Origin of the sequence: Bartonella sp. CL63NXGY (assembly GCF_042194905.1) — a bacterium.
Lineage (GTDB): Bacteria > Pseudomonadota > Alphaproteobacteria > Rhizobiales > Rhizobiaceae > Bartonella.
In genome coordinates this window covers 1-52,786 of sequence record NZ_JBHINK010000013.1, presented here as the reverse complement: position 1 = coordinate 52,786, position 52,786 = coordinate 1, and the positions used below count along the sequence as shown (strand labels likewise).

At 35.9% G+C, this 52,786-nt stretch carries 31 protein-coding genes, 1 tRNA gene and 8 pseudogenes; 10 read left to right on the top strand and 30 right to left on the bottom strand.

Going from position 1 to position 52,786, the window contains the following annotated elements; all coding sequences use genetic code 11:
- The coding region (locus ACFIK0_RS07250) for a ShlB/FhaC/HecB family hemolysin secretion/activation protein (protein WP_375663721.1) at positions 1 to 956 on the bottom strand (956 nt) is incomplete at its 3' end.
- Positions 957 to 1,910: 954 nt separating this feature from the next.
- Here ACFIK0_RS07250 and ACFIK0_RS07245 point away from each other — a divergent pair.
- On the top strand, positions 1,911 to 6,872 hold the full coding sequence (locus tag ACFIK0_RS07245; protein ID WP_375663720.1) for a DEAD/DEAH box helicase: 4,962 nt from the start codon (positions 1,911 to 1,913) through the stop codon (positions 6,870 to 6,872).
- A gap of 1,052 nt (positions 6,873 to 7,924) precedes the next feature.
- Here ACFIK0_RS07245 and ACFIK0_RS07240 read toward each other — a convergent pair.
- The 4 genes and pseudogenes from ACFIK0_RS07240 to ACFIK0_RS07225 all read right to left on the bottom strand — a co-directional run.
- On the bottom strand, positions 7,925 to 8,395 hold the full coding sequence (locus ACFIK0_RS07240) for an SMI1/KNR4 family protein (RefSeq protein ID WP_375621053.1): 471 nt from the start codon (positions 8,393 to 8,395) through the stop codon (positions 7,925 to 7,927).
- A 270-nt stretch (positions 8,396 to 8,665) separates the two neighbouring features.
- A complete protein-coding gene (locus tag ACFIK0_RS07235) occupies positions 8,666 to 9,016 on the bottom strand; it encodes an HNH/ENDO VII family nuclease (RefSeq protein ID WP_375658084.1) in 351 nt (116 codons plus the stop codon).
- A gap of 89 nt (positions 9,017 to 9,105) precedes the next feature.
- Positions 9,106 to 11,680: pseudogene (locus ACFIK0_RS07230) on the bottom strand (DUF6990 domain-containing protein).
- 12 nt (positions 11,681 to 11,692) lie between these two features.
- Positions 11,693 to 13,376, bottom strand: a pseudogene (locus ACFIK0_RS07225) (DUF637 domain-containing protein); the annotation flags it as partial.
- A gap of 1,012 nt (positions 13,377 to 14,388) precedes the next feature.
- Between ACFIK0_RS07225 and ACFIK0_RS07220 the strand changes: the two are divergent.
- Positions 14,389 to 14,926, top strand: a pseudogene (locus ACFIK0_RS07220) (hypothetical protein).
- Here the strand turns inward: ACFIK0_RS07220 and ACFIK0_RS07215 are convergent.
- From ACFIK0_RS07215 to ACFIK0_RS07200, 4 genes are all read right to left on the bottom strand, one after another.
- Complete coding sequence (locus tag ACFIK0_RS07215; protein WP_375663719.1) at positions 14,910 to 15,614, bottom strand: hypothetical protein; 705 nt, start codon at positions 15,612 to 15,614, stop codon at positions 14,910 to 14,912. The pseudogene ACFIK0_RS07220 and the gene ACFIK0_RS07215 overlap by 17 nt on opposite strands.
- A 399-nt stretch (positions 15,615 to 16,013) precedes the next feature.
- Positions 16,014 to 16,064: a hypothetical protein gene (locus ACFIK0_RS07210; protein WP_375663723.1), complete on the bottom strand. Its 51-nt coding sequence runs from the start codon at positions 16,062 to 16,064 to the stop codon at positions 16,014 to 16,016.
- Between the two features lie 28 nt (positions 16,065 to 16,092).
- A complete protein-coding gene (locus ACFIK0_RS07205; RefSeq protein WP_375663718.1) occupies positions 16,093 to 16,272 on the bottom strand; it encodes a hypothetical protein in 180 nt (59 codons plus the stop codon).
- Between the two features lie 25 nt (positions 16,273 to 16,297).
- A complete protein-coding gene (locus ACFIK0_RS07200) occupies positions 16,298 to 16,435 on the bottom strand; it encodes a hypothetical protein (RefSeq protein WP_375637499.1) in 138 nt (45 codons plus the stop codon).
- A gap of 363 nt (positions 16,436 to 16,798) precedes the next feature.
- Between ACFIK0_RS07200 and ACFIK0_RS07195 the strand changes: the two are divergent.
- A pseudogene (locus ACFIK0_RS07195) lies at positions 16,799 to 16,974 on the top strand (single-stranded DNA-binding protein); the annotation flags it as partial.
- 21 nt (positions 16,975 to 16,995) lie between these two features.
- Here the strand turns inward: ACFIK0_RS07195 and ACFIK0_RS07190 are convergent.
- The 6 genes from ACFIK0_RS07190 to ACFIK0_RS07165 all read right to left on the bottom strand — a co-directional run bounded on the left by ACFIK0_RS07190 (position 16,996) and on the right by ACFIK0_RS07165 (position 22,380).
- Complete coding sequence (locus ACFIK0_RS07190) at positions 16,996 to 17,562, bottom strand: biotin transporter BioY (RefSeq protein ID WP_375637500.1); 567 nt, start codon at positions 17,560 to 17,562, stop codon at positions 16,996 to 16,998.
- A gap of 257 nt (positions 17,563 to 17,819) precedes the next feature.
- Positions 17,820 to 18,377 (bottom strand): biotin transporter BioY, encoded by a 558-nt coding sequence (locus ACFIK0_RS07185; RefSeq protein ID WP_273790434.1) that lies wholly within the window; start codon positions 18,375 to 18,377, stop codon positions 17,820 to 17,822.
- Complete coding sequence (locus tag ACFIK0_RS07180) at positions 18,374 to 19,030, bottom strand: energy-coupling factor transporter transmembrane protein EcfT (protein WP_273790433.1); 657 nt, start codon at positions 19,028 to 19,030, stop codon at positions 18,374 to 18,376. Before ACFIK0_RS07180 ends, ACFIK0_RS07185 begins: the two co-directional genes overlap by 4 nt.
- Positions 19,027 to 19,707, bottom strand: a complete 681-nt coding sequence (locus ACFIK0_RS07175) for an energy-coupling factor ABC transporter ATP-binding protein (protein ID WP_273790432.1) — start codon at positions 19,705 to 19,707, stop codon at positions 19,027 to 19,029. The genes ACFIK0_RS07180 and ACFIK0_RS07175 overlap by 4 nt, the downstream gene beginning before the upstream one ends.
- Before the next feature lie 40 nt (positions 19,708 to 19,747).
- Positions 19,748 to 21,175, bottom strand: a complete 1,428-nt coding sequence (locus ACFIK0_RS07170) for an amino acid permease (protein ID WP_375631049.1) — start codon at positions 21,173 to 21,175, stop codon at positions 19,748 to 19,750.
- A 1,070-nt stretch (positions 21,176 to 22,245) separates the two neighbouring features.
- On the bottom strand, positions 22,246 to 22,380 hold the full coding sequence (locus tag ACFIK0_RS07165) for a SlyX family protein (RefSeq protein WP_273790429.1): 135 nt from the start codon (positions 22,378 to 22,380) through the stop codon (positions 22,246 to 22,248).
- A 454-nt stretch (positions 22,381 to 22,834) separates the two neighbouring features.
- Here ACFIK0_RS07165 and ACFIK0_RS07160 point away from each other — a divergent pair.
- Positions 22,835 to 22,910 (top strand) — tRNA-Thr (locus ACFIK0_RS07160).
- A gap of 99 nt (positions 22,911 to 23,009) precedes the next feature.
- On the opposite strand, the pseudogene ACFIK0_RS07155 reads toward ACFIK0_RS07160, so the two are convergent.
- Positions 23,010 to 23,212 (bottom strand): annotated as a pseudogene (locus ACFIK0_RS07155) (helix-turn-helix transcriptional regulator).
- A gap of 275 nt (positions 23,213 to 23,487) precedes the next feature.
- On the opposite strand from ACFIK0_RS07155, the pseudogene ACFIK0_RS07150 reads away from it, so the two are divergent.
- Positions 23,488 to 23,675: pseudogene (locus ACFIK0_RS07150) on the top strand (hypothetical protein).
- 652 nt (positions 23,676 to 24,327) lie between these two features.
- Here ACFIK0_RS07150 and ACFIK0_RS07145 read toward each other — a convergent pair.
- The 3 genes and pseudogenes from ACFIK0_RS07145 to ACFIK0_RS07135 all read right to left on the bottom strand — a co-directional run.
- Positions 24,328 to 24,769, bottom strand: a pseudogene (locus ACFIK0_RS07145) (integrase); the annotation flags it as partial.
- A 2,652-nt stretch (positions 24,770 to 27,421) separates the two neighbouring features.
- On the bottom strand, positions 27,422 to 28,570 hold the full coding sequence (gene lldD, locus ACFIK0_RS07140) for an FMN-dependent L-lactate dehydrogenase LldD (RefSeq protein ID WP_375663717.1): 1,149 nt from the start codon (positions 28,568 to 28,570) through the stop codon (positions 27,422 to 27,424).
- Positions 28,571 to 29,721: 1,151 nt separating this feature from the next.
- Positions 29,722 to 30,810 (bottom strand): 2'-deoxycytidine 5'-triphosphate deaminase, encoded by a 1,089-nt coding sequence (locus ACFIK0_RS07135; protein ID WP_375663716.1) that lies wholly within the window; start codon positions 30,808 to 30,810, stop codon positions 29,722 to 29,724.
- 237 nt (positions 30,811 to 31,047) lie between these two features.
- Here ACFIK0_RS07135 and mutL point away from each other — a divergent pair, with 237 nt between their 5' ends.
- Positions 31,048 to 32,901: a DNA mismatch repair endonuclease MutL gene (gene mutL / locus ACFIK0_RS07130; protein WP_375660142.1), complete on the top strand. Its 1,854-nt coding sequence runs from the start codon at positions 31,048 to 31,050 to the stop codon at positions 32,899 to 32,901.
- Positions 32,902 to 33,010: 109 nt separating this feature from the next.
- On the top strand, positions 33,011 to 33,247 hold the full coding sequence (locus ACFIK0_RS07125; protein ID WP_273787833.1) for a DUF2093 domain-containing protein: 237 nt from the start codon (positions 33,011 to 33,013) through the stop codon (positions 33,245 to 33,247).
- 19 nt (positions 33,248 to 33,266) lie between these two features.
- Here the strand turns inward: ACFIK0_RS07125 and lpxK are convergent, their stop codons facing one another.
- The 5 genes from lpxK to ACFIK0_RS07100 all read right to left on the bottom strand — a co-directional run bounded on the left by lpxK (position 33,267) and on the right by ACFIK0_RS07100 (position 39,444).
- Entirely contained in the window at positions 33,267 to 34,307 is a 1,041-nt protein-coding gene (gene lpxK, locus ACFIK0_RS07120) for a tetraacyldisaccharide 4'-kinase (RefSeq protein WP_273790425.1), read from the bottom strand.
- Entirely contained in the window at positions 34,297 to 35,619 is a 1,323-nt protein-coding gene (gene waaA, locus ACFIK0_RS07115; protein WP_375637504.1) for a lipid IV(A) 3-deoxy-D-manno-octulosonic acid transferase, read from the bottom strand. The genes lpxK and waaA overlap by 11 nt, the downstream gene beginning before the upstream one ends.
- Positions 35,620 to 37,027: 1,408 nt before the next feature.
- A complete protein-coding gene (locus ACFIK0_RS07110; protein ID WP_273790423.1) occupies positions 37,028 to 37,273 on the bottom strand; it encodes a DUF4170 domain-containing protein in 246 nt (81 codons plus the stop codon).
- Between the two features lie 46 nt (positions 37,274 to 37,319).
- Positions 37,320 to 38,126 carry a 3'(2'),5'-bisphosphate nucleotidase CysQ gene (locus ACFIK0_RS07105; RefSeq protein WP_273790422.1) on the bottom strand — a complete coding sequence of 269 codons (807 nt, stop codon included), beginning with the start codon at positions 38,124 to 38,126 and terminating at the stop codon, positions 37,320 to 37,322.
- Entirely contained in the window at positions 38,113 to 39,444 is a 1,332-nt protein-coding gene (locus ACFIK0_RS07100; RefSeq protein WP_375663722.1) for a TldD/PmbA family protein, read from the bottom strand. Before ACFIK0_RS07100 ends, ACFIK0_RS07105 begins: the two co-directional genes overlap by 14 nt.
- Before the next feature lie 1,374 nt (positions 39,445 to 40,818).
- Here ACFIK0_RS07100 and ACFIK0_RS07095 point away from each other — a divergent pair.
- Complete coding sequence (locus ACFIK0_RS07095; protein ID WP_273790420.1) at positions 40,819 to 40,965, top strand: hypothetical protein; 147 nt, start codon at positions 40,819 to 40,821, stop codon at positions 40,963 to 40,965.
- A 210-nt stretch (positions 40,966 to 41,175) separates the two neighbouring features.
- Here the strand turns inward: ACFIK0_RS07095 and ACFIK0_RS07090 are convergent.
- The 3 genes and pseudogenes from ACFIK0_RS07090 to ACFIK0_RS07080 form a co-directional block, all read right to left on the bottom strand.
- A pseudogene (locus ACFIK0_RS07090) lies at positions 41,176 to 41,625 on the bottom strand (hypothetical protein).
- Between the two features lie 543 nt (positions 41,626 to 42,168).
- On the bottom strand, positions 42,169 to 42,735 hold the full coding sequence (gene rsmD, locus ACFIK0_RS07085; protein ID WP_375631031.1) for a 16S rRNA (guanine(966)-N(2))-methyltransferase RsmD: 567 nt from the start codon (positions 42,733 to 42,735) through the stop codon (positions 42,169 to 42,171).
- Positions 42,716 to 44,110 (bottom strand): pseudouridine synthase, encoded by a 1,395-nt coding sequence (locus ACFIK0_RS07080; RefSeq protein WP_375663715.1) that lies wholly within the window; start codon positions 44,108 to 44,110, stop codon positions 42,716 to 42,718. Before ACFIK0_RS07080 ends, rsmD begins: the two co-directional genes overlap by 20 nt.
- 270 nt (positions 44,111 to 44,380) lie before the next feature.
- Between ACFIK0_RS07080 and ACFIK0_RS07075 the strand changes: the two genes are divergently transcribed.
- On the top strand, positions 44,381 to 44,827 hold the full coding sequence (locus tag ACFIK0_RS07075; protein WP_273790416.1) for a nucleoside deaminase: 447 nt from the start codon (positions 44,381 to 44,383) through the stop codon (positions 44,825 to 44,827).
- 644 nt (positions 44,828 to 45,471) lie between these two features.
- Here ACFIK0_RS07075 and ACFIK0_RS07070 read toward each other — a convergent pair.
- The 3 genes from ACFIK0_RS07070 to ACFIK0_RS07060 form a co-directional block, all read right to left on the bottom strand.
- Positions 45,472 to 45,963 carry a hypothetical protein gene (locus ACFIK0_RS07070; RefSeq protein ID WP_375631029.1) on the bottom strand — a complete coding sequence of 164 codons (492 nt, stop codon included), beginning with the start codon at positions 45,961 to 45,963 and terminating at the stop codon, positions 45,472 to 45,474.
- Positions 45,964 to 46,140: 177 nt separating this feature from the next.
- Positions 46,141 to 49,056 (bottom strand): isoleucine--tRNA ligase, encoded by a 2,916-nt coding sequence (ileS, locus tag ACFIK0_RS07065; RefSeq protein WP_375663714.1) that lies wholly within the window; start codon positions 49,054 to 49,056, stop codon positions 46,141 to 46,143.
- A 248-nt stretch (positions 49,057 to 49,304) separates the two neighbouring features.
- A complete protein-coding gene (locus tag ACFIK0_RS07060) occupies positions 49,305 to 51,173 on the bottom strand; it encodes an outer membrane beta-barrel protein (protein ID WP_375663713.1) in 1,869 nt (622 codons plus the stop codon).
- Between the two features lie 683 nt (positions 51,174 to 51,856).
- On the opposite strand from ACFIK0_RS07060, the gene ACFIK0_RS07055 reads away from it, so the two are divergent.
- On the top strand, positions 51,857 to 52,786 hold a 930-nt coding region (locus ACFIK0_RS07055; protein ID WP_375663712.1), incomplete at its 3' end, for a tyrosine-type recombinase/integrase.

Here is a 52,786-nt window from a genome sequence, read left to right as displayed (position 1 = left end):
CAATAACCGTACGGAATACTCACACTCGCTGAAATGTTATTGCTATGTCCTTCTTGCTTGCTCCCACCCCAATAATCTGTCTGACTGCGCTGATAGTTAAAATCCCACGCATCATTCATCCCTAAAATATTTTCTACCCTCAAGCCCGCACTATAACGCGCACAACCCGTGGAAGATTGTCCCATATTGTCATGAGAAACAGTAACCTTGAAAGTTTTATCGAGATGATTGTTAATATTGACAATGGTGCTCCCTTCTTCACGCCCTGGAAGAAGTTCGCTTTGAGCGTGCGCTGAACTCAAACGGTTGATCTGATCAAGCCCCTGTTCAATATCGCGCATGTTCAGAACATGACCTTGAAGCCCAGGAAAAGCACTCCACACAACATTGTTATAACGAGATGCCGGTGAACCATTATAGTAAATCTCTGAAAGCTTGCCCTCAACGACAACAAATTTGAGCGTCTTGCTGTTTTTGATATCTTGATCGGGAATATAAAAACGCGCCGTTACATAGCCTTGATCCAAATAAACTTTGGTTAACTTCTTGATTAAGAGCTGAATATCAAAAAGACCAATACATCTTCCAACATAAGGCTCTGTTACGGCTGATATAGAGCGCTTTTTGACATGATGCACTCCCTCAACAACAACAGCATGAATGGGAAAACATTGCTTCCCACCCAAAAGCGTTTCTGGATTTTGCTCTGAAGGCGTCTTGATCCTTTTAGGCGTTAAAGACCGTAAATTCTCAATTCTTTCTAATTGCTGCTTCTCAGATTGTTGGCGAGAAAAATTATCTGTTGGGGAATGAAAAATAGCTGAGGAGCGCGCATAAACATTTACACCTGTAAACAAGCCAAAGAAAACAAAAATGGCACGAAAAATTCTCAAAAGAGAACTTTGGCGTAAAAATACAGAAAACAATACAGATTGCCCCCGCTTTGCATTATTCATGAAGCATTCTTTAAAAGAACTTCATGGAACCTCTAACAAGTCCACTCAAAACAGCCACTGCCCTATGACGCTTTTAACAAAAGCACATGCCTCTGTTACCAAAAAAGTGACACCCAAAACTGCTTTATTTTAACTGCTGAAGATCTCTCCCCCACATTTATATAAAGAAACCTCTAAACAAAACTGTTTAGTCCGTCAATGGTTAATACATCAATATCCCCAGTTTAATGCTACAATATATTTATCAATAATTAGAGATAAATTCACTCTCCAGCTCCTCTAAGCCACTCAACACGCATATAAACGAGACATCATGCTATCAAGCACATCCTATCGTCAAAAACAACAGCATAAAACAATAAGAAATCTCTTTTGAAGTCTTTAAGACAACCACGCAAAACTCTTTTTATGGCATTCTCATCAAGGAACTTTTTTCCAAAAGCAAATGATCTGAGTGACCTTATCAGAAGAGTTTTGTCAGTCTTGTCAGTTCATTCTAGCTCCTATATTATTTTTTTTAAATGAGAGAAAATTAAAAACATTATATTTCAATAGGTTAGTATTTTAACGATACAACCTATATCGACAATATAACCTTAAATACAATCAATAATATATATTTGTCAGTTTGTGTCTGTAAATTGAACTAACAAACTAGATTATTTTAGTGACTCATAAAATCTATCAAAATAATCATTATGATATTTTAAAAGCACATGCTTCATTTGTCTTTTTCCATAAAATAAACAGCAAATTTCACTATTTTGCTGATCTGACCCCATGTCATGGGCTGTGGATAAACAAGCTTAAAAAAAACTTTTTGAAAAAATTATCCGCTTTTTTAGCATTTTTTCCAGCTTTTTCTCAATTCGTTCAAAATGGATTTAATAAGCTTCGTTTTGATTCTTTTGAAGAGAATTAAACCCTTATGTGAAAACGGAGCCCTGTTGTAATATGCATCACTTTAATAAGTATGATAATGAACATGTCACTTTACGCTCTCTCTTAGAATATTATCGTCAACAAGCTAAATCACCCCGTGAATTAGGAACACTGTTCGAAAATCTTGTCATGGCTTATCTTATGCATGACCCTCTCCATTATGGACGATATGAAAAGGTAGAAACCTATTATGAATGGGCTGAAGAGCGTGAAGGTTGGAATAAAAATGATATCGGCATTGATCTGGTTGCTAAGCTTCGTCATCAAGAAGGCTATGTGGCTATTCAGTGTAAGTTTTATAAAGCAGATCATCAGATTAGTAAAAAGGATATTGATAGCTTTATCGCAGCCTCTGGGAAAGACATCTTTAAATATCGTCTTCTTGTTGATAGCACGGAAGTGGAATTAAGTGACAATGTGAAGGCCATGATCAAAGGACAAGCGATCCCCGTTTATCGCATTGACCTTCGTCATATGGAAAACAGTCGGATAGATTGGCAAATCTATGCAACCAAAAAAGAAGTTCTTCTTAAGTCAACAAAAGAGCCTCGTCCCCATCAAGAAGAAGCCATCAAAAAAGTCTGTGAAGGTTTAAAAGAAGCAGACCGTGGCAAGCTTATTATGGCATGTGGAACGGGTAAAACTTTTACCAGTTTGAAGATAGCAGAACACATAGCAGGTCAAGGCAAGCGTGTTTTGTTTCTGGTGCCTTCTCTTGCTTTAGTCTCGCAAACGATCCGTGAATGGACAGCCGATGCACAAGTGCCGTTGCGTTCTTTTGCTGTGTGTTCTGATACGAAGGTGGGCAAGCGTCGTAAAAATCAAGATGATATTGTTGGCATGGAAACATCAGATCTTGTTCTCCCTGCTACAACAGATGCAAAAGCCCTTGCCAAAGAAGCTCGTGAAAACCTAGTAGACGCAATGACGGTCATCTTTTCAACCTATCATTCAATCCAAGTGATTTCGGATGCACAAAAAGAGCATGGTTTACTCGAATTTGATCTGATCATTTGTGATGAAGCGCATAGAACAACTGGGGCTTCATTGGGAAGTGAAGACAATGAATCTGAATTTATCAAGGTTCATGATAACAGCATTATTCGTGGTAAAAAACGTCTGTATATGACAGCAACGCCGCGTATCTTTAGTGATACTGCCAAAAGGCGGGCTGATGAGATCAATGCCGTTCTCGCCTCTATGGATGATGAAGCACTTTTTGGAAAACAACTCCATCATTATACATTCGCGGAAGCTGTCGATAATGAACTTTTAACTCCTTACAAGATTGTGGTCTTGGGTATTAATGAAACCTATATCACACCAGCCATACAGGAGATTATTGCCAATGAAAACCGTGAAATTGATTTAGATGATGCGGCAAAAATTATTGGCTGTTATAGAGCCCTGACCAAAATAGATAAGCAAGCCGCTGTTGATGATGATGATACAGAGCCCATGCAATGTGCTTTAGCTTTTTGCAAAGATATCAATACCTCTCAATATATAACAAAGCTCTTTAATAAAATTATCAAATCTCATATTGATGATTTCCTTCAAACCGTTCCCTTTCTAAACTGTGAAGTAAGACATATTGACGGAACGCAAAGCGTCAAAAAACGCAATGAGGAACTGGATTGGCTTAAAGGAGATGCTGGGAACAATGTTTGTCGGATCTTAAGCAATGTTCGGTGTCTTTCAGAAGGGATTGATGTCCCTGCTCTTGATGCGATCATGTTCTTACACCCACGCAATAGCCAAGTGGATGTGATACAGGCGGTGGGGCGTGTGATGCGCCGTGCTCCAAATAAGAAAACGGGCTATATCATTTTACCCATTATCATTCCTTCACACTTAGAAGCCAAAAAAGCTTTAAAAAACAATAAGAGATACCGTGTTGTTTGGCAAGTTTTGCATGCTTTACATTCTCATGATGAAAGGCTTGCTCGGACAATTAATCAAATGTCTTTAGGACAAGATAGCAGCCATACGATTGAGATTATAGAGATTAAGCGTGAGGATGAATTAAAAGAGCTTACCACAACGGTTGATGAGATCTCGATACCATCAAAAGCAGAAAGTTCTGGACGTGTCATTGGAACAGCAGAAAGCAAATCTCAATCGGTATCTGGAGGACAAGGAGACCTATTCCCCCGTTCTGAATTTTTTGATTTTGTCAAAGCCATTTTTCTGGATAGTTTTAAAATCACGGATTATTGGGGCATTTGGGCGAACAATGTTGCTGAGATTGCTCAAAACCATATCAATCATCTTAAAGATATGATTTCCGATGAAAAGAGTGAAGCCTTTCACGCCTTTGATGCCTTCCATAAGGAATTAAAGAACAACGTCAACAGTGAAATAAAGCAAGAGGAAGCGATTGAGATGTTAGCGCAACATCTTGTCACGCGTCCCGTGTTTGAAGCTTTATTTGACGGTAATGAATTTGTACAGAACAATGCCATTTCACAAGCAATGGATAAGATCTTAACGGAACTGGATAAAACCAATATCGAAGAGAAAACGAAAGATCTTGATCAATTTTACAAAAGTGTCATGTTCTGTACAGCAAGCATTACGGAAACTCATGCAAAACAGAATCTTATTATCAAACTTTATGAAAGTTTTTTTGCCAAGGCATTTAAGAAAACCACGGATAGGCTTGGGATTGTTTATACGCCCGTTGAGGTTGTTGATTTTATCATTCATTCTGTTGATGATGTGTTGCGTAATGAATTTGGCAAAAGCTTAGGGTCACGTGGTGTCTCTATTCTTGACCCTTTCACTGGAACGGGTACTTTTATCACACGACTTTTACAATCTAATCTCATCAAACCAGAGGATATGGAATATAAATTCCGTCATGATATCCATGCCAATGAGATTGTTATCTTAGCTTATTACATAGCAGCGATTAACATTGAATCGACTTATCATAGTATCATGAAAGGTGAGTATATTCCTTTTAAGCATATTGGTTTGACTGATACGTTTCAGATGCTTGAAGAGAAAAATCTTCTACAGGAATTATTCAAAGAAAACAGTGAATATTTAGAACATCAGAAAAATCTAAACATCAAAGTTATCTTTGGTAACCCTCCTTATTCTTCTGGTCAAAGAAGTGAGAATGATAATAATGCAAATGTAGAATATGAAATACTTGATAGAAGTATCCAAAATACGTATGCACTTAAATCTCAAGCAACATTAAAAAGAAATCTCTATGATAGCTATATTCGAGCGATTAGGTGGGCAAGTAATCGCTTAAGTTCTCAAGGTGGTATTGTAGCTTATATTTCTGGAAATGGATGGATAGATAAAGCATTTGCTGATGGCATGCGAAAATGCTTACGAAATGAATATTCTTCTATTTATATCATTAATCTTCGTGGTGATATTCGAAAAAATATAAAATCAAAAGAGCTATCAAAGGAAGGAGGCAATGTTTTTGGTTCTGGAAGTCAAAACGGAATAGCTGTAACGATTTTTGTGCGCAATCCAAATAAAAAACAACCGTGTAAGATTTACTATCATGATATTGGAGATAATCTTTCCACCGCAAAAAAACTTGAGATGCTTCAATACTTTGGTAGTGTTGATGGCATCACAAATAAATCGAGTTGGAAAATAATTACACCGGATGAACATGGTGACTGGATTCATCAACGTGATAACAATTTCAAAACATTTTTAGCTATAGGCGATAAGAAGGGATGTAATTTCAGACTATTTGAAACATTTTCTCTTGGGGTTGTAACTAATCGTGATGCTTGGACGTATAACTCAAGCCATGAAACTTTAAAGAAAAACATGAGTAATATGATTGCCTTCTATAACAGTGAAGTGGAACGTTTTAATGATATCTATCCGCATGCTAGTCGCAAGATACGTACAAAGGCTGTAAATAATTTCGTTGATACAGATGAGAGGAAGATAAGTTGGAGCTATAATGTTAAACAAGAGTTAGTAAGAGGAAAAATCTTTGAATTTGAAAATAGATGCATCACGCAAAGTCTTTATCGTCCTTTTACGAAACAATGGCTATACTGCAACCGTACTTTTAATGAGAGAGTCTATCAAATGCCGCGGATATTCCCTATGGGGAAGGTAGTTGAAAATATGGTAATACAAATTACAGGTACGGGAACTCAATCGGGTTTTTCTGTACTTATGTCTAAAAATTTACCTAATCTTGATGTAGTGGATAAAGGTCAATGCTTTCCACGCTATATTTATGAAGATGCTGAATCCTTGAAAAACAATAAAGAGAAACAATCCCATTTATTTACAGAAAAAAGCACAACAGCTGGTTTACAGAAGCATGATGCCATTACGGATGAAGGATTAGCACATTTTAAAGAGGCTTATCCAAATGAAAAAATTACTAAGGATGATCTATTCTATTACGTTTACGGTTTACTCCATTCGGAAGATTACCGTGCTCGTTATGCTGATAACCTCTCTAAAGAATTGCCTCGCATTCCTTGCGTAAAGAGTGCTGAAGATTTTTGGAAGTTTGTAACAGCAGGACGTGAACTGGGTCATTTGCACGTAAACTATGAAACTGTAGAACCTTATCCCGTGACCTTTAAAAAAGGCAATCCAAAACAGACTGATATCTCTAATCCAGAAAAGTTTTATTATGTGACTGAAATGAAATTCGCAAAAGCAGGTAAAGAGAAAGATAAATCAACTGTTATTTATAACAGCAATATCACAATGACAGATATCCCTCTTGAAGCTTATGAGTATATCGTTAATGGTAGACCCGCTCTTGAATGGGTTATGGGGCGTCAATGTGTAAAGACAGATAAAAAGAGCGGCATTGTTAATGATGCCAATCGCTATGCTGTTGAAACCGTTGGCAACCCTGCCTACCCTCTAGAGTTGTTTCAAAGGGTTATTACTGTAAGTTTAGAGACAATGAAAATCGTTAAAAGCTTACCAAAATTAGAAATTAGAGAAACTGAATAACTTAAAAGCATGCTCACATAATGGGTATGATAAACTCACAAGGGGTATAAGGTCTTATACCTATAGGTTCTATATCCCTTTTATAAATTGTTTACATATAATCTTTAAAAGGAGTGTTTATATGCGTTATTCTAAAAAGAAATCATTTGCACTTTTAAATACTCTTATTTGAATTGCCTTTAAAAGATTATACCGTAATCTAAAATGATAGCTTTATTGTTTTCAAAAGCTTTGTTTAAAGAGAGTTATATATATATATATATATATATTCATTTTCTTATATTACTTATAGGTTTTGAAGGTTTCTCAAACCCTCAAAATACCTTCAAAACCCCTTTTTATATATATTACAGATTGTATTTACGTATTGTGTGTAATATAGGCTGTTTATTTAAAGCATTAACATATTGAAATATAATAACTTTTATTTTTTGATTGAAAAAAATATATAAAGGGGCGTAAAAGGAACCCTCAAAATACTCAAAATCTTCAAAACTCATAATCATAATGGTCTTGATAGCACTTCTTATGAGTTACAAACTATCTTTTGAAAGGCTTTAAAGGAGCATATGCTTTTCATAAAGCACATTTTAATCTCTCACTAAAATCATAAGTTTATCTATTCAAATGAACTGATAAAATTCATACAAGGGATTTTAATAACGTAATCAGTTTTTACTTTCATACGCTTTTTATAAGACGTGTTGTAATTACTTACTAAAATAATCTAGTTTATCAGTTCAATTTACTGACACAACCTGACAAGTTTTAATCAATTCACATCATTGGTTATCTTTAAAGATTGTACTCTTGATATGAATTATGTCTTAAAAACATTAACCTATTGAAATATTATGTTTTTAATTTTCTCTCATTTAAAAAAAATAATATAGGCTCTAAAAAGAACTGACAAAACTGACACGGTCTATTAAAAGGGATTTTGCTCATCTCTATAATGATCAGTTTCTATTGAGATGTTTTCATAACAAGCAATAAATCGCAATTATTCTATTTATCAACTAGTTGTATAACATCATCTAAGGTATAAGTTTTCATGAATCTTCCCCTGCATACTCTTTAATTCTTTTGCAGAGAAATTCATAAAAATTACTTGCGTAATATTCGGAATCTTCAGATGTATACTTAAGATAGAGAGGGCATTCACCATCCCTAAACTGCGTATAATCAAAATAAAAGGTTTCACCAAAATCAGTTGTGCAGATAACAAGTTGTTTGGGGTCCGTAAAGCCATCTCTTCTATCGAGCAAATTTCGGTAAACAATATCACCAGCAGGAATACCTGCACAGATTTCATAAATACTGAATATTTCTTCACCTCCAATTTCTCCTCCTCCATAATTTTTTAAAAAATTCTTATAGGAAGAGGTAAATTGTAAACCAAGAGTGTTCTCAGCTGTTTTAATCCGTACATCATCAGGGGCATTATCTTGAGTACCAAAATTAATAACATGACTATGCATATCAACATATTGTGCAACATCTGATAAAGTATAACTTTTCATAAATTTTTCTCCATAAGTCACAGCGTGTTTTTACTCATAATGAGTGTTCCTAATGATCAATCTTTTTCTACTATAGCCAATGGAATTGAGATGAGATTGATAAAATCATAAGAGATATGTTCTTGACGGAGCTCTTTTCTCATCTGTCTCTGTACAATCATCTCGCATTTACAATATATGATGGAATTAAAGGAGGTGATCATTAAAGTTTAGAGAGCGCCTTTTAGGGATATTATTTCAATATTTGCAATAATTACTCTTTCTTTTTTCCTACTTAGGAATTTTTTTTGAAATCCAACAAATAACTTTTCTGATAAAATTTGTCTTTGGATTCATAGGAGCAAGCAAACTCCTGCCTTGATAAAATGAGTAGAGAACCTCAACGAGAGGACTATCTTGTTCTTGTGTCACAGGATGTAACATAATAGGTCTAAAATCGACTCCAATAGGTGCTCTTCCTGATACCATTCTTTCCACATTTGTACCCGTTACTATCTGTCCTTCTTCTTTCCAAGAAGAAACTGTTTCAGGCTCAAACAGTTCATCTTCCTGATAAACTTTTTGACCTTTAAATTCCACAGGCTCAGCTGCCCCCATACTTTTTTTCTTTATCCATTTCATGATTCATAATCCCCTCAATTTTTTTCAAAATAATCAATTTATTCTTTGTTCTAAATAGACTTAAATAAACTCTCCTTCCAAGAGCGAGGTTATTCCTCGCTAGAAAGCTCTGAGTGATCATCAAAATCTTTTGCTACCCATTCAATCAAAGCGTAGCTCACTTGCTTCACCTTTGCTACTTCTTTGGCTAAAGCTAATGCACGTTCAAGGTGGGTTTTGTTGATGCTCTCGTCAAAGCCTAGGTGATCACCTGCCGTAAAGCTTTTCTGATAAGATTGTAAGGTCTCAACATCACCCAATAAAGCAAGAGCGCCAAGATGAAGTAAAGCATAATCCGTATCGTTTGCTTTAGACGTGGCGCCTTTTTCCCAAGGAGCAGTGCCATAATCAGAGCGAAGTCTTTTAGAAAGGTCAATGTCTGTTACCGCCCATTTTAGCGCGTCATCAAGTGCTTGCTTTAAGCGATCCGCAGTAACTTCTGGTTCAAAGATTTCTAAACCCTTTGCTTCAAAATTAAGCTGTATATCTGGAATATCTTCCGTGTGGGTAGGATCAATGAATTTACAAGCGGTGGAAAGAATGCCCGTGCTAATCAAAAAGGCGCTATCAAATTGCGGGTAATCTTTGGCAATTTCGTCGTTATAAAGAATATCTACTTCACGATCAGCCAATTGATAGCTTGCCATATGGTCATTCTCATTGATTTTCTCGGTTGATCAGCCTAGACTTTTTAAAAGTGCATGAGCACTTTCCATGGTAAGACGATCATCAGTGTCATCTGCTTCATCCACTTCCTCTGCCACTTCAACAGAAGTTGTTTTAGAAGCAACAGATGCTGTTTGCGCATCCAAACTCAAAATCGGAGCATTTTTGGAAAAACCAGTCCGATAACGCCGTGCAAGAGTAAGAGCGTTGTCAATCGTATATTTCGTGATACCTTCCACAAAGCCTAGATGGTTCTTTGCCCTGAAACTTTCCTTATAAAATTTGAGCTTTTCAATATCACCAATCAGAATGAGTGCTATAAAGTGACGTGCCACAAGGTGAGCTTCACTGTTTGTTGGCAAAGCGGCATAATCATAGATGATTTGATTGACATTTTGCCGATCAGCCCACTCAAGTATATCTGTACAAATCTCCTTTAGCTTGCCTTCATCCAATTCAGTACTAGAAACTGTATAAAATTCTTCTGCCTCTTTGAGAGCTATATATTGGGGCAATCTAGGAAACATCTCTCTATGAGCAGTAGAAAAGCCAAGTGTTGAAAGCGAAGCCTTAAATACAACAATCGGCTCTTCTTCATCACTTTGAAGGTTATACATTATATTGATGATACGGTCTTTACTTACAAAATAAGCATTGCGATCATAGTTCTTATCGCGATAAACTGTCCACCCCATCCTTTTTAAGTCTTCAGAAACTGTATTAAGAAAAGACAAATCTTGCAAACTAAGACGATCATCTATGGCTTTTCGCTCATTAAAGATTTTCAGATGCTCTTCAGCAAATTGAACTGCGTGATTAACATACTTCTCCACTTCACGGTCTTCTAAATGTCCAGAAATCGTACCGGCTTCTAAAAAATTTTGATAAGATTTCAGGATATCAATTTGACCTGTCAATGCTAAACAAGCCAAATGCCAGACTATACGTATATTGTAGCTATACTTTTGAACACGTGTTTTGCTTTCTATTGATGCTTGTAAATCTTGGGCACGTGCCCATTGTATTATTCGCTCAGAGATTTTGATAAGCTCTTGCTCATCTAATGTCTCTACACAAATATCAATGCCTTTATCAAAACCACTAAAAATCCCCCCCCCAATCGTGTTAAAAGAATTATAAATATTTGTAGGTGATATGCACCGATACTCCCCACTATAGTGAATATATTTACAAGCTACAGAAATCATTTCATTAGATATTTCAGCTTCAATACGGACATTGTAATTATCATGAAGACGTATAAAACCAAAATCAAATTGAATAAAGCGGTCGGGCAAAACCAACCACATTTTTCTAGGCTCCGTAGAAAACCACCCTTGTGTTTTAAGAACGCGCATTGCTGCTGTGAGACTCATCTGTTGCTTTTTTGGCTTTTTACGCATTAGAATATCGTCTAATTCCCCATTTTTATAGGCCTGTGCAAAAAAAAGCAGGCGATCATCCGATGTCATTGTTTTATAATCTGCAAATTCTGGCACAGATAGTTTTGGGGTAGATCTATCACTCCTTAAAGCCTCCATATCACCAAGTAATGCTTGTGCAACGGCAGAATGATTAGTAGCTTCCTCGCACAACTTTTTTTTCAATATCCTGTGCTTGCGCCCATGCAATCACTCTATTTAGAGCGTCCTTAATATGGCTTTCGGAAAGATCTGAAGCTTTAACATTAAAATCCTCCTTCGCGTAAAACAGCACATCTTCATACTTATCTTGTGATACTTCACCACTAGCATATTCCCAAGCAAGGCAATAAGCAGCAGTGGTAAGATTAGCCGATAGCCGAAACTTTCCCCCATCCTCTCCAGAATCTACAACATCATAACTAATGCCTACAATGCGATCGGGAAAATGATAATGCGCAAACATACTACCATCTTCAGCACGATAAGGTTCCCAGCCAAGCGTTTTTAAAATCTCTGTCACGTCTTTAGTTCGCATCGCTATTCACTTTCATTCAAAAAGTCCTAGATAATGAAAAACGTTAATGTCTGTTTTGTCTAACTTATTACTCAATTGTTCTTTAACCCATTTTTTACTAGCTTGGTTTAATTCTTTGCCACTTCCTTTAAAATCTTTGAAAGATTCTTGATATGCCTCTAAGAACTCTTTGTTCTCTTTAAAAAATTTTATAAATTTTCCTTTTGTGGACTCAGCATTTCCTTCTTTATATGCCTCTTTCAAAATCTTTTGTTGTTCACTTAATTTAGCATTCTTCCCCGTTTTTACCTCGCCAATTTTTATTTTACTATTCTCTATATAAACGATATCCGCACGAGATCTTACTACCCCCTTATCCGTCTTAGTTTTGAATACTATTTCTGTTTTGCATGTTCTACATCCTTCATCATTTAATTCTTGTTTTTTCTCATCGCGTTTTTTATCATGATGCTTCCTGACTTGTCCAAATATGTTACCCTTTCCATCATTATCATCATTATTGTTTTGTGGATTTTCATTGCCCGTTTGAGAATTTTTATTTTTTTCTTCTTTTGAGTTTTGGTTTGTTTTTTCGCTGTCTTCTTCTGCATTTTTCAATGCAAACAAATAGCCAAAGAAATCCGTTATAGCCGTCTTATTGCTAGAGGATCCAACAACAGTTGCTCCGCCAGCCATAAAAAGAGACAGAGCTGCCAACTCTTCTGGTGTAAGCGACACAATGAATGCTGCTAATGCTGCTACCGCAGGAAGAAAATTATTCTCCGCAGCATTTCCAGCAGCATCCGCGCCAGTATTTATTGACATCACCACCAGCAAGGGCAGCAGCAAAGCCCCCCACAGCCCGTGCGACATCAATGGTGTGATCGCTAAAGTCAGCAAACTGTGCTTCAATCTTTGCATTTATACGCGCTTGTTCTTCTGCCGTTGGAATACGACCATCCAATGCTGCTATTTCTTTTTGTATAAAATTGGGGGACCACAATTGAAACTGAAGCATAGCAGTGGCTTCGCCCACAGCCCCGCCGATAGCACCGGCAGAGCAAGCGCCGCTCGCAACAGCGCCTTTTAAGCAGCCAAGACCAGCGTGGGCAACGATCTGCGTGACCGTGTCTATTTTGCCTTCTGCCTTGGCGGTACCGATTTCTTCTGCCAACGATTTGCCAACCGTATCAGACAGGGCGATGCGCAGATTGTTAAAAAAGTTCTTGTCAAGAGAGCCACCCTCAAGAGCCGTTTGAACGCTCGTGCCAATGGCGGCTTTTATCAAGTTCTTTTTCGCTTCAATGGCGATACGATCGACAAAAGGAGCGGTTTTTGGCAAAGATTGTCCAACACCTGCCATTTCCGTTATTTGACTGGTTAAGCCCGCCATTAACATCGATGAGACAATGCTGGGAACATTCTTTGAAGAGCCAAGCTCATGCAAGGCGCCGGCAATATTGCCGCGATTATTGACAAAAGCCACAGCGCTTTTGTCAATCAATGCTTGGACACCTGCCTGTATCACCGCATTCATGGCGGTGCTCGAGCCAAGCCCCAATGCACCGGTAATGGCACTAGCAGCGCCCGAGGCTGCTCCGCCCGTAACCGCCGTGACAGCCAAGGCCACGAGAGCCGCACCGGCTTCTGTCAGCCCTTGGGCTTTATAATCCCAGTCTTTAAATTCAGCCTTAACTGCTTGCCAATCAACTTTCCTTACAAATCTTAATCAACCCAAAGTAATAGCCTGAAATAGCCGTGTGTCGTATGGAAAATTAAAAACAAAAACCGAATGAAGAAAATGCACTTGAGACTTGCATATGGCTTCACAGGTTTATTGCTGTAAAAGCTTCAAATGATGATATCTCTAATACTTTTCGCTTGTTCTCTTGTGGTAGCTTCCACACGCGAAAATATATGGACTATAATACCTCTTCTCAAGCTTATCAAACTGAACTCAAAGGTATTTCCTTATTGATTTTGAAAGAGTCCTTAAAACGCATTTTGCAGAGCAACGTAGAAAGCATGTCTAAAAAAATCATTCCAAGAGCAACAGATTTTTCTAAGTATTGTGAAGAGATTGAAAAAGACCTTCTTTCACGCACCAAAACTCTTCATGAACTAATGATAGGAGAGTTTAAAATAGATTTCTAAAAAGTAGCAAAATAGTGAAAAGTGCTGATCATTTTTGGATTGGATATGCATTTAAAGAGTGATTAAAAAGTTTTTTTAATGTACAATATATTTCTAGAAGCTAAAATAGCTCTATAGTATCAAATTTATAAAGTAAATAAATCCATTAATACAAATTAAGGATTTTAGGATACGCGAATTTCAAAATATTTGTTTTTTAAAACATGAGTAGCCAGCATCAGCTCAAAAAATGTTGCGGCAATTATGATTCCCTTTCGTGTACTTTTGAAATAACAGAGCTTTTCTTTAATCTGTATGAAAGGGTTGCCAGTGCGATGGGCTTTGTTGAAAGGTGGATTTGGGTATCAAAATGCAAGCAAGAGTTTGGGATTATGGAGCTCTGTGTTTAAAGCTATCATCAACTATAGATAAATCATAGACGAGGTTAACTAAAATATTAAAAGCAACTGGATGCAATAGAAGACATTGCTATTAAAAGAAAAGCAAATGCTAAAAAGACTAAAAGGTAGTTTGTGTTTTTATATCAGAAAATAATTTAAGAAATTGAGATCATAATTTTTTCACAGGAAATAAATATGTTTACAGATAAGAAGAGAAAAGCCTTGTTTGGCGTTATAATTTTTATATTTGTATGTTTTTTAGGAATAAGAAAAAATCTTGACTTTATTCAGGGTATTTTGACATTCGCGTCTATTTCTTTGGTGATCGTAACAACTGTTTTTGCAATTTTATGCAATTCTAATATCCCTTCTGAGTTGCAAAACAACCCACAATATAAATGCGGCAATACAACAGGTTGGAAGAGATTAACATGTGAGTTACATCAGTATATGCACAGTCTCCTAAAGTTAATAATTTTAGCGCTTGTCGTTTTAATTTTCCCAAGTAGTTATAAAGAAACTGTTTCTTTGCCTGTCATTTCTAAGTACGTGGAGCACAAGTTTTCTTTTTCATTGGATACCGTACTTTGGTACTTAGATATTGCTCTTGGATATTCAAATATTATAATTTGGTACTTTTTTAGTCTGTGTATTCTTCCTTATGTTGCGTACACGCAGTTTAATAAATATATCTATTTACACGCTACAGTGCTCTATTAAAGAGATACAGTAAAACTTACGATTTCATGATTTAATTTTTCTTTTATATGACCTTCATTATACATACCATTATCATTTTTACTTGTTTTAATAGCAAATTTATGTTGAAAAGTTTCAGTATTAAAGATTATATCAAAATTATTATGTGTCTTTCCAACAAAACTTATGTTTTTAAATGCTGGATTTAATTTATATTTTTTAAAAAGATTCAAAAAATAATTCTTTAAATTATTTTTTTCTTTAAATTTGATACCCAAGTCAAGTTCCATTTCAGAATAATCATCCGTGGGAAATTCACCTAACAAAAGTTTAGCCATCTTTAGCAAGTTGTCTTCTGATTGCATTGCAAAAAAATCTAATTGTTTTGGTTGTGTATATTTCAGTTTTATTTCTTTAATTAAAAGCAATTTTTTTTCGAACTCTTCCTTACCAACAATATCAGGTGAGATATCAATCGTTTTCGGGGGAAAAGATTTTTTGTAGTGTAGCTGCAAGAATTTGTTTAACTCTTTATTTGAAGAAAAAAGAGTTAACTCTATAGGAATCAAAATTCCAAAATATTGCTTATTCTGTTCAATCTGATTTTTAGAACGTGGGTTAGGAATATTCTGAAAGTCGTTTTCAGAATCAATAACTTCAGGATTATAAGGACTATTTTCTCCCGTTAAAACATAAATCCAATAGCAGATCTTCGAGTTCACAGAAAAATTTTCGATTATTAAAGTAGCACATTGATTATCACAGTTTAAATCGTATCTTCTTTCCTATAAAAATTTATCAGCATCATTGATATTAACTAATTCTGAGGCTGGATCTATTTTATATTTATAAGAAAAAAAGTTAATGGTATTCATAAAGTTAACATAATTACAATGTCTATAGTCTTATCAGATGGCAGGTGCTTCCCAAGTTATCTTAGTGGCCACGAGAAGGTGGTGTATCCAAAATATATTGTATTGTTTAGAATTAGTTAGTTAAAGATCGAAGCTATACAATTTTAATTGCAAAAGCAATACGAATTTTAGAGAACTCTGCAGTGAAAGCTGCTTAGATTTTTAGAATATGGGCTCCCCCTTCCCGGCTTTTAAGTGGAGGAGAAATCAGTGCATTGAACGAAGCATAGTATCACGTAAAATGGTGTTAATACGCATTTGATATCCTTTCCCTTGACTTTTAAAGTCACGCTAGAACGTCTGAATCCACACGCACTGTTGTAACAGTTTTGGGTGGTTTATAGAATGGATTGCGAACGGCATTTTTCCAGAACGCATCATTGAGTGACGGAATATCTCTATAATCAATTGCATTGTCCGGCATTACAGCCAGTTTATCAACTTCAACTCTCTGTTTATCTGTCAAAGGTGATAAGTTACCTACCTCAATTTTATAACGAACTTTCTTCTTTATAAAGTTTCCTCTCTTTCAAATTGGCTCGCCGTGCTGAAATAATACGGATTACCTCTATGCCATTTTTATCGTCATGGACAATATGCGCTACGAATAGTAATAAAAAAACATCCATGAGCCATAAAGCTTGCTAACCATACTCTCCATTTTCAATACGGTCTTGTTTAGCCATGGAGAATGGATCAGAAAAAACATATGCAGCTATTTCAAAACTTTACACGGTGCTTTCTAAGATTACTTTTTGTTTTAGCTTCATTCCATTCAAATCTCATTTTTATACCTTATATTAATACATTTATAAGGGCACTATATACATCAAGAGTTTTTAGATGAACACTAAATTATCCATGTTTTTATACAATTAATATAATTTAACACTTTTAAAATTAGTGATTAATTAACTAAAAATATTAAAAAAATAATAAATTATTCTAAGGCTTTATGCATATAATATGCAAATCGAATAAAACTTACAAGCCTGTTGAATAAAATGATATTAATTGGCTATTTAGGGGCTGCTCCTGAAAGAAAAAAGAATTTTGGTGTCGAAATATTCAATTTTCGTATGGCTACCTCTGAGAGCTATGCAGATAAAAATACCAATAAAAAGTAGACAAAACGAAATGGTATTCCGTGGTGCTTTTTAATCTACATACATTTGGAAAAACTTGTTCTTCAGTACAAAACTGCCCCTTTTTCCGAATGAATGAGAGGAACGGTTTTTTTTATGGTCAACGCTACAAAGGATGCAATCAGCACTTTCAAGAAACCACTAACAAAAAAACCTAATGAACTTATTAAAACTGTCAGCAAAGGAACCTGTGTCATATACGCTACCCATGGTATTCCAAAAGAATAGACTATCCCAATGCCACCCACAGTATTTATCATAAATAATATTATAAAATTTAACCGCTGCCAAAACAATTCTACCATAAAGCCAATAAAAAATGCAGCAAATGGAAAACTAATCAGATAACCACTCGTAACTCCTGAAAAAACACTAATTCCACCACGACCACTAGGCAATAGAGGTAACCCAATTGCAATAAGAACAAGGAAAAGAAGTGATGCTAACGCTCCCCTTTTTGCTCCAAGTATAGAGCCTGCTAACATCGGAGCCATAGACTGAGCTGTAATAGGGACACCCAGCAAAAAAGGAAGATAAATAGGAGGAAAAAGACTCAAAATAGCGTAAATAGCGGCAAATAAAGCAATATAAACCAAATCTTTTGTATTCACTGAATTATTCCTTCACTAGGGAAAAGCTTTCGTTATTGTTGTACAATTAATAAAAAGTATCAGATTTATAAAAGTACACTTTAAATGCCTTAGATATAGAGAAAAATATTATAATAATTTATTTTAATAATATTACTTATATAAATCATATTAGATTCTACAATGTTTAATTATATCATAAATTACTATAGTTAAATTCAATAATAGTGATATACGAATATTATATAACAACAGCATAACAAAATAATACATTTATTTTAGTTATTATGCTTTGAATGCATGAGAGGAACAGATCTTTTAATCGCGAGTGCAATAAAGGATGCAATCAACGCTTTTAAACAATCGCCTATCAAAAAAACTGATGAAGCCATTAAAACATTCAGTAAAGAAACTTTGGTCATATACGCTGTCCATGGAACCCCAAAAGAATAAACTATCCCAATGCCACCAAAAGTATTTATCATAAATAATGTTATAAAATTTAACCGCTGCCAAAACAACTCTACCATTAAACCAATAAAAAATGCGGCAAATGGAAAACCTATTAAATAACCACTTGCAATCCCTGAAAAGACACTGATTCCACCACGACCACCAGACAACAGAGGTAATCCAATCGCAACAAGAACAAGAAAAAGGAGTGACGCTAAAGCACCCCTTTTTGCCCCAAGTATAGACCCTGCTAGCATCGGTCCCATCGATTGAGCTGTAACAGGTACCCCTAGAAGAAAAGGAAGATAAATAGAAGGGAAAAGGCCCAAAATAGCATAAATAGCGGCAAATAAAGCAATATAAACTAAATCTTTTGTATTCATTTAATTCTTCTTTTACTATAAAAACTCTGATTATTACGAGATGCTGTATCAATAGTATCAGCATCATAAGAACGCGCTTCCAATGCTTCAGCCACTTCTGACGCCATTCTTATGGTCCGTATAATTAAAGGTATCGCAAGAGCAACAATGTTAGTATTAAGTCCCCGTGCTTGCTGTGCTTCATGTACCTCATTAAACTTTTCACTCAAAAGAGGAATAAACCTGATCGCCATAGAGATAACCATACTCACTTTTGATGGATTTATACCAAAACAACGAAAGGGCTGGAGGCCTGCTTCAATTGCATCCACCATATCTGACACTTTTGTTGTGAATGAAATAACTGATGATAAAGAAAAGAGGATAACAAGACGTAATATGACCTCAACCCCCGTAAGCCAACCACTAAAAATAGTTTGAAATACAAATAGAAGAACTAAAAGCAATCCCATCGATTTAAATTGCTTTATCACAGTTTTGAAAGGGATCTTGGCGACTCTATAGAATAAGATGACAAACAACAAAAATAAACCAAGAAGCGCTATGGAAGAAACCATTATTATAAAAGTTCCACACGCCGTAAGAAATAATAACTTAACTCCAGGCCTTAACCTATGAATAAATGTATCCCTCGGAATATATAAACCGATCATGACATTCTTCTTATATACTCCTTTATAGCAACAAAAGGTACATCATCAATTGCTATCTCCCCCTTATCAAAAACCAGCACTCTATCAAACTTTTTCAAAAACTCTAAATCATGCGATACAACTATTGCAGTTTGTGGTAATTCTTCTATCACTTGCGTAACGCGATGCTTATTTCGCAAATCAAGTAATGTCGTCGGCTCATCAAAAATAATGTAGTCTGGTTTCATTGCAACTACACCGGAAATAGCAACGAGTTGTTTTTGCCCACCACTTAATAAATGGACAGCGTGATTTCTGAAATCTTGAAGTTCATAGCGCTGTAAAATTTCATCTACACGCTCCTTAATTTCATCTTTATTAAGCTTTAAATTTTTGAGACCAAAGGATAAGTCCTCTTCAACTAATGGTAAAACAATCTGATTATCTGGATTTTGAAAAACAAATCCAACTTTACGCTTTACTGCTTTTGCATCGCGTTTGGTATCAAGCCCATCAACGCTTACAAAACCATGAGATGGTAATTGGAGCCCATTAATAAGACGAACAAATGTACTTTTTCCAGAACCATTCGCACCTATAATAGCAATTCGTCTTTCGGTAAGCTGTACAGTGATATTTCTTAAAACACACAAATCACCAAAAACTTGTGTTACCTCATCAAATTTTATAATCCCCAAAGTTTATTCCAATCAATCCCTTTTATTAGCTCTTCTTTCTCTATCGTTTCAGTTTATAACCTAAAAGTAATAACAAGCACCATAGAGGAATAATAATGACTGCCAAACTCATATCAGGCATCTGTACAGGAATATATGTTTCAAGAAAAGGCACGCTTATTCCTATCATATCAAAAAGTCGAGTCATCAATCCATTTTGCCCAAAACCACTGACAAACATAATGCAAAACAATAAAGCAAGAAAGCTGAGGCAAAGATAGTTAGCGTAAGGATATAAACCAAATGCATAAATAAAATCGCCCTTTCTGTTCTTATATGCATTGCGAAATTTCAAATGAACAATAACAATAATAGCCCAAGTAATCACTGCTGCTGCAGTTGCAAGAGCCATGATCCGCATGAAACTATTATCAGGAACAAGAGCATTAACAACGACAATCAACGCCGTACATAATGATGAAAAAAGGATAGCAATATAAGGAACACGAGCAGCACTCAGTTTACTAAAAATATGTGGTGCATTTTTTTGTACAGCTAAACTATAAAGCATACGGCCATTAGAATAAATGCCACTATTGTAAACAGAAATAGCAGCCATAATCACCACAAAATTCAAAATATGACCAGCAGCAGGAATTCCTATAGTCTCGAAAATTGTGACAAAAGGACTACCATTTTTTCCAATCATATTCCAAGGGCTGATTATCATAATAACGCTGATAGAACCAATATAAAAAATTATAATCCTCCACATAACTTGACGAATAGCCGCTGGAATTGTTTTTTGTGGATTAGATGCTTCTCCAGCAGCAATACCAATAAGCTCCGTTCCTCCAAAAGAAAACATTACTACAGAAGTTGCTAAAACAACCCCTACTGCTCCATAAGGGAAAAAACCGCCATGGTCCCAAAGATAATGAATATTCGCTTGATTTTCCCCTAGTCCAGTGACAATGAGAAAAATTCCCAAAATAATCATACCAATAACAGCAGCCACTTTGATCAAAGCGCAAACAAATTCAAATTCTCCATAAAAACGAACATTAAACAAATTAACAAATGTAACAAATAAAAGAACAATGAAAGATGTCTTCCAATGATCAATCAAAATCCAATGATCAAGGTAAAACCCTATCACTGTAAGTTCAGCCATGCTCACAAGAATATAAAGAAACCAATAATTCCAACCTGTTATGAAACCAGCTAATCTCCCCCAATATTTATAAGCAAAAAAACTAAATGCTCCTGAAGACGGTTCTTCTACTGACATTTCACCAAGCATTCGCATAATGAAATACATAATAAGCCCGCCGACAAGATAAGATAAAATAACTGAGGGACCAGCTAATTGAATTGCCTCGGTTGACCCATAAAAAAGTCCCGTCCCAATAACGCCACCCAAAGCAATCATTTGAACATGGCGATTTTGAAGGCTACGCTTCAATTCCTCGTGCTTTTTTTCAGACATCATGCCTCACTACTTTTGTTGAACTTAACCTCAACTTTTATTGAAAAATTAGGCACCTCTTTCAAAAAACACAAAACAAACGTAAACTTATTTTCTCATCATAATGCAACTCCTCATTTTTTTGTGCATTATACGTATGTCCCGTTGAAGTTTTAAGAAAAAATATGCTCCACCCTTTATTTAAATTAATGTCCTTCATTTTCGTTACACTAACCATTATAGCATTGGTCATTGATAACGCACACTCTGTAATCACATCACATTGGACAACAACCCCCTTTAATAAAATTTTAATAAACCTTCTGCAAACAGATATCTATCACCTTAATCAATCTCTATGCAAGGTAATGCCTGATTTTCTGTCCTCAATTTGCATTACTCTCACTTATTTACCCGCATGGTCTATCTTTGGCGCTTTAGCAATAGTATTTTGTATCTTAAATTACGAAAAACAAAAGCCTTTTCACAAAATATCATATACATATAACGAAGAGTACATTTGATCTTGAAAAAAACTTCTAGAGCTCTCTGTCCTATAACATAATCTATGTCGCTTAAAACCCCTCACTCTATAAAACAACTGAAAATCACTTGATCATCAGAACAAATTAAAACGCTTTATTATAAATATAGACGCTCACTTATGATTTCTATAGATAACGATAACATCACTTCATCTGTATCAATTTAAAAAAAATTAGCGAATAAATCTACCTCCCACCTATAAGAAAACTCTGTACAGAAAAAACTTAAAATATTGCAGTTCATATATTTTTCTATGGCTGCTTCTTTATACTCTACAAAAACTTTTCTTAATTTTCGTACTAGAAACCCCATGTAAAAAAACGTCTTCTAATATCAGCTCTCCTTATAAGATTAGAACTTATTAGAATTAATGAAGAAGCTTATAAAAATTATTCTACAAGTCTAACAAAATGCGTGAAATAAAAACTCATCTGTAAATAATTGCAATTATGATAAAAAATATTTAGCACCTTCTCCCTATTGAGAAAATGGTAAGATAACAGCTTCAGTAACACTCTGTTCTTTTAAATCTGAAAATCGTCTCGCTAAAATATCAACTTTTTAGATATCTCATCCAAACTTTTCCATTGATTAATTACCTCTCGAGAAAGTTCTTCAATGAATTTTTCTTGGTAAGCTAGCTTCATTTCTAGTTCTATCAGCCGATCTTCATCCGACATGATTTTTACTCCCTCTTAAATTAAAAAACGTGATTAATTTTATTAATCCTCCTCCCTTTTTCTTCCCATAAAAATGAGAAGTAACTTTTAAACTAATTCTACTCATCTTATTTGCACATTATAAAGGGTTTATGATGATCTTTATTTTCCCAATCACTTATGCAACAAATTTCTTTCTCAAGAACCAGAAAATGTTTTTATCTTTACTAAGATATCGTGACACCATTTTTCATCCTAAAGATCTACATTCCCAGCTTCTTAATTTAAGTGTTATCTAAATTGGAAAGCATTTTATAGCATTAAGGTCAAAGAATACTTTCCTCTGACTTTTACATACTTCTCCTTCAAATTATTATCATATTTATAAATTATTGAAAAAATGCATTCTTGCTTTTATACGTACTTTTAGCTATTACCCTCAAATTAGTTTTGTTTTATTGACTTACAAACCTATGCCGCATTAGCTCAGTTGGTAGAGCACATCATTCGTAATGATGGGGTCGCTGGTTCGAATCCGGCATGCGGCACCATTTTACTTCTTAAACATATTGAAATATATAGATTTTTTCTTTAAATAGCCATTTTTAGACCACCTTTTAGACCACCTTCTACAGTTTATATAATTTTACCTAATTTGTTCTTATTTTCTCCTTATTTTTCGTTGCAGTGAATGCTAAAATCTCTTTTTTCCTTCACCTTACTGCTCTCCCTAGCTTGCATGGCTTTGGAAATACACCTGAGGCATCTAATGGCGAATCGTTGTTGTGGATACACTAAAAAGCTGTGCACATTCACGGATTGTTACATATCTATCGCCATCATCAAATATCATTTCATTGCCTTTCTCTTTTTTATGTTATGTAAATGGGCTGGGGGGCTAGGAGGAGAGAACTTCCTATATCTTCAAGCGGCTTTTTGTCAAAATCTTTTTTGTCTCTTGTGCTATTGCCTCTAAAAAGATTTCAATAGCTTGATTGATTTGCTTAAGACGCTGCTGGAAACGTAGCCAATACAACACCAGACAAAGGTGATACCATTGGACCCGAACACCCCACAAAATGCTTCATATGAAAAAGACAAAAGCGTTATTCATATGGAAAAAAATATCTGACGGTGAGGTCAGCGATCATAGCAGCTTTTCTTATAGCTTTAGTCAAAGCCTTTTTTCTTGGGAAAAAAGTTGAGAAGCAAAAGCAAACAAAGGAAGCTTTCAAGATAGCGACAACACGGCTTGAGATAGAAAATGAAATTAATAGAAAAGTGATGCTGATGTGCGCACTAAGCTTTCTAGCTAGTTGCGCGACGAATGAATGAACTTCTTGTATTGGATGGCTGCCAATTTATTTGAATCAACAAGATATCAATGTCATTAGTCCAAATTTGGCGAGAGATATTTTAAAACATAATGAACAAGGTGAACGTTTATGTGGTTGGAGACATAAACGGAAAATAAAGTGATAAAATATAATTCCTCTGAAACATCTATCAATGAAAAGATTTAAAAGAGGTGGATACATTCAGATTAGAAAGTAAAAGCACTTAAAGGATTAAAACACTCTGGTGGTCGATTGGATTTAATTAGAGTGACTGGGACGTCTGAGTTGAAACTAAAGGATTCAACAAGTTATATTTGTGTAAAATGATTGTGTCTATTGATGTATTCTAAGAGCATCTTTGTTATCTTATCAAAAGAAGATGAGAAAAGATTTTATGGATAGCACTACTATCGTCGTTCAAAGAACTGATCATACACAAAGGTTCTGTTTTCAACAAAAATAATATCTAGGAGCCGGCATGCTTGAAGAAAAGCAATCTACGGAACTATATAATGAATAATGGTATATGCTCTATGTGATTTGTAAATGACGTTGCTTCAGCTTCCTAATTATAATAATGATGTTGACGATAAGGCAAATACTTTCGCACTATATCTGCTTTTTCATGCTAAAGTGGCGGGAACACATTGTGAATGATCTGGGCTGTTAATTTTTCTATAGGTAAATTTCCTATGTGGGAAATAACATGCAACTCCAGTAGAGAAAACCAACAACCATTTTTGCTTTTATTTTTTAACTTAGCTTTTTTACTTTCAAAATTCGCCTGGCAATTTCTTGGAAAATATTGCTTTGCTATTTTAAGACAATTTCTTCCTGAAATAAAATCCTTCTTTTAAAATATCACTGTAATATCTTGCAAACTCATGTACTGCTCTTAGAGAAAGTTTGTAATAGGACCGTGCCTTTCATGGCGTTTATTTTGATGTGTATAACGGAAAAATTAAGAGCGCGTATTATCTTTTCGACACTCAACCACAATCTTACTTTATCACAATATTTATCTTGAGAAGGTACTTTTACAAAGATACTGATAATCTATAAATCGCCCTCACCTAATTCACCTTCTCGCTCATCCTTCCATGCATTGCTCGTCCACCTTTTAAACTACCTTCAATTTTTGATATAGAATTTTTTCTTTAATTTTTTTATTGAATCATAAAAATGATATGTCTCAATCTTACCTCTATGCATCTTTATACGCTTTGATTCTTATTTCTAAAGCCCAGACAGCCCGCATATCGCACTGTTTTTTATATTTAATATATATTTTTAGATTTATTCGTAACTTGTTAGAAAAGTTGCTATATTTTGATAGAAAATCTTCTATCAATTCACTTTTTTCAAAAGGTTCTGAAAGGATTCTTAAAAAGTCTGTAAAGTTAAAGGCTATTTAATACGTATTGTTTCTTTTTTAGAAATCAAAATTGGTGATGCCCCATTCCTTACCAGCAATTGTGTTATTTGCAGAGCAATCTGTATAAGATGGTGTAATCTCTTTTATGAAGTTAACTAAAGTTTTTTGAATTTCTAGCATATTGCTTAAAGACAAAACACTCCCCTTTATTTATGCAAACAGCTTATACATCGGCTGATAATCCTCTCGCTTATAAAAATCCTTTCTTTATAACCTTCAGAACCACAATTAAAGTGGTAAAAGATAGAACAAGATTTTTAGACGATCATAACGCACAATAAAAATAGACCAGTTTAAATGTTCAATGCTAACACCTGCTAAACAGAGGAAAATAAGTTTTAGCACGCCTTCAAATTGGAAGGGCTTAAGCCCGCGCGCGCTACGATGGGTTTCACCTCTCATCGGACGATTTACTTTCTCTCAAAAATTTAATCGCTGTAAATATAAAAATCTTGAAGCCCGTTCTAAATCCGTGAGAGTTTCTGGATCTCGCTGTATTAAACGTTGAAACTCCTCACAGCTGCTTATCTGAAATGCTAACATTTTTCATAAAAGGACGATAGTGGTGTTGAAACATCCCCAAAAAGTTTACGCCATAACCTGAGAGATTATTGCTGATTTCAGGGGATAGAATCAATTTCAGCTCAAAGAAAATCCCACCCATACCAACAAAAAGGTTTAGTCTACATGCCATGAGGAATGTCCTCAATAATTTTGATAATTTTTTGGTAAAATTTCTTTTGCCACCAATATCAGCTGCAACAGGTGTGGAATTAACAGGATTATAATTTTTTATCCTAAAATGTATCCATCATTTTTTACATTCTTTCATCTATCTTAGCCTTCTTTTCACAGCTTCAAGTGATAAAAAGTAACTGCAATTTAAATTATCTTGCATCGAACAAATTGCTCGCAAACTATCCCTATTGGCTAGATGACAACCCATCATCTATTTAAAGAGAGAAAAACTTTTCTTTTTTATTCAGCGATAAAGTAAATACTATTCAATTACTTATGAGTAGTAATTAGATCAAATGGAAACTGCTAATCTGAGTAATCTTGTACCCGTTTATATAGGTTTAGGAAAGCGTGCTGTTATGAATATTCATAAAAATGCTTTAAAAATTGATATCAGCAAAACTTCTGTTAAAAAAAGGAAAAGATGTTCTCTTACTTGCTACTGAAAAAACTGTTCAGATTTGTCTTATATTACTGAAGAGCTTCAAAAAACATGAAGTTATCCCAATAATTACAAGTGTGCCAACAATTCAACTTTGAGATAATATATCTGTGCTAGAGTTATGCCAATCTCACCAATCTGTTGTTGTCTGTGAAGAGCATAGTATCCATGGAGAAGCTTGGAGATGTAATTGTTAAATCGATTATGGAACAAAACATTCTATGCCAATTTGTATCATTATGAATACACAACGACCCCATCTGTAATAAAAATAAACTGGATATTTTTAACAAATTATGAAATAAATCTAGAATACATAAATAGTGTTAGAAATGACATACTATACAAAAAAATATTCAACTGCTTCCTAATATGTTCGCCAGTTCAAAAACATCATAAATCATTGAGTATGCAAGAAAAGCACATTAATTCACGCAGTCTTGCTCTCAGTAAACCAGCTTTTTTTAAAGATAGTACAGGTATTTTTTTCATTGCTTAAAAACGTACTCCATAAAAACAATATCATATCCTTATAATATATTATTCAATAAAATTAATATAAATAATATATATATTATAGAAAAATTATTTATATTGATCCAATTTTATTATAATTAAATGTTATAATAAATACATATTGACATTTTTAATAATTTTATTTATATATCATAATTAATATTATTCTATATTAAAATAAAACTAAATGAGGTTTATATTTTATGCTAATGTGGAAAAAGAGTGATTAATATATTATGTTTTTATATATAGGAGGGAAAAATGCTCACAGCATTATTTATATCTATTTTTTCTATATCAACAGTTGTTTTGCCTTTAATATCAGCGCTTGTTCCTTTTTATCCATAGAATGAGCTGTTAATAACGTAAATAAAAGATGTATGCAATGTTATTAGTATTTTTCTTGTGTTTATTATTATTAAGATTTTTGCGTTAATATTATTGTAGTCACTTAGTATTTTCTGTGATTTTATAGAGGAGCTTCTTGATCTTTTCTATTTAAATTTAACTATCAACATATTTGTAAAGTATATAATTATGCTCCTCTATAAAAAGACTTTCTTTTTCTAAAATAAGTATAACATATTGATTTCGTTACTTAAAAACATCTATATTCACTAAACTTTTGCGTGTAATATCTTTGATTGTCTGAGTACCGGTCAGTGTCATAGCTACCCGCATTTCATTAGCAAAAAGATCAAGGAGATGCATAACACCTTTCTTACCTGCTGCTGCAAGCGCATAAACAAAAGCACGACCAATCATAACAGCATCCGCACCTTGTGCTATCATGCGTACAACATCAAGACCAGAACGAACACCTGAGTCCACTAAAATAGTCAAATGATCCTTTACAGCATCCGCAATTGCAGGCAACGCTCGTGTTGTTGATAATACACCATCAAGCTGACGTCCGCCGTGATTAGAAACAACAATACCATCCGCACCAAATTTTACTGCTTCTCGCGCATCTTCTGGATCAAGAATACCTTTCAAAATCATTTTTCCTTTCCAAAAATCGCGAATCCATTGTAGATCATGCCAACCAATTGATGGATCAAAATTTGCACCAAGCCAACCAACGTAATCATCCAATGCAATTTTCTTTTTGAGATAAGTAGAGACATTTCCAAGATCATGAGGGCGCCCCATAACACCAACGTTCCAAGCCCAATATGGATGAGTCAAAGCTTGTAAAAAACGACGTAAACCAGCATAAGGACCAGACATTCCCGAATGCGCATCACGATAACGTGCACCAGGAATTGGCATATCAACTGTAAAAACCAACGTGCGTACACCAGCCAACCAAGCCCGTTCTAGTGCATCACGCATGAAACCGCGATCTTTGAGAACATAAAGTTGAAACCAAAATACATCTCCAACCGCCTCTTGTACTTCCGCAATGGGACAAACTGAAACAGAGGATAGAGTAAAAGGAATCCCTTTTGCCGCTGCGGCACGCGCTGCTTTTACTTCTCCACGACGTGCATACATGCCCGTTAGCCCAACAGGTGCAAGTACAATCGGTAAATCAAGTGTCTGATCAAAAAGCTTGATTGAAAGATCAACTTCACCAACTTGCCTTAGAATCCTTTGACGCAGTGCAAGTGCTTGAAGTTCTGTACAATTACGTCGCATCGTTTCTTCAGCATAAGCCCCACCATCAATATAGTGAAAAAGAAAGGGAGGAAGACGACGCTTTGCTGCTTTACGATAATCAAGTGTTGAAGAAATAATCATTGATGGCACCATTGTTCCTAAATAAAAAAAGAAGACATCCTAAAACGCATAAAAGCGAATCCGTATACCTACCTATTCGACATCCTCCCAAAACGCTCTATTGAATAGATAGAAGCAACAGAGATTGCAACTTTCTAAAAAAACTAATTGATAAAAACAACGTCTTTATTTCTCTTATCCAAATTTAAAATCTCACAGTATGTAGTATCATTAATAACGTATCTACTCATATATCGTTCATGTGCAATTGAAATGTTATACTCTCGTTAAACCAATACCTCTTCGAAAGCGATTGCTCCGTAGCTTAATTAGTTATAATTTAAAGTCGTTTCTCCCTCCAAAGGTCCTTACATTATCAGTTATTAAAGAATATAGAGTGTCATTAAGTATAAACCATAATCTCCCCCAAAAGATGAAAAAATCCTTTATTAATACTGTAAATAAAGCTGTCGCATACATCCATAAATCTTCTTATATCAATATTCAAAACTGAGACCTGTTACTTGTTCATGAAAGTTTATAAAAATATACAGTGTCTAATTCACATAAAGCATAAAAAAACTTTTAATGTTCATACTAATAGAAGCTCTTCATATTTAATTGAATAATTTTCTAGCAATATTATATCTTGAGGCTATAAATGAGTTACTAAAATTAGAACAATGTTTAAAAAAATTGTTACTAAACTGTAGTGAAAAACTTATTTATTGGCTCTTAAGGATAATTTTTATACGAAATAAAATATACTGGTCATTTAAGCTCTAGAAAAATGGCGCCAAGTGTAGCATCCAATCTCGCATATTTACTTTGAAAAGTGAATACGCTACTGTTATATTGAATTTTATTAACCTATTGATTTATTATAATAATAAATATGAATAACATATTGAATATAGTAAAATTCTTTCATTTTAGATTTTGTCATGATGAAATAACCAAAACTATTCTTTTGCACATCATAAATGGAGTTTGTATAGATAAAACCTCTTAAAAAAAGAAGTAAAAATGCCTCTCATACCCTCTCAAATACAAAACCATAACTTTGAAAACTGAAAATAAAATGCATAGTGCCGGTTTTATGAAGGATAAAATTTTCTTTTATCTAAAATACGCTTTCTGCATACATGTTATCAAAATTCGTGGTTCCCAACTCATTTAAAATGCTTGGACAACTTTAAACCCTGTGCTTGATAATGTGATCCAACATCATGTCCATAAAGGGTTGATGGTCGATTAAGCATATGCTCATAGACCAAACGGCCAATAATTTGACCATGCTCTAAGATAAAAGGAACTTCATGGCTCCGCACTTCTAAAACCGCTCTTGCTCCTTTTCCACCCGCCTCCTTATGCCCAAATCCTGGATCAAAAAAGCCTGCATAATGCACCCTAAACTCACCAACTAAAGGATCAAAAGGAGTCATTTCTGCGGCATAAAGCGGAGGCACATGAACAGACTCTCGTGAAACTAAAATGTAAAATTCATCAGGATCAAGAACCAACTCTCTCTGACCACGATCAAAAAGAGGTTCCCAAAAATCTAAAACGTGGGCAACAGCACGTTTATCAATATCAATAACACTTGTATGATGTTTACCACGATAACCTATAAGCCCGTTTTCGTCTCCCTTTAAATTAATGGAAAGACCAATACCACCAACACTAATATTAGGAAAATCATCCGATATCAGTGTTTCTTGCCTTTGCAAAGTGTGCAACTCTATTTCATTTAAATAACTTTGCCCTTTTCTAAACCGAAGCTGTGATAAATGTGAGCCTGTATGCACCAAAATTGGAAATGTGCGTGGACTAATTTCCAAATAAAGTGGACCATGATAACCAGCACAAACTTTATCGAACTCCTGAGCATTATCCGTAATAACACGTGTAAAAATATCTAATCGGCCTGTAGAACTTTTGGGATTAGCAACAGCAGATAAGAATTCTGGTAAAGCTAAACTTTCCAAAAGAGGAACAATATAAACACAACCCGTTTCCAAAACGGCTCCGTCTCGTAAATCAAACTCATGCAACTTTAACCGTTCAAGCTTATCCAAAACTTTTGTATCAGAACCCGGCATAAAAGAAGCACGTATACGATAAGCTTTCTCCCCTAAACGAAGATCAAGACTTGCTGGTTGTATTTGAGATCTATCAAATGGAGACTGAGCCTTGAGAAAGTTATTCTCAATCAAAGCTTGTATATCACTATCTGCTAAAATACCGCTTATACGCGCCATATATATTGCCTTCCCTTTCTACATTGTTTCTTTTTTGACCTAGATGATAAATTGGTGCAAGCTATTTTAAAGTGATAAAAACTATTTTTATGTTTTTTCCAACTGATTTGTTAACATAAAATAAAATAGGAGGTATTGTAAAAATAATACCTCTCAGCTCTCTTGTTCTTGAATGTCGCGCAAATGATGTTATCATAATTTTCTATAGAACCCTTAAGATTCCTGTTAGAATTTATTATGATTATACGCCATCTTAGCGAAAATATTATTAATCAAATCGCCGCTGGTGAAGTTATTGAACGACCAGCAAATGTTGTCAAAGAACTTGTTGAAAACGCTATTGATGCTGGTGCAACACGCATCGAAATTATTACAGCAAATGGTGGAAAAAATTTTATAAAGGTGAGTGATAATGGTTATGGAATTCCTGCAGATCAGTTAACTTTAGCAGTTTCTCGCCATTGTACCTCAAAGATTACCGATGACGTACACAATATCTGCTTCCTTGGATTTAGAGGAGAAGCCCTCCCCTCTATTGGTTCTGTTGCTAAACTTAAACTCATTTCACGAACAAAAGATGCTGAGAGCGCTGCTGAAATTTCCGTTACTGCAGGAAAAATTGTAGGACCCAAACCAGCTGCTGCAAATCTTGGAACAATTGTTGAAGTTCGTGATCTTTTCTTTGTCACGCCGGCACGATTAAAATTTATGAAAACTGATCGGGCTGAAACAAATGCTATTAGCGATATGATTAAGCGAATTGCTATTGCATTTCCACATATCCGCTTTTCTCTTTCAGGATTAGACAGAACATCTATGGAACTGTCTGCTACAGAAAATAATATTCAAGGACAATTACAACGTATTACGCAAATTATGGGAAAAGAATTTGCCCCTAATAGCATTGCGCTGAATGCTGAACGCGAAGCGGTGCGCTTAACAGGTTTTGCCTGTTTACCATCTTTCAACCGAAATAACAGCCTTCATCAATTTGCTTATGTTAATGGGCGTCCCGTGCGTGACAAGTTTCTATGGGGCGCTATCCGAGGTGCTTATGCTGATGTCATGACACGAGATCGTTATCCTGTCGCTATTCTTTTTATTGATCTCCCACCTGCTGAGGTAGATGTTAATGTTCACCCAGCCAAAGCTGATGTACGATTCCGTGATCCAGGATTAATTCGTGGTTTGATTGTTGGAGCTATTCGTGAAGCATTGCAGCAATCTGGTATTCGTCCTACCTCAACCCGTTCTGAAGCAATGCTTGCTGCATTTCAAACACAACAATCATTGGCACAACAACCATTAGGCAATTTTAAGAACACGCACCTGTCCTCTTCTTACAGTTCACAGCCTCATCATTTTACCAGCGCTTCAATGGTCCAAAAACCATTGGATAGTACTAGCTCTTTTGATTTAAAAGAAGATGCCGCTCCTATTATGGAGGGCTTAAATACACCAAGTGGGGATGCATACATTCCAAGCACTACATCTTCATCAGAAGAGTTATCTTATCCATTAGGAGCGGCCAGAGCACAAATCCATAAAAACTATATTATCGCCCAAACACAAGATAGTTTGATCATTGTCGATCAGCATGCAGCTCACGAACGACTGGTTTATGAAGCACTCAAAAATGCACTTTATTCCAAACCGCTTCCTTCACAGTTATTACTTATTCCTGAAATTGTAGAACTCTCTGAAGAGGATGCAACATGTCTTTTAACGCATAAAGATGCTTTGCAAAAATTTGGATTAGGAATAGAACCATTTGGACCAGGAGCAATTGTTGTGCGTGAAACACCTTCCATGTTAGGAGAGATCAACGTCCAAGCCCTTATTAAAGATCTCGCAGATGAGGCCGCTGAGTATGATACAACAAATAATTTAAAAGAAATGCTTGATTATGTTGCAGCAACGATGGCCTGTCACGGCTCAATACGGTCAGGGCGCCTTTTACGCCCCGAAGAAATGAACACACTATTACGGCAAATGGAGGCAATACCTAATACAAGTACATGTAATCATGGACGCCCTACTTATATTGAACTCAAATTGGCAGATATAGAACGGCTTTTTGGCAGAAAATAAACTCTTCATCATTTTGACAAGAAAAATATTTTTAAATTAACTCTCGACTTTATAATATATTTTATGGCACTTTTCTTGAATCTCTTGTATCAAGCAAAAAGGAGTTATAATGTTTTCCGATAGTGAACGCGAAGCAAAAATTCATTATTCTAATAACGGATATGACATTATAGAATATGGTACCTATACTATTTGTGCTGTTAGCGGGCAAAAAATCCCTATAGATGATTTAAAATATTGGAATCATCACCGCCAAGAAGCATATGCTAGTTGTGAAATCTCCTATCAACGTGAACTTGAGTGCAACCCATATCTCAAGCAATTGTTAAAAACAAAAGAAAAATAACCCTTTGAAAGCTATAAATTTAGCCTTTGCCTTTTAGACAAGAAAACTCAAGGGAACGTTTTCTAAAGCGGGTCATGACCTCCTCAAGGACCATGCGACAGAAGTCTTTTTGAACAAAATCGACATTCACATCAAAGACAATAAGATTTTTCAAATCTTTTTGCGTGTGAATTGTCTGTATACGGGTATAATCTTTAGCTGTTGTTGCGAGCCATAAATTGTGCATTTTAGCCTTTTGTATAAGGCTTTTTAAATTTTCATCTGTGAAAAAATAGTGGTCTGGATATATGTAAGTTTGCACCACATGACCAGACAATTCTTTAATAGATTTAAAAAATTTATCTGGATTGCCAATACCGGCAAATGCCAAAAATGATTTTCCTGAAACCTCATCAGAAGCACTGGCTTTAAGATGAGCACGATATAAAGGCTTTCCAGTACGCGAAACAAGAAAAGCAACATTATCAGGCACATCGGAGTGACCAATCAATAAAACACTATCCATAAAAGAAAACTGCGTTTTTAATGGTACGCGCAAAGGTCCTGCTGGAAAGACAGCTCCATTACCAAAACCGCGCATCGCATCAACAACGAGTAACGCATAATCCATATAAAGACGGCGACTTTGAAATCCATCATCCATTAAAATAAGATTACATCCCTCTTGCTTAAGCCGTTGCGCCGCTGCATAACGATTAGGTGATACAGCTACAAAAGCATGCCGTGCAAGTAAAAGTGCCTCATCTCCAACATTGTGTGGAGTATCATATTTCTCATTTACAAGATGTACCCCTTTAACTGATCCACCATAACCACGAGATACAATACCAGGTACAAAACCAAGTTCTTTAGCCACCTTGGTAAAAGCAATAACAACCGGCGTTTTACCAGCACCACCACATGTAAAATTTCCAATACACAAAACAGGCAGATTAATCACGGGAGGCTGTCTTGCCATAAAACGACTTGAAAAATAACCATACCCCCATGAAACTGGGGCTAATACAAAACGCAAAAAGCTTTTATTTTTCCACCAAAAATGGGGGGCGCTAATATGCATATCTACCCTGACGCTGACGTAAACCTGTTTGTATTACAAGGGGTTGTAAAAATGGATCTAAAATCTTTAATGTGCGCTCAAGTGCACCTGCCATACCTGTCGCCACTTCATGAGCCTTATCAACCATTTCTTGTCGCAATGTTTCATTTGTTAAAAGCTTATACACCTGAATAGCAAGCTGTTTTGTATCTTGAACCATATATGCTGCATCATGCGTTAGAAATTGTTTGAACATCTCTTGAAAATTTGAAACATGGGGCCCTGTCAAAATAGCGGAACCAAGTAAAGCCAATTCCAATGGATTGTGTCCACCATTTCCACATAACGATTTACCAACGAAAGAAACTTTAGATAAGCGAAGAAAAAGCCCCATTTCTCCAATGGTATCTCCCCATAAAATATCGGTATTCATGTTTGGAACAGCATCTCTACTCCTACGAATAAAACTTAACCCCTTATTATCGCATTTTCTGATAAGATCTTCTGAACGTTCAGGATGACGAGGCACAATAATTGTCAATAAATCTGGCAAATAATTTTTAACAATCTTATGGACCTCAAAAGCAATCTCCTCTTCCCCTTCATGCGTTGAAACAGCTGCCCAAACTGGGCGATTGCCGATAGCATTACGATAACGTGCAAGCAATGCTTGATTTTCAACCAGAAAAACATCAGCCTTGAGATTACCAGAAAACGTAACAGATTTTACGCCAAGTTTATGGTAATAAGCTACATCTCTTTCGTTTTGACCAATCGCCAAATCAATATCCTTAAAAATATGTTTGGCAAGAACGCGTCGTTTTTGCCAAGCTTTAAAAGAACGTTCAGACATATGGGCATTAACCAAAATCTGCGGAATACGCATTTTTGCAAGTTCTTTAATACGAAGGGGCCAAATTTCTGATTCACAAATCAAGACGAGATCAGGCTTCCAATGACTAATAAAACGGCGCACTGCAAAATCTAAATCCAAAGGAGCATATTGATGAATCAACCTATTACCAAAATGTTTTTTCACAAGAGTAGAAGATGTCACAGTCCCAGTTGTCATTAACACATTGATTTTCAATGATAAAATATAATTTACAAGTGGAAAAAGTGCAAGTGTTTCTCCAACACTTGCTGCATGTAACCAAACTAATGAACCTTGGGGGCGTACATGAGAACTTTTACCTAAACGCTCTTTTTTGCGACACCACTCTTCTTTTCCACGAATAGCACGAAAGAACAAATAAAAAGGAATAACAGGACATAAGCAAAAACCAATTATCCGATAGCTTAAAAGAGCCGTATGTGCCTTTAATTCTACCATTTAAAATCACCTCATCCAGCTATTTTAAGATATCTATATGCTTATTTTGTTAAAAAATTCATCAACACTAGTGGTTGCTTCCGTATTTTTTTAATATCATCCATATCTTAAATAAAAAACGCTTAATCCATGAGAAAATTCAATATATAAAGGACAAAAAATGCAATTTTATCACCATATTTTTTTTAAAACTTTCCTATAAAAATAACATATACACATTATTTAAATCTCTTTTAATGAAATTTTATCACTTCATTCTGCACCCTATAAAAATCTTACTCAAAAATAACAAAACTATTTTTTAATCAATTATAATTTTGAAAATATAAATGATAAATACCATACAACCTATGACATATTTTTTCAGCTCACTAAATAAATACTTCTTATGATTTTAGTGAGGCTTTGAATTGTACACGTTGGTATTTTAGAGAAAAAAACTTATTTTTACATATGTTAGGTATTGTCAATTTTTCAAAAAATAATCCATATAGACATTACAACCTAATATAAATAAAATATGTTTAAAAGGAAGCTCAATCTCTATTGTTTCATTTCAATAAAATGAATATGTCAAACAAATCTTTAAAAAAAACTTTTGAATGGTATAGAGTTCTCATTTTAAATTGTGATATCATCTCTTAAAGGTAATCCAGAAAAATCTAATCTTGTTTAATAGAGAATTTCTTAAAAGTCTTACAGCAATTTAAATAAGAGTTTTCAAAATTTTAAATCCTCTCTTTTCAGGAGGTTGCATGATATCTTATTCCTTTTAAGATTGTATATAATCAACACAAAATGACTAACTTATAGATTGTAGTTTTAAACGAGTACTCAAGAAGCCCTTATGAGGTAAGTTAACTTTATAAATCTATTCAGTTTCTCTAAGTTTCTAATTTTGGTAAGTTTCTAACAACTTTCATGGTTTCTAAGCTTATAGTAATAACTCGTTGAAAAAATTCCAATGGATAAGTAGGGAGTGCTAATAATCTCAATAGAGTAGTAATTCGTATCATTAATAATGCTACTCTTTGTATTAATCTTAACGCATTAATGTCTCATACCCATTCAAGAGCAGAGCGACTATTCACAATATAATCATAAACTTCGAGTGATCGCTGTCATGATAATATTGCTGTTGCAAATAGGTTGATAGAACTGTCTTGCATTTTTATTAAGCGCAAAGATGGTGGTGCAACAATGGATTTTATACCTTGCACGAACACTATTATGAAATGGGTTTGGGTGCCTTGAGAGATGTTTTTTTTAAGAAAACATATGAATTTTAAACAACAAGCATATTCTTTTTTACGACGTTCTATTTTACTCGAAGAAAGTACCTATGAAAAGGACGACTAAACAAAAGCGTGCAGCAATCTACAGGCTATAATAACCAAATATTCAAGCTTTATTCTGCATCGCCTAACTCAGCATCAAGAAACTGATGCAAATCTACAATGTAATAACGTTGTAATGCATTATCTACACTGCTTTGCGCTTTTGCCTGCCATGCTTCTTGAGCGGATTTATAATCTGAGAAAATACCAACCACATCTAAATCATCGGGATTCTTGAATTGATTACTGTTAAGATTTTTTAATTCCCCACCAAATACAAGATGTAAATATTGTTTTTTTTCGTTGGTTTCAGTCATATGTGCCTCTATATTATTTAGATTATTTTAGCATGCTTTTACGTGATTAAACTAACTTTGTTTGACGAACAACATCTATCATATCTTGACAGCAATTATTTTTACCAGCAATTAAAAGTCCATATTGGTAAGGTTCAATTCCATAAGATAGTAAAGAGGCATCAAGCGATAAAAAACACCCTCCACACTCCTGCAAAATAAGATCAGCAGCGGCAATATCCCATTCATGACAATTTGGACGAACTAATACGATATCAATTTCATCTTGAGCAACAAGAACAATACGATAAGCAAGAGAAGGAAGATAATGGTAAAGACTAACTTGATTGAGGAAATCATCTGGTAATTTTTGTGCGAGCGATTTATCAAGTGAAATTTTATATTTTCGATGAACCTGAAAGGCTAAACGAGGAAGTTTTATCCCATTTAATGTTGCCCCTCCACCCGTTACAGCTGTATAAACATCTCCTTGAGCCGGACATTGTAGTACGCCCACAATAGGACGCCCATTCTCAATAATGGCAACCGAAATACACCAATAAGGACTGCCAGAAAGAAAACCTCGCGTTCCATCAATAGGATCAACAACAAAAGAGCGCTCATAATAATCTTGTTTTTCTCGATTATCTTTTGTTTCTTCTGAAATCCATCCATAATTTGGACGAGCTCCAAGAAGCTTCTCTTTCAAGAAATGATCAACAGCAAAATCTGCTTCACTGACCGGGGAATTACCTTCTTTAATCCAGACATCCAACGTGCATCCAAAATACCGCATTGCTAAATCTCCTGCCTCTCGACAAACGTCACGCAAAAGATTTAAATCAGAAGAATGATGCGTATTATTTTCCTGCAAGTGTCATCCCTTCAATTAATAATGTTGGAGCTGCTGTACCATAACGCCGATCAATATCATTGGCAGGTGTTAAATGTGCTAACATATGAAGCAAATCAGAGCCTAGCGTTACTTCACTCACCGGATAAGCAATTTCACCATTTTCAATCCAAAAACCGGAAGCCCCACGACTATACTGACCAGTAATAAAATCAATGCCATGACCGAATAATTCGGTCACATAAAATCCATTTCGCAAATCTTTTATCATATCGCAAGGCGATACTAAACCCGGTTCAATAGCAAAATTTGTACTGGTCGGCTGCACTAATGATGCTGAACGCACACCATGTCCATTTGTTTTAAGTCCCAGTTCACGTGCTGTAGATGATGAAAGAAGCCAATTTTTTAAAATACCATTTTCAATAATATTGAGTGTTTGTCCCTCTACCCCTTCTCCATCAAAAGGATGAGAAGCATTTCCACGTAATCGCAAAGGTTGATCGGTTACATTAACATTAGGCTTCATCACTTCCTTACCTAGGAAATTCTGTAAAAGACTCGTTTTTCGAGCCACAGAGGCTCCATTGACCATAGATGCGATATGCCCTGCAATTCCACGAGCCGTACGCGGATTAAAAATAACATCAACGCCCCCAGTTGCCGCACGAACTGCACCCAAACGTCGAACTGCACCAAGCCCTGCATTCTTTCCCACAGTTTCTGCTGCCTCTAAATCAGAAAAATGTAAGGCTGTTGTATAATCATAATCCCGCTCCATCTGTGTTCCTTCACCTGCAAGAGCACTACAAGAACGTGAAAAACAACTTGAGCGATAGGCTCCACAAAAACCATCGCTGGTCACAAGAATAAACCCACTACGGCCATAAACTGTTGCAGCGCCACCAGAATTGCTTACACCTTTAATATCAAGAGCTGCTGCCTCCGCTTTTAAAGCATCTTCTGTTAAAAAATGACTGCTAGGTACAAAATCATCAAAAAGATCAAGATCTTTAGGATGCTTAACCAAACACTCTTTATCTGCCAAACCTTCAAATAAACTATCGGGAGAAGCTTTAGCCATCGCAACAGCACGTTCCGCAAGTTCTTGCGGATAAGATCCTAAATTAGCAGAAACACTTGCTACTTTTTTTCCAACAAAAACCCTTAGAGTAAAATCATTGCTCTCTGCTGCTTCTGTCGATTCAACTTTCCCAAAACGAACTGATACACTGGTAGAATGAGCATGAACAATAACAGCATCAGCAGCATCTGCCCCAGAACGCCTTGCTGCTTCAACCAGCGAAACTGCTTTCTCAATCTGGTTTTTGTCAGTCATCATAGACTCCCTAAAATATTTTATTATTTACATTGATAAGCATTCTGACAAATTTATACAAATCAGAATATAACTCTTGTGTGTTTATTCATAAGATTATGCATATTTCATGCATTCTTTTTTTTAATGCATTAAATCATTTCCCTTTTAGCTTCTTTATGAAAAGACGTAATATGCTGTATATGCCGTAAAATCTCTTTAGTTTCAAGATTTCTCATGGGCCCTTATCATTTTAGATAATCCAATCTGTACTGACAATCAAATCAACCGAAAATTTGGCAATTAACAAAAGGCCTAACAATAACATTTGAATTTAAGCCAAAATCCTCAAAAATTCGAAAAGTATAAAATGACTTAAGTCACAAGCCTTATGTCCTCTGGATAGTCAAATAACTTCCTTCATTCCTATAGCATTCTTTAATTTCCAAGCAAGAATCAAGAAAATGCCTTATATTTGTGTATACTTCTTTGCTTCTATAAACTCTCTCATAATAAGATGGCAATCTTGTAAACAAAAAAATATAAACGGAATAAAAAAATTTTTCTTGCGTTATTGCTTCAACAAAATGAGCAGTCATTAGCTTCTTTATTCTCATAAGCGTGATATCACAAAGAACTCATTTTTTATATTTATCAGAAATAAGTTATAATCATAACATTCTCTCTCGTTTCTAATGCGTCTAATCAAGAGCATCTCATTTTTCATGCCTCATCCTTAACTGGTTATTTTGTTACTAAACAGATATAACTTAATAGACTTCTTTTTCCTGAAACAAAAATCCCAAAATACTGGATAGATTTTGATTTAAGAACTACACTCCTTCCTCTTTTCCTTCCATTAAAAAATAAAGAAGCGTAATATTGTTATAAAACGATAATCAATAAAACTTTTATATAAAACTCAATGTTGTATCTATTGTTCAATTCAATCTACAATAAGCATATTCTTCCAATTAATTTGGGCAAGTTTATCGCTCATAATTGTTTTAATAGATACAAAAATATTTGCAGAAACTGGGATATCTGTGCGCATTTTAAAAAATCGCTTTTTAAACATTTAAACCAAATACATACAACGATACGAGATTAATTTTTACGAAAATTAAGGGAGGTTTTATTTTATCATCTAGAGCCTTTTAGAACTGCACTCTCTAGAAAAGTAATCAAAGAAATTATCTGTTCTTATAATCTTTTAATCAAAAAAACACTTTGATTTATAATCATAATTGATCATTTTGTAATTTGCATAAAAGAATCAAATATCATTAAATTTTCTCCGTTTCGAACCTATTCATGTTGAATCAATCACAACTATTTGCGAGCATATCATCAGTAAGGGGCGTATGAATAAAAACTATTTAAGAAGGAGTCAAAATGTCTTTTATGAATGCTCTCAAATCAAAAACTATCGCAACATTAGAAACTGGCAAATATCATGACAATATCAACCTACAGATTCATAAGAGCAGAAATAAGCTTCTACAACTTTCTTTATTTTCAGTAAAAATGCGCGCCTTATAAGCTTTTATATATTGAATAAAATTCAATGGCTTTTATAAGATCTTTGGTGCAAAATTAATTTTCTCAGATGATTTGACACGATTTCAACGACTAACTAAAAAACAGATCATAGCTCATCGATTTGCTATATACTCATAACTGATTTCATTCTAACAAGGCTAAGATTTCTGCACCTTTTTTAAGGTATTAACTTCTTTATAAATGCCCCCCTTACGAGATGCTTTTGTTTTCAGTAAGAGCACGTCTGCTCATTTCAATCATTGCATCGCGAAGATGTAACTTAATTTTTGACCCAATAATCATTCCAAAGAAAGGAGAAAATAAACCAGACATGGTTACAGTATGACGAATTTTGTTATTTGAAGAACCCGATTTTGTTGAACAAATATATTCATGATTAAAACTCATACGTGTAAAAGGAAGTTTAGCATAATCAGAAAAACAAACATTTTTTATAACTTTATCAAGTGTAAAAGTTACTGTAGGTCCCTTTTTAGGTTTCATGCGTCCTATAGCGCCTTCTTTGAAAGGACCAGAAAGTTCTACCCACTCAAGTTCACTATCCCAGCAAGGCCATGATGCCACATCTTCCTATATAGCCCAAATTTGCTCAGCACTTGCTTCTGTACTAATCTCTTCACTATATATCCAATTAAACACGATAATCTCCCCTTTTTTACAAATTACTTATCTTTAGTGATAAAGAATAATATAAAAAAGTATCCTTAAAGCTGCACAACGATAAGATACTTAATACTCTCAGATTTACTTAATATGTAATGATTAACTCAACAAGCGATATTACTAAACTAAACACACAAATATTCAGGATAAATGAACAATATTTTCAATACTAAACAAAATATCTTTTTTAAGTTTAGACAATAGCAAAAATAGAAGTTACGCATCATATAAGATATCAATGCAGACTGCATAGCTTAAAGCTTTCAACTGCTGATGAAATGTGATGATTAAGGTATGGCAGAAAGAAATTAGATAAAAAAGATCATAACTATTATCGAGGAATATATATCCTATTGGAGAAAAAACATCCTTCTGTATTAAAGCTAATAAAAATTCATCAATTCCTTTAACATTAGAATCTTTTATTGATTTTCTGCTTAACCTTTTAAAAACCATATAAAATGAAGAAAACTGTGAAGAAGCATTTTTTCATCCTATCGGATAAAAACAAGAACTTTCTCAAGATGTAAGCGATCGTAATTTATAGAGACGTATTGCTGTCTCACCATAAAACCGCTCATCATCTAAATAAAAGACATCAGGTAAATGAATCATTGTATCTTTCTTTTCTTCAAGTATGAAGAGTGTATCAGCTTTTGCCCACCCTCCTCGCAAAGCTTCTACAAAAGCACGTTCACCTAAACAACGGCTATAGGGAGGATCAGCGCAGATAACATCAAATGGCAGCATTGTGCCAATATTGCCAAGTTTGGTCGCATCACGACGCAAAATCCGTCCTATCGACTGTAATTCAAAGGCTTCTATATTTTTTTGAAGCAACCCACGCCCCTCAACCGAGTTTTCAACAAAAACAGCCGCCTTTGCTCCACGTGAAAGTGCTTCGATGCCTAAAGCACCAGTACCAGCAAAAAGATCAAGAATGCGTTTATTGATCCAAAATTCTTCTTCACGGCTAGAAAGAATATTAAAAAGGCTTTCACGTGTACGATCACTCGTTGGGCGAATCGACTGATTAACAGGCGAAAACAAAACACGCCCAGCAAATTTACCGCCTATGATCCGCACGTGGACCTCCAAATCGCTTAGAAGTTTTTGCAGCGTCCCTATGTGGTTTAGATTTTTTCATAGCACCACCAAACGATTTTTTCTTTCTCTCAAAAGAATGTTCATCATGATCACCTTTTATCATTTTCTCTTTATCCTTTAAAAAGCGATCTTTCTTACCAAAGGGGTGCGTCTCGTCATAAGATGTTTTTCCACGTTTTTGAACAAAACTTCCCCTCTTCTCTTTGTGTGACGGACTTTCTTTTAGTTTTTCCTTGCCTCGATGAAAGGATTTTTTACCATCCAAACCGCTCTTATGATCATGCGATTTCTCCTCACTATAGGAAGGCTTTCTACGTGCACTTTGCGGACGTGCACCAGGAGCCATCCAAACATTAGCACGGCGAGAACGCGGTAGAAAACGCTCTGCTTTTCCTTCTTCACTTTTCTCCTTCTTTACATTCTCATGAGACTTTGTACTTAATCGTGCGCGACTATGTTCAACAGAGCCATCTCTTGGTCGGCGTCGTATCGCCCTTTCACTTGAGAAAACCCAACCATCATTTGCAACAGAAAGATCTTTCTGGCTTTGCTTTTCTGCAACAACTGCAGAATTTGAAAAGGGTTTCAGAATAGGAGCATCAAAATCTGCATTGGCTTGCATAATCAAACGCTCCCCCAACTGATCTCGTAACATCCGCCCTTTTAACTCTTGCACGGCTCCTTCTTCTAAATCAGAGAGATGAAATGGACCATAGGATACACGGATTAATCGATTAACTGATAATCCCAATGCCCCTAAAACATTCTTTATTTCACGATTTTTTCCTTCACGCAACGCAACAGAAAGCCATACATTCGACCCTTGTTCACGTTCAATTGATGCTTCAATCGAACCATAAAAAATACCATTAATCGCAATACCATTTTTAAGGTTATCCAGCGCACTCTGTTTTACTCTTCCATGAGCACGGACGCGATATTTGCGGACCCACCCCGTTACAGGAAGCTCTAATACACGCGCTAAGCCACCATCATTGGTTAAAAGCAAAAGCCCTTCCGTGTTAATGTCAAGCCTTCCAACAGAAAGAACACGCGGCATTCCTTTTGGTAAATTACTAAATACTGTAGGTCTGCCTTCAGGATCACGGTTCGTGGTGACAAGACCTGCTGGCTTATGGTAAAGCCATAAACGCGTTCGTTCTATAGGAGGTAAAGGTTTGCCATCAACTTTAATAACATCAGAGCGGCTAACATTAAAAGCAGGCGTTGTCACGACTTTACCATTCACAGAAATACGACCTGCAACAATCATCATTTCTGCATCTCGACGCGAAGCAATACCAGCACGCGCTAACCTTTTAGCAATTCGTTCACTCTCATTATTTTCATTCATTTGCGTTTCAAACCAATCTTTGCAAGTATGTTCAGAAAATTATTCACATGCACCATACCGCTTATCCTGAAAAATGAAGTAGCATAATCATTTATCATTTTCTATCCTTTAACGACAATAATGTATCTGCCGACTTGCAAGTTTGTTTTAAACTCTTAAAAAAAATAGAGGTATTCTTTTCATTATAAAAGCGTAATAAATTATTCATTCTATAGCATTCCTTATCGAGATAACCTTTAGATTTTCTATACCTTCAGTAGAAAGAATATTATGACTTTGACGCCCATGGAAATAGCCCTTTTAGAAGCACAAGAGGCTGCAAAAAAAGATGAAGTTCCCGTAGGTGCTGTCATTACACGTGGAAAAGCTATCATTGCACGCGCTGGTAACTTTATAAAATCTGCATATGACCCTACAGGACACGCAGAAATACGCGCAATCCGTATGGCTTGCGAAACATTGCAAAACGAAAGGCTTCCTGATTGCGATCTTTATGTAACACTTGAGCCTTGTGCTATGTGTGCTGCTGCCATTTCATTTGCACGCATACGTCGTCTCTATTACGCAACAAATGATCCCAAAGGGGGTGCTATAGAAAATGGTCCACGTTTTTATCAGCAACCAACCTGTCATCACAAACCTGAGATTTATTCTGGTTTTAAAGAAAAAGAAGCTGCTCAATTACTTAAAGATTTTTTTGTACAAAAGCGATACTAAAAACAATTCTTCTTCCATAACTTTCACTCTTAAAAAACTATCCTACTTCTCAAAAAGACTATTAATTCTTCTGACATATATAGTAAAAGCTATTTCAAAGCATTTTTCTCTCTTTTAATCCTGCATATTGCTTCTATTAGATGATACATTCATTCATAAGAATAATTCATTATTTTGTATAATAAAATATAAATTCCAACATATCGTAGATCTACTCTCTTTCAAATTACATTGAAGCAATAAAAATCACTTTTTTGCACATCATAAGCGGGATTATCGTCTGGATAAAGAACGTTGTAGAAAAGACTAAAAATGTCTCTTATGAAGGCTCTCAAATGCAAGAATTGTCGCAACTGGAGTCTGGAAAATAAAATGATGGTATCAGCTTTCTCCTTCCTAAGCATCAAGATAGTGGAGCACAATAGATTTTACGTTATACTATCCACATGAACGATGTTGCAAAATGAACTTGAGAAATATTTCTTGTTAGGAAACGCATGAAGTACTCTCTCGATGCTGTTGTCATATTGCTATTTCATGAGAATAACACCCCTCCTCCAACAGCATTATAACTGTGCATGAATGAGAGCTTAGTATCATAAGTAATTGGAAAAATACTTTACTTTAAATATTTTGTCTTTCCCTTATCGACCAATAGGTGCGGTTTTTGCCGGTTGGCGATAACTTAAAGGTGGTTCAGTGAGATAGCGACGGTATTTTGAACTTCCAACTTGTGCTCTCTGACGACGTAAATATTCCTGTCGTTGCTTCGCATTCAACTGTGAAGGGTTTTCTGAACCAGCGCCATTAACTGACGATCCTTTATGAGGAAAAGGAGTATTTCCTTGATTCTTCTTCGATGCTGCCATTTCATTGACAGATCTATCTTGTTGTGGTACCGGCAAAAATCTGCGTGAACTAGGGCTTGGTATTACAAGTTTTGGATGAGGTTTCATAACAATCTGGCTGCTATTATTTGTTGGTGTTAATGAAGTAATATTAGCAACATCTTCAAAAAACTGTATCGAAACCGGTTTATTGGTACCATAGGTAGGAGCGGATAAATTGCATCCCGTTAGAACAAAGCACATCCCTAAAATTCCTATTGGAAATATTTTTACTTCACGTTTTCTCACTGCCTATTCCATTTCCTAAGTATATGGCTGATTAATATTCCCGTTATTTATGAGAGAACGGTCCATACACAAATTTCCCCCCTGCAGAAAAAACAACGGAATTTACTTTGTACCACAAAAAACTATATTCATCAATATGAGAAATATACTTGTACTCCTTTCCCTTGATTTAAAATTTTAAATCTTACCAAGAATCTGTAGTTCCCGCAAAGCAGCTGCATCACGAGCAGATACATCCGGATAAGCTGGATCACTCCCAACATCTTGTGTATAACGCCATGATCGAGCACATTTTTTTCCTAATGCCTTCTCTGGATATACACCAACACCTTCAACATCATTCAAAGTAAAAGAATCGGAAGGTATCGTGTCCTGCCTAATTGTGAGTGCACTGGTAATACAGATCTCCGCCATATCCACATTTTCTAATGCCTCTCGTAAAACCAGATTGGAAATAAAAACAATAGGCGCAGCTTCCAAAGAGGATCCAATACGCTTATTAGCACGTTCAAGCTCTAAAGCACCTGTCACAACTTTACGGACCTGCCGAATTTTTTTCCAACGCTCAGCCAAAGATTGGTTTTGCCATTCTTCTGGTACAGAGCGAAATTGTTCCAAATGCACCGATTGGCTTTCTGGATAACGCTCTAACCAAGCTTCCTCCATAGTAAAAGGCAACATTGGAGAAAGCCATGTTACCATACGCTCAAAAATCTCACGGACAACCTGCAAGGAGGCCTTGCGTTTTTTTGATGAAGGCGCATCACAATAAAGAGAATCCTTGCGGATATCAAAATAAAATGCCGATAACTCAATGATTGAAAAATCCAATAATGCACGCATAATCTTTTTAAAATCAAATTCATCGTAAGCGCGATTAATCAACTGATCAAGTTCAAAAAGCCTATGCAATATAAATTTTTCAAGATCCGGCAGTGCACCATAAGATATTTCTTCTCCATCATCATGTGCTAAAGTTCCTAGCATCCAACGAATTGCATTGCGTAGTTTACGATATGAATCCACATTTGTTTGAAGAATTTTTTTGCCTAAACGCTGATCTTCCCAATAATCGGTTGTCATAACCCAGAGACGAAAAATATCAGCTCCAGATGTTTTAATGATCTCTTGCGGAACAACCGTATTGCCTAAAGATTTAGACATTTTCTTACCATTCTCATCCAAAGTAAAACCGTGTGTGATCACGGCTTTATAAGGAGAACAAGCACGCGTACCACAGCTTTCCAAAAGAGAAGATTGGAACCATCCGCGATGTTGATCTGAACCTTCAAAATAAACATCAGCAGGCCATTTCAAATCAGTCCGACCTTCTAACACAAAGCTATGGCTTGCTCCAGAATCAAACCAAACATCCAAAATATCATAAACCTGTACCCAAGGCTCATGTGCACGCTCACCTAAAAAACGTTCACGTGCTCCTTCAGCAAACCATGCATCTGCCCCTTCTGCTTCAAAAGCCCGTAAAATACGCTCGTTCACACCTTCATCTTTTAGAATAACACCATCCTCATTCGCAAAAATACAAATAGGAACCCCCCAAGAACGCTGACGAGAAAGAACCCAATCAGGACGATCCTCTATCATAGAAGCTAGGCGGTTTTGCCCAGAAGGCGGCACAAAACGCGTTTTTGAAACAGCTTCCAAAGCCCGACTACGTAAAGTTGAACCATCCCCAAAATCTTTATCCATTGAAATAAACCATTGCGGTGTATTGCGAAAAATAACGGGTTTTTTTGAACGCCAACTATGGGGATAGGAATGCTTTAAACGCCCCCGTGCAAACAATCGATCTGCTTTAATTAAAGCGTTAATGACCTCTTTATTGGCATCACCCATTTTTCCATTATCATCAATAACACGTGCAGGTCCTCCTTCACGATCTGGTCCTAAACCTGGAACATCTTTCGTATAGAACCCTGCATCATCAACAGGAAACGGTATAGATGAATCAATCCCCGCTTGCTCCAGTAAGGACTTATAATCATTCCAAATTTCAAAGTCCTCACGTCCATGGCTTGGTGCTGTATGGACAAAACCTGTACCAGCACTCTCTGTTACGTGCGAACCATCAAGCAATGGAATTTTAAAGTTATACCCCCCAGCCAAACCTTTGAGTGGATGAGAAAGAACAAGAGCTTTCAATTCCTCAGCAGAAATAACACGCAAACGCTTCAAAACAAGTTTGGCTTTTTCTCCACAACTCATCGCTAAAGCGTCTGCAAAAAGAAGCTTTTCTCCCACTTGAGGACCAAAATCATTTTCAGCACTTTCAACTTCGTAAATACCATAAGAAATCTGTGAAGAATAACTCACTGCACGATTGCTTGGAATTGTCCACGGCGTTGTTGTCCAAATGACGACATAAGCACCATATAAATCATCAGAATTTGCTTCAAAAACAGGAAACTTAACCCAAAGCACCTCTGATTCATGATCATGATATTCAATCTCAGCCTCTGCCAAAGCCGTACGCTCCACAACAGACCACATCACTGGCTTGGAACCACGATAAATCTGATCTGACATAGCAAATTTTATCAATTCACTGGCAATGCGTGCTTCTGCATGAAAAGCCATTGTAGTATAAGGCGTGTTAAAATCTCCCACAACACCAAGGCGTTTAAATTCTTCACTTTGAACGGTCACCCAATGCTGTGCAAATTCACGGCATTCTTGACGAAACTCGTTAAGAGGTACCTCATCCTTATTTTTTCCTTGTGCTCGATATTTTTCTTCAATTTTCCATTCAATTGGAAGCCCATGGCAATCCCAACCAGGAACATAATTTGCATTAAAACCGCGCATTTGGAATGAACGGACAACCACATCCTTTAGAACTTTATTTAAAGCATGCCCGATATGAATATGACCATTTGCATAAGGTGGACCATCATGAAGAATATAAAATGGACGATCTTTTGCTTGTTGGCGCAATTGCGCATAAAGCCCCATATTTTCCCAACGCGCCATCAATTCAAGCTCTTTTTGCGGAAGCCCTGCACGCATAGGAAAATTTGTCTGTGGGAGATAAAGAGTTTTTGAATAATCTATTGTTTCATTTTTCACAGCCATTGTGAAATATCCCTGTCCACTTTTACGATTTCATTTTTGCATAACTTCCCTGAACCCTGCAACTCTGGTTTTTATCTATAGGGAAAGCCGAGCTTATCATTCGTATTAAGCAGCGATCAGGAAAATATATCATCACACTCTATGGGCTTTATCATGAAATTCACAAGAAAAGAAACCAAAAAGTGATCTTTTAAAAAATAAAGGCTCCACTGACAGTGGAGCCTCTTAGAAATTTACTCTTTAAAAAATTAGAATTTATAAGCTACACCAACACGGAAATCATTGGTTTTGTAGTTAACTTCAAGTTTTTCCTTTGCAAATTTCTTTTTACCAAAATCAGAGTAACGATATTCTGCACGTACAATCACATTATCCAGAAGCGAGAAATCAACGCCACCACCAAGTGTGTAACCAATCATGGTTTTTGTTTCATCAGCTAAATTCTTAGAAGAAACGACTCTTCCATCCTCATCCTTAACGGATATTGATACAGTGTCTTGGAATTGCCCATAAGCAATACCACCAGCAAGATAAGGCATAAAGCGATCAGCAGCAAAACCAATACGTACCCGTGTAGCACCACCCCAATTTTGTTTGAAAGTATGACTTAACGTTTCAACTTCATACTCTTGATCAAGACCAAGTTCAGAAGCCATCTTTTTTATTTGTTCTATACCATATACACTGGAATCATTCTTATCCACCGCTTGTGTACTTTGTGCACCGTGTCCAGCCATATTCTGTCCACCATGAGAACGAGAAGCATGTGGATTAGCACCATGCGCATGAGCACCAGAACCATGCCCACCTGCATGAGATGCACCATGTGGATGAGCATTTCCGCTACCATGGGAAGAACTATGATGACCTCCCCGTTGGGCTCCGCTTGTTCCATTAGAAGCTGTTGTATCTGATCCGGATGATCCTGATCTCGCGAGTATAAGTGTCCCTCCGCTCGGTACTGTTCTTTGTTTTAATGATGATTGTTCCGATGCAGGTGCTTTTTCTGCTGGCTGACTTGCGCCTAATACTGTTGATGAGATAGAGGATACTGATGCTTTTTCAACTGCTTTTGCAGACTCTGACTTAGCAGATGATTTTGCTCCATCTGACCCTACTCTTGATGATTGATCTTCTTGAGATGATCTTGCCAATAAGAGCGTTGACCGCTCTGGTGAGCTTGCTCCTGTGGTAGAGGATATTGATTTAGGTGCAGGTGATTTTAATCCATTTACCCCGCTTACCGATGTCGGTCCTGTACCTGATCTTTCCGATGAGGACGATGGCGATTGCACTGATCCCTCCTCCTGTCTGGAAGAGGCTGATTGTGTTATTAGCGATGCAGATGGCGTTTCTAATGGTGATGCTGAAACTCCTGGACTTTTCCTGTCCACTGCCGCTGCTTTTCCTGCTGTTGAATTAACAGTGTTAGAACTTCCAGCTGTTGTTGATTTTGATGGTGCTGCTCCTGCTTGTGGTTGTTGAACTGCGTTTACTGGTGTAGCTGGTGCTTGACTGGATTGCGTTGCAGCAGATCGTTCTGACGTGGATCCTGCTGTTGGAGTGCTTACTGTTTTAGTTCCTGAGCCTGCAGGTGCTCCTGCACTTGCAGATGTTCTTGCATCTGCGAGTGTTCCTTCAACGCTTTTTTGTGTTTGTGGTCCTGTTGGTGTTCTTGTTCCTGGTGTTCCTGCGGATCTGCGGGATCTTACGACTGCATTTTCTACTGTAGTGTTATCAGCTGCACCTATGGTAATTGTCTTTGTGTGTTTTTTTCCAGATATCATTAAATCCGTATCGATACCAAAAATAAAGTTGTCACCGAGATCAATATTAGAACCTGCATAAAAACCACCTGCAAAACCTGAAAGTTTAGGAGAGAACTCTTTATCCAGTGGTAAACTCTTTTCTTGACCAACAAGAGCCATATCAGCTTTGCTCGAAAAACCACCCGCTTGAACACCTAAATAAAGACCTGTCCATGAAAAAGTAGGCGCGATAATGGTAGAAGAAGTCGATGATGCTGGCTGATGAGGAATTATAACATCAGCAGCTAGTGCTGTAGACGCTGAAATTAAAGAAAAAATAGACGCTGTTATTAAACGTTTTGTATTCATAAAATCTCTCCAAATATCCAAAATGAAATGTATATAGAGCATCTTTTTTGAAAGATCTGTAGCAAAAATGACACACTCACAAAAAAATAAAGAATTTTTGAAAATAAGGCTTCTTAAACTTTTAATTTTGCATTCAATGAGAATTTGTAAACTAAATCACACTAAAATTATGTGTATTAAAGTTGGATTCATTTTCATTAAAGTTTCGCATAACTGTTAATGATAATATTCTTTATAAATTTCTTTTTATCAAAATCTAAATAACAGTATTCTGCATACAATAAACTATTATCTGTTATTGCAAAATCAATGCCAGCGCAAACAGTGAAATCAAATATTGCCTTTTTTAAAACCAAGCGCCATCAAAGTTTCATCTATTTACCAGCATGATCTACTTTTAGTACTTTAGCAATAGTATTTTGTATCTAAAATTCAGAAAAACAAAGGACTTATTCAAACACTCGCAAAAAAAACTTTTAGATTCTTTGCATAAACATCTTCATCCTGCTACATCACATTGATTTATAAGGATAACTTATTGTTTTCATATTGAATGAGAGTCCCGAATAACGTAAGATTCTCTCATTTTAAATCTGTTTATCTTGAATCAATCAAAATCGCTTGCTTGCACGTCATAAGCGGGGCTGGCGTGTGGGTAAAAACTGTATAAGAAAGGATTAAAAATGGCTCTTATGAATCGTCTCAAGAGCCAAGGGCTGTCGCAACACCCACGAGCTGGCAAATATAATGATGGTGCTGGCTTGTTACTTCATAAACGTAAAGATGGAGGTGCTCAATGGCTTTATCGTTATACCATTCATGGTCGGCGCCGCGAAATGGGCTTGGGTGCCTTGAGAGATGTTTCTTTAAAACAAGCCCGTGAATTGGCAACTAGGTGGCGTTCTGTTCTTCGTGAAGGTCGTGACCCTATTAAAGAACGTGAAAAACAAAAGCGTGAGGCAATAAGTAATCTCCATTATTTAAAAGATATCGCGTTGGATGCTTTTGAAAGTCGTAAAGCTGAATTAAAAAATGATGGTAAAGATGGGGATTGGTTTTTACCATTACGCCTTCATATTCTCCCTAAATTAGGCTGTCTGCCCGTTTCAGAGATTACGCAAACAGAGATACGCGATACCCTTGCTCCTATTTGGCATACAAAAGCTGGAACTGCTCAGATAGCATTGATACGTCTCAAACTTTGTCTCAAACATGCGGCTGCATTAGGGTTAGATGTTGATTTACAAGCAACAGAAAAAGCACGCGCTCTCTTAGGCAAACAACGTCATAAAAAACAAAGCTTACCAGCCATGGATTGGAGAGATGTGCCGGCTTTTTATAAAACACTCTGTGAAGCATCAACCATAACACAACTGGCTTTGCGTTTGCTTATTCTGACAGGCGTTCGTAGCAATCCTTTGCGTCATATTCGTGAAGATCAGATTGAAGATGATATCTGGACAATCCCTGCTGAGAATATGAAAGGCAAGCGTGATGCCACAACAGAGTTTCGCGTGCCCCTATCATCTGAAGCAATAAAAGTAATTGAACAAGCCCGCTGTATCTCTAAAAGTGATTTCATCTTTTCACTTACCGGTCGTGGTCCTCTTTCA

Coding starts and splice junctions, on each gene's coding strand:
- ACFIK0_RS07235 (WP_375658084.1), bottom strand. CDS start 9,016: ATGAAATGGATAAAGAAAAAAAGTATGGGGGCAGCTGAGCCTGTGGAA.
- ACFIK0_RS07170 (WP_375631049.1), bottom strand. CDS start 21,175: ATGTCTGAAAAAAAGCACGAGGAATTGAAGCGTAGCCTTCAAAATCGC.
- ACFIK0_RS07080 (WP_375663715.1), bottom strand. CDS start 44,110: ATGAATGAAAATAATGAGAGTGAACGAATTGCTAAAAGGTTAGCGCGT.
- waaA (WP_375637504.1), bottom strand. CDS start 35,619: ATGGTAGAATTAAAGGCACATACGGCTCTTTTAAGCTATCGGATAATT.
- ACFIK0_RS07125 (WP_273787833.1), top strand. CDS start 33,011: ATGTTTTCCGATAGTGAACGCGAAGCAAAAATTCATTATTCTAATAAC.
- ACFIK0_RS07185 (WP_273790434.1), bottom strand. CDS start 18,377: ATGAATACAAAAGATTTAGTTTATATTGCTTTATTTGCCGCTATTTAT.
- lldD (WP_375663717.1), bottom strand. CDS start 28,570: ATGATTATTTCTTCAACACTTGATTATCGTAAAGCAGCAAAGCGTCGT.
- ACFIK0_RS07075 (WP_273790416.1), top strand. CDS start 44,381: ATGACTTTGACGCCCATGGAAATAGCCCTTTTAGAAGCACAAGAGGCT.
- ACFIK0_RS07100 (WP_375663722.1), bottom strand. CDS start 39,444: ATGACTGACAAAAACCAGATTGAGAAAGCAGTTTCGCTGGTTGAAGCA.
- ACFIK0_RS07180 (WP_273790433.1), bottom strand. CDS start 19,030: ATGATCGGTTTATATATTCCGAGGGATACATTTATTCATAGGTTAAGG.
- ACFIK0_RS07240 (WP_375621053.1), bottom strand. CDS start 8,395: ATGAAAAGTTATACTTTATCAGATGTTGCACAATATGTTGATATGCAT.
- ACFIK0_RS07060 (WP_375663713.1), bottom strand. CDS start 51,173: ATGAATACAAAACGTTTAATAACAGCGTCTATTTTTTCTTTAATTTCA.
- ACFIK0_RS07110 (WP_273790423.1), bottom strand. CDS start 37,273: ATGACTGAAACCAACGAAAAAAAACAATATTTACATCTTGTATTTGGT.
- ACFIK0_RS07200 (WP_375637499.1), bottom strand. CDS start 16,435: ATGGATGTTTTTTTATTACTATTCGTAGCGCATATTGTCCATGACGAT.
- ACFIK0_RS07135 (WP_375663716.1), bottom strand. CDS start 30,810: ATGGCGCGTATAAGCGGTATTTTAGCAGATAGTGATATACAAGCTTTG.
- ACFIK0_RS07165 (WP_273790429.1), bottom strand. CDS start 22,380: ATGTCGGATGAAGATCGGCTGATAGAACTAGAAATGAAGCTAGCTTAC.
- ileS (WP_375663714.1), bottom strand. CDS start 49,056: ATGGCTGTGAAAAATGAAACAATAGATTATTCAAAAACTCTTTATCTC.
- ACFIK0_RS07245 (WP_375663720.1), top strand. CDS start 1,911: ATGCATCACTTTAATAAGTATGATAATGAACATGTCACTTTACGCTCT.
- mutL (WP_375660142.1), top strand. CDS start 31,048: ATGATTATACGCCATCTTAGCGAAAATATTATTAATCAAATCGCCGCT.
- lpxK (WP_273790425.1), bottom strand. CDS start 34,307: ATGCATATTAGCGCCCCCCATTTTTGGTGGAAAAATAAAAGCTTTTTG.
- ACFIK0_RS07095 (WP_273790420.1), top strand. CDS start 40,819: ATGTCTTTTATGAATGCTCTCAAATCAAAAACTATCGCAACATTAGAA.